Origin of the sequence: Azospirillum fermentarium, assembly GCF_025961205.1 — a bacterium.
GTDB classification, from domain to species: domain Bacteria; phylum Pseudomonadota; class Alphaproteobacteria; order Azospirillales; family Azospirillaceae; genus Azospirillum; species Azospirillum fermentarium.
On the sequence record NZ_JAOQNH010000002.1, the window covers coordinates 390,001 to 447,671 of the forward strand.

At 66.1% G+C, this 57,671-nt stretch carries 42 protein-coding genes and 1 pseudogene (1 of these 43 running past the window's edge); 26 read left to right on the forward strand and 17 right to left on the reverse strand.

Annotation, left to right across the window (positions count from 1 at the left end; genetic code table 11):
• The 5 genes from M2352_RS16700 to M2352_RS16720 all read right to left on the reverse strand — a co-directional run.
• Positions 1 to 5,247 carry the 5' portion of a DUF3320 domain-containing protein gene (locus tag M2352_RS16700; protein WP_264665691.1) on the reverse strand. 363 nt of this gene lie to the left of the window's left edge, so only the first 5,247 of its 5,610 coding nucleotides appear in the window; its start codon is at positions 5,245 to 5,247; its stop codon lies beyond the left edge, outside the window.
• An 853-nt stretch (positions 5,248 to 6,100) separates the two neighbouring features.
• Entirely contained in the window at positions 6,101 to 7,366 is a 1,266-nt protein-coding gene (locus M2352_RS16705) for a sensor histidine kinase (RefSeq protein WP_264665692.1), read from the reverse strand.
• A gap of 227 nt (positions 7,367 to 7,593) precedes the next feature.
• Positions 7,594 to 8,235, reverse strand: coding sequence for a response regulator transcription factor (locus M2352_RS16710; RefSeq protein WP_264665693.1), 642 nt, complete (start codon positions 8,233 to 8,235; stop codon positions 7,594 to 7,596).
• Positions 8,219 to 9,880, reverse strand: a complete 1,662-nt coding sequence (locus M2352_RS16715; RefSeq protein ID WP_264665694.1) for a sensor histidine kinase — start codon at positions 9,878 to 9,880, stop codon at positions 8,219 to 8,221. The genes M2352_RS16710 and M2352_RS16715 overlap by 17 nt, the downstream gene beginning before the upstream one ends.
• A 136-nt stretch (positions 9,881 to 10,016) precedes the next feature.
• Positions 10,017 to 11,276 carry a Glu/Leu/Phe/Val family dehydrogenase gene (locus M2352_RS16720; protein ID WP_264665695.1) on the reverse strand — a complete coding sequence of 420 codons (1,260 nt, stop codon included), beginning with the start codon at positions 11,274 to 11,276 and terminating at the stop codon, positions 10,017 to 10,019.
• Between the two features lie 295 nt (positions 11,277 to 11,571).
• Between M2352_RS16720 and M2352_RS16725 the strand changes: the two genes are divergently transcribed.
• From M2352_RS16725 to M2352_RS16785, 13 genes are all read left to right on the forward strand, one after another.
• Positions 11,572 to 11,964, forward strand: a complete 393-nt coding sequence (locus M2352_RS16725; protein WP_264665696.1) for a GreA/GreB family elongation factor — start codon at positions 11,572 to 11,574, stop codon at positions 11,962 to 11,964.
• A gap of 39 nt (positions 11,965 to 12,003) precedes the next feature.
• Entirely contained in the window at positions 12,004 to 12,429 is a 426-nt protein-coding gene (rnk, locus tag M2352_RS16730) for a nucleoside diphosphate kinase regulator (RefSeq protein ID WP_264665697.1), read from the forward strand.
• Between the two features lie 789 nt (positions 12,430 to 13,218).
• Positions 13,219 to 13,725, forward strand: a complete 507-nt coding sequence (locus M2352_RS16735; RefSeq protein WP_264665698.1) for a PaaI family thioesterase — start codon at positions 13,219 to 13,221, stop codon at positions 13,723 to 13,725.
• A 136-nt stretch (positions 13,726 to 13,861) separates the two neighbouring features.
• On the forward strand, positions 13,862 to 15,310 hold the full coding sequence (locus M2352_RS16740; RefSeq protein WP_264665699.1) for a radical SAM/SPASM domain-containing protein: 1,449 nt from the start codon (positions 13,862 to 13,864) through the stop codon (positions 15,308 to 15,310).
• A 15-nt stretch (positions 15,311 to 15,325) separates the two neighbouring features.
• On the forward strand, positions 15,326 to 17,071 hold the full coding sequence (locus tag M2352_RS16745) for a B12-binding domain-containing radical SAM protein (protein WP_264665700.1): 1,746 nt from the start codon (positions 15,326 to 15,328) through the stop codon (positions 17,069 to 17,071).
• Positions 17,068 to 18,000 carry a radical SAM protein gene (locus M2352_RS16750; RefSeq protein ID WP_264665701.1) on the forward strand — a complete coding sequence of 311 codons (933 nt, stop codon included), beginning with the start codon at positions 17,068 to 17,070 and terminating at the stop codon, positions 17,998 to 18,000. The genes M2352_RS16745 and M2352_RS16750 overlap by 4 nt, the downstream gene beginning before the upstream one ends.
• Positions 17,991 to 18,770, forward strand: coding sequence for a class I SAM-dependent methyltransferase (locus M2352_RS16755; protein WP_264665702.1), 780 nt, complete (start codon positions 17,991 to 17,993; stop codon positions 18,768 to 18,770). Before M2352_RS16750 ends, M2352_RS16755 begins: the two co-directional genes overlap by 10 nt.
• 6 nt (positions 18,771 to 18,776) lie before the next feature.
• Positions 18,777 to 20,105 (forward strand): class-II aminoacyl-tRNA synthetase family protein, encoded by a 1,329-nt coding sequence (locus tag M2352_RS16760; RefSeq protein ID WP_264665703.1) that lies wholly within the window; start codon positions 18,777 to 18,779, stop codon positions 20,103 to 20,105.
• Positions 20,102 to 21,301, forward strand: coding sequence for an aminomethyltransferase family protein (locus M2352_RS16765; RefSeq protein WP_264665704.1), 1,200 nt, complete (start codon positions 20,102 to 20,104; stop codon positions 21,299 to 21,301). Before M2352_RS16760 ends, M2352_RS16765 begins: the two co-directional genes overlap by 4 nt.
• A complete protein-coding gene (locus tag M2352_RS16770; RefSeq protein WP_264665705.1) occupies positions 21,298 to 22,098 on the forward strand; it encodes a class I SAM-dependent methyltransferase in 801 nt (266 codons plus the stop codon). Before M2352_RS16765 ends, M2352_RS16770 begins: the two co-directional genes overlap by 4 nt.
• Before the next feature lie 64 nt (positions 22,099 to 22,162).
• A complete protein-coding gene (locus M2352_RS16775; protein ID WP_264665706.1) occupies positions 22,163 to 22,996 on the forward strand; it encodes a TauD/TfdA dioxygenase family protein in 834 nt (277 codons plus the stop codon).
• Positions 22,993 to 24,123 carry an aminomethyltransferase family protein gene (locus M2352_RS16780; protein ID WP_264665707.1) on the forward strand — a complete coding sequence of 377 codons (1,131 nt, stop codon included), beginning with the start codon at positions 22,993 to 22,995 and terminating at the stop codon, positions 24,121 to 24,123. Before M2352_RS16775 ends, M2352_RS16780 begins: the two co-directional genes overlap by 4 nt.
• 44 nt (positions 24,124 to 24,167) lie before the next feature.
• Positions 24,168 to 24,779 (forward strand): DUF924 family protein, encoded by a 612-nt coding sequence (locus tag M2352_RS16785; RefSeq protein WP_264665708.1) that lies wholly within the window; start codon positions 24,168 to 24,170, stop codon positions 24,777 to 24,779.
• Positions 24,780 to 24,791: 12 nt separating this feature from the next.
• Here the strand turns inward: M2352_RS16785 and M2352_RS16790 are convergent.
• From M2352_RS16790 to M2352_RS16815, 6 genes and pseudogenes are all read right to left on the reverse strand, one after another.
• Positions 24,792 to 24,947, reverse strand: a pseudogene (locus M2352_RS16790) (IS5/IS1182 family transposase); the annotation flags it as partial.
• Between the two features lie 176 nt (positions 24,948 to 25,123).
• Complete coding sequence (locus tag M2352_RS16795) at positions 25,124 to 25,333, reverse strand: radical SAM-modified peptide, FtsH ternary system-associated (protein WP_264665709.1); 210 nt, start codon at positions 25,331 to 25,333, stop codon at positions 25,124 to 25,126.
• A gap of 12 nt (positions 25,334 to 25,345) precedes the next feature.
• Positions 25,346 to 26,353, reverse strand: a complete 1,008-nt coding sequence (gene amrS / locus M2352_RS16800; RefSeq protein WP_264665710.1) for an AmmeMemoRadiSam system radical SAM enzyme — start codon at positions 26,351 to 26,353, stop codon at positions 25,346 to 25,348.
• A 15-nt stretch (positions 26,354 to 26,368) separates the two neighbouring features.
• On the reverse strand, positions 26,369 to 27,019 hold the full coding sequence (locus tag M2352_RS16805; RefSeq protein ID WP_264665711.1) for a hypothetical protein: 651 nt from the start codon (positions 27,017 to 27,019) through the stop codon (positions 26,369 to 26,371).
• Positions 27,020 to 27,036: 17 nt separating this feature from the next.
• On the reverse strand, positions 27,037 to 28,191 hold the full coding sequence (locus tag M2352_RS16810) for a ThiF family adenylyltransferase (protein WP_264665712.1): 1,155 nt from the start codon (positions 28,189 to 28,191) through the stop codon (positions 27,037 to 27,039).
• Positions 28,178 to 28,900: a hypothetical protein gene (locus M2352_RS16815; protein WP_264665713.1), complete on the reverse strand. Its 723-nt coding sequence runs from the start codon at positions 28,898 to 28,900 to the stop codon at positions 28,178 to 28,180. The genes M2352_RS16810 and M2352_RS16815 overlap by 14 nt, the downstream gene beginning before the upstream one ends.
• A 234-nt stretch (positions 28,901 to 29,134) precedes the next feature.
• On the opposite strand from M2352_RS16815, the gene M2352_RS16820 reads away from it, so the two are divergent.
• From M2352_RS16820 to M2352_RS16880, 13 genes are all read left to right on the forward strand, one after another.
• Entirely contained in the window at positions 29,135 to 30,121 is a 987-nt protein-coding gene (locus M2352_RS16820; protein ID WP_264665714.1) for a TIR domain-containing protein, read from the forward strand.
• A 2-nt stretch (positions 30,122 to 30,123) separates the two neighbouring features.
• A complete protein-coding gene (locus tag M2352_RS16825; RefSeq protein WP_264665715.1) occupies positions 30,124 to 30,723 on the forward strand; it encodes a hypothetical protein in 600 nt (199 codons plus the stop codon).
• A gap of 107 nt (positions 30,724 to 30,830) precedes the next feature.
• A complete protein-coding gene (locus M2352_RS16830; protein WP_264665716.1) occupies positions 30,831 to 31,757 on the forward strand; it encodes a ubiquitin-conjugating enzyme E2 in 927 nt (308 codons plus the stop codon).
• Positions 31,758 to 31,771: 14 nt separating this feature from the next.
• On the forward strand, positions 31,772 to 32,956 hold the full coding sequence (locus tag M2352_RS16835; protein WP_264665717.1) for a hypothetical protein: 1,185 nt from the start codon (positions 31,772 to 31,774) through the stop codon (positions 32,954 to 32,956).
• A gap of 48 nt (positions 32,957 to 33,004) precedes the next feature.
• Positions 33,005 to 34,156, forward strand: coding sequence for a hypothetical protein (locus M2352_RS16840; protein WP_264665718.1), 1,152 nt, complete (start codon positions 33,005 to 33,007; stop codon positions 34,154 to 34,156).
• Positions 34,153 to 36,354, forward strand: coding sequence for an ATP-binding protein (locus M2352_RS16845; protein ID WP_264665719.1), 2,202 nt, complete (start codon positions 34,153 to 34,155; stop codon positions 36,352 to 36,354). The genes M2352_RS16840 and M2352_RS16845 overlap by 4 nt, the downstream gene beginning before the upstream one ends.
• Positions 36,355 to 36,382: 28 nt before the next feature.
• A complete protein-coding gene (locus tag M2352_RS16850) occupies positions 36,383 to 37,588 on the forward strand; it encodes an AAA family ATPase (RefSeq protein WP_264665720.1) in 1,206 nt (401 codons plus the stop codon).
• Positions 37,589 to 37,628: 40 nt separating this feature from the next.
• Complete coding sequence (locus tag M2352_RS16855; protein ID WP_264665721.1) at positions 37,629 to 38,417, forward strand: hypothetical protein; 789 nt, start codon at positions 37,629 to 37,631, stop codon at positions 38,415 to 38,417.
• 28 nt (positions 38,418 to 38,445) lie between these two features.
• Positions 38,446 to 38,715, forward strand: coding sequence for a hypothetical protein (locus M2352_RS16860; RefSeq protein ID WP_264665722.1), 270 nt, complete (start codon positions 38,446 to 38,448; stop codon positions 38,713 to 38,715).
• A 39-nt stretch (positions 38,716 to 38,754) separates the two neighbouring features.
• Positions 38,755 to 39,264, forward strand: coding sequence for a ClpX C4-type zinc finger protein (locus M2352_RS16865; RefSeq protein WP_264665723.1), 510 nt, complete (start codon positions 38,755 to 38,757; stop codon positions 39,262 to 39,264).
• 3 nt (positions 39,265 to 39,267) lie between these two features.
• Positions 39,268 to 41,340 carry a right-handed parallel beta-helix repeat-containing protein gene (locus M2352_RS16870; protein ID WP_264665724.1) on the forward strand — a complete coding sequence of 691 codons (2,073 nt, stop codon included), beginning with the start codon at positions 39,268 to 39,270 and terminating at the stop codon, positions 41,338 to 41,340.
• A complete protein-coding gene (locus M2352_RS16875; protein ID WP_264665725.1) occupies positions 41,264 to 41,917 on the forward strand; it encodes a hypothetical protein in 654 nt (217 codons plus the stop codon). Before M2352_RS16870 ends, M2352_RS16875 begins: the two co-directional genes overlap by 77 nt.
• On the forward strand, positions 41,904 to 43,898 hold the full coding sequence (locus tag M2352_RS16880; protein WP_264665726.1) for a hypothetical protein: 1,995 nt from the start codon (positions 41,904 to 41,906) through the stop codon (positions 43,896 to 43,898). Before M2352_RS16875 ends, M2352_RS16880 begins: the two co-directional genes overlap by 14 nt.
• Positions 43,899 to 43,920: 22 nt before the next feature.
• Here the strand turns inward: M2352_RS16880 and M2352_RS16885 are convergent, their stop codons facing one another.
• The 6 genes from M2352_RS16885 to M2352_RS16910 form a co-directional block, all read right to left on the reverse strand.
• Positions 43,921 to 45,222, reverse strand: a complete 1,302-nt coding sequence (locus tag M2352_RS16885; protein WP_264665727.1) for an AAA family ATPase — start codon at positions 45,220 to 45,222, stop codon at positions 43,921 to 43,923.
• Between the two features lie 9 nt (positions 45,223 to 45,231).
• Positions 45,232 to 47,772, reverse strand: a complete 2,541-nt coding sequence (locus tag M2352_RS16890) for an Hsp70 family protein (RefSeq protein WP_264665728.1) — start codon at positions 47,770 to 47,772, stop codon at positions 45,232 to 45,234.
• 1 nt (position 47,773) lies between these two features.
• The gene (locus tag M2352_RS16895; protein ID WP_264665729.1) at positions 47,774 to 48,121 is read right to left on the reverse strand and encodes a hypothetical protein; all 348 of its coding nucleotides are present in this window, start codon (positions 48,119 to 48,121) and stop codon (positions 47,774 to 47,776) included.
• Positions 48,122 to 48,159: 38 nt separating this feature from the next.
• The gene (locus M2352_RS16900; RefSeq protein ID WP_264665730.1) at positions 48,160 to 50,334 is read right to left on the reverse strand and encodes a peptidoglycan-binding domain-containing protein; all 2,175 of its coding nucleotides are present in this window, start codon (positions 50,332 to 50,334) and stop codon (positions 48,160 to 48,162) included.
• 504 nt (positions 50,335 to 50,838) lie between these two features.
• Positions 50,839 to 52,602 carry a ShlB/FhaC/HecB family hemolysin secretion/activation protein gene (locus tag M2352_RS16905; protein WP_264665731.1) on the reverse strand — a complete coding sequence of 588 codons (1,764 nt, stop codon included), beginning with the start codon at positions 52,600 to 52,602 and terminating at the stop codon, positions 50,839 to 50,841.
• Complete coding sequence (locus M2352_RS16910) at positions 52,599 to 57,554, reverse strand: beta strand repeat-containing protein (RefSeq protein ID WP_264665732.1); 4,956 nt, start codon at positions 57,552 to 57,554, stop codon at positions 52,599 to 52,601. Before M2352_RS16910 ends, M2352_RS16905 begins: the two co-directional genes overlap by 4 nt.
• Positions 57,555 to 57,671: the final 117 nt, after the last annotated feature.

Below are 57,671 nucleotides of genomic sequence, written 5' to 3' on the forward strand. Positions count from 1 at the left end.
GACCGCAGTCTGGATGCGCCCGCCAGCCCTTTGCAGCCCCCACAGAGTCCGCAGCCGCGTGACAATCTCATCACGATGCACCGGGCCTTCGGCGGCAACCACCCCGACGACCAGATCCGTCATCAGACCCAGTGGCACATCGTGCAACTCATAGGTCTGCGACGGAACGGAGAGGGACGCTTCCTGATAAGGGCGGGCGCCGCCGGCGTCGGGGGCAAGGCCGACCTCCGTCACGTCGTGGCGGTCGATGGTGACGATTTCGATCGGCACTGCACGGGCGTGGCGGGCGGCGCTTCCTTCGATCCGAGCATCCAGCTCCGCTTTCGCCGCATCGATGGCGGCGACCAGCTTGCGAAGCTGTTCCTGCGGTCGCTGAAACCAATCGGTGCTCCAGATGCGATGGATAATCCAGCCATGATCCTCCAGCACCGCCTGCCGCAACCGATCGCGATCACGGGCCGAGCGCGAGCTGTGGTAGGACGCGCCATCGCATTCGATGCCCAACACGAATCGACCCGGTCGTTCCGGATCGGCGATGGCGAGATCGATGAAGAAACCGGCCAACCCGACCTGTGGATGCACGTCGTGCCCGAGCGCCTGCAACGCCTTGGCGACCTGCTCCTCGAACACGCTGTCATGCTCGCGGTCGGTCGCGACAGCCATGTTCAGACGACCGGTTCGGGCGAAATGCAGGAACAGCTTGAAGGCGAACACGCCCTTGCCCTTGCCGCGCTCGGTGTCGATGTCCTCGTCGGTGATGGACGCGAACACCTCGCAACGCCGTTTGGCACGGCTGATCAGCACATTCAGGCGACGTTCGCCGCCCTCCGAACTCAACGGACCAAAACGCATGGCCATGGAACCCTGGGCGTTGCGGCCGTAACCGACGGAAATCAGGATGACGTCGCGCTCGTCACCCTGAATGTTCTCCAGGCTTTTGACGAAGAATGGTTCATCCGGGCGGGCGGTGAAGAAGGGTTCGGTGTCGGGGTTCAGGCGGCGCAGCCGTTCCACCTCGTCCAGGATGGCGCGACGTTGCTTGATGGAGAAGGTTGCCACTCCCAGCGACAAGCCGGGCTGTTCCTTGGCATGGCGGATGATCGCCTCGGCGACGGCTTTGGCTTCCACCGCGTTGGTGCCGGTGTTGCCGCTGTCGTAGACGCCGTGGGGAAGGTGATGGAGGCGCAACCCCATTCCAGCCTCGACCGAATAGGGGCTGGGCACGATGAACAGGCGGTTCTCATAGAACTGGCTGTTGGATACGGCGATCAGCGATTGGTGCCGGCTGCGGTAATGCCAGCGCAGCATACGCTGCGGCAATCCCCGCGCGTGGCACAGGCCGAGGATGCTTTCCATATCGGCGACCGAGGCGCCGCCATCCTCCTCCTCGCCACTGTCGCCAGCGATCATGCGGGAGAAGAAGCGGGTCGGCGGCAACTGCCGTTCGTCGCCCACCACCACCATCTGCCGGCAGCGGGCGATGGCGCCCAAGGAATCGACGGGCTGGATTTGCGATGCCTCGTCGATCACCAGCAGATCGAAGGTCACGGCCCCCGGTGCCAGGAACTGGGCGACCGAGAGCGGACTCATCATCAGCACCGGCTTCAGCGCCTGAACCGCCGGCCCGGCTTTCAGCATCAACTGCCGGATCGGCATATGGCCGCGCCGCCGCGCCATTTCACCCCGCAACACACCAAGCGGACCGGCCGCTCCACCGCCCTTGGGCAGGCGCTGGTGGTGAGCGACCACGACCTCCAACCGGGCCAGTTCGATCCTCTTGAGGTCGAGATCGGCGAATTCCTGAACCAGCCGCGCCTGAGCGTCGCCGTCGAAACGGGCCAATTCCGGGTCATGTCGGACCATATCGGCCAACAGCGCCTCAAAGTAAGCCATCTCGAAGACGGAAACCGCGTCGTCACCGGCGATGCGCCCGTCCGCCATCCGCGCGACGAGATCGCCCAGACCGGAGGCGTGTGCAAGCGCCGCGCGGTCGCGATAGGCCATCCAGCGGCTGATCTGCTCCGCGTGGTCCCGCCACCCGATCAAATGCTCCAGCAAGGCCGGCAGAGTGATTTCCGAAGGGGAGTCGGCCGGAAACACCGTGGTGGGCTTGAAGGTCAGGTCGCGCCATAGGGCGGCAATGGCGCCGGTCAGCGCATCGCACTCCCGCGCCGCCGCGTCGGAGCATGGCGAAAGATCCGACCGATCGGGAAGCCGCGCGGCGAGAGCGCGCAGAGCCTCGTTGCGGCACATCCAGTCGAGGGCCGCCGCCAGACGATCCCAGTCGGAACCGGCAGCCTGCCATGCCGACCCGAACGCCTGCGATGCCAGCGCGTCGGCCTCGTGAAGTCCCGCAATCAACCTCTGCCCCTCGGCCAGCCGCTCCAGCAGCGCCGTGCGCTCGCCGAGCGTGGCGGGCGGTGTCGGCATCGCGTCGCGGCACAGCCGGTCGGCCTGCGCCCACGCCGTCAGCCAGGGCATCAACTGGGCAAGCGGGACGCGGTCGGCCACCGCCGCTTCGCCAAAGGGGGCGGCGTTTCCGGCGGCGAGCCGGTCGAACAGCGTCGTCAAATCCGTTTGCACGTCGGCCAGCAGCGCCGCCGAGCGCCGGGCGAATTCCCCCACCAACGGACGGTCGGCGACCCGCGCCGCGATCAGGCGGACTTCCATTCCCAGCGGGCGCAAGCTGCGCATCCAGGCGATGCCGGTGTCGAGAAGGGCGACGTCGGAGCGATCCCGCCGCCACGCCGCGCCGAAGGCTTCCCGGCCCAGCGCATCGCGGTCGGCCAGCGTGGCGAGCGCCTTGCGCGCCGCCAGCAACGCGTCCAACCGGGCCAGCAGTTGCGGTAACGGTGGCGGTTCGGGCGCCGTCAGCAGCGAGCGCACCAGCCGGTCGGCGCGTCGCCAGTCGCCGTTGAAGCGGCGGAAGAAGCCGGTGCCGTGTGCCGCCAGTGTCTGGCGCGCCGCCGCGACGTCGGTGTCCCAGGCCGTGTCGTTGAAGGCGCCGCCATGCTCGGCCCGGATCGCCTGGACCGCGCGCACGGCGTCCACCAGATCGGCGACGTCGTCGATCCCGCGTTCCCAAACCGCGGCAACCACGGAATCCGCCTCCAGGTCCGGCAACTCCGCGCTGCGTTCGGCCATGGCGATCAGGCGCCCGAGACCGGACAGCGTGCCGTCGTCGGGGACGCCGAGCAGGGTGCGCAACTGGGCGCGATCCGCCGTCAGGCGGTTCAGCTTGCCGCCGAGCGCGGCGATCAGCGCCATGGCATCATCCCCGAAATCGGCGGGAAGAGCGGCCAGGTTGGCGCGGGCGGAGTCCAGATCCATGCCCCAGGCGGTGTCGCTGAACGACGCCGCGATGTCCCCGCGCAGCCGCTGGAGGGCGAAGCCGGTGTCGATCACGGCGGCGATGGCGGATTGGCCGTTCGACCAGATGTCGGCGGTCATCGCCGCGACGGACAGGTCGGGTGCGGCGGCGATGCTGCGTGCGCGCTCCAGCAGGGGATCGAGGTCGCCCAACGTGTCGGGACAGCCGCTTTCCAGCGCGTCGGACAGGCTCCGCCGTTCCGCCGCGTGGGCGGCGATGCGGTCGGCGAGCGCGGCGATCCGTTCGGTGAGCCGTTCCAACTCGGTCGGCAGGATCGCCGGCAAACCAACGCCACGCCACGGATGCTGGGCTGGCAACCCCATGGCATCGATGCGGCGGACGAGGTCGCGCAGACGCTCTTCCCGTTCGGTCTTGTCGTCGCGGCTCCAGCGTTCCGGCCCATCCAGACGGACATCGACCGGGCCTTGCCCGGCTTGGCGCAGGCGGACCAGATGGCCGATGACCTGATAGGGGCTAAGTCCCGCCGCCTCGTGCCGGCGATGCAGGCGGGCGGCGTGGGCGTTCAGCGTGTCGCGGCAGCTTTCCAGGCGGCGCAGCAGGGCAGGGTCCGAATCGCCGCGCGGGTGGCCCAGTTCCCAGGTGCGCTTGAGCTCCTCCAGCACAAGGCGCTTGTTGGCCTTGTTGCTGTGCAGCTCCAGGCAGATGTCGCCGATGCCCACGGTGTCGAGGCGGCGTTTGACCACGTCGAGCGCGGCCATCTTCTCGGCGACGAACAGCACCGTCTTTCCATCGGCGACCGCCGAGGCGATGATATTGGCGATGGTCTGCGATTTGCCGGTGCCGGGCGGTCCCTGGATGACCAGATTGCGCCCCCGCCGCACCTCGTGGATCGCCAGGGTCTGCGAACTGTCGGCATCGACGACGTGCAGCATCTCCACCGGGCCGACGAGCGGATCCACCGCCGTGTCGTCGGGCAGCAGGCCGGCCTCCTCGAAGCCGTCGCCGAGCAAGGATTTCACCAGCGGCTGGTCGGTGAAACACGCGCTTGCCGGCCATGTCTCGGGGTCGAGGTCGCGGTACATCATGAATTTGGCGAAGGAGAAGAAGCCCAGCACCATGTCGTCCGGGCGGACTGACCAGCCGGGCTTTCCGGCGACGCAGGCGGCGACCTCGGCGAAATAGGCGGCTGGATCGATGTCGTCGCCCTCGCCGGGGTCAGGCAGCGTCAAGCCGTGCACGCGGTCCAGGAACGCCTCCAGCGACAGGTTGCCGGCGACATCCTCCTGGGTCCAGCGCAGACGGAACTTTTCGGCGGCGGTTCCGCGTTCCAGGTTGACGGGAACCAGCAGCAGCGGTGCATGACGCTCGACCTCCGCCGTTGGCGTTTCCCGCCATGTCAGCATGCCGAGCGCCAGATAGAGGATGTTGACCCCCTGTTCCTCCTGCAAGGTTCGGGCATCGACGTGCAGATCCAGCAGCCGGCGCTGCAACCCCTCGGAGGTCAGCCGGGTTTGCAGCCGCGTGTCGCTATGGCGTTGGGCAATGCCGCGCTCGTCGAGCGGATCATCGTCGGGCTGGGCCAGCAGGGGGAATTCGTCGCCGGGCGCGTCGTCGTCGGATTCAGTGGCGGATTCAGTGGCGGATTCGGCGTCCTTTGCCTCGCCGGGGGCGGCGCGACCGGGAACGAAGGTGAAGCTGCGGTTCTCGCGCACCAGCAGGCGGAACACTTCGGTGGAGAGTTCGTCGGCGATGTCGATGGCGCGCGTTGCCTTCGACCGGCGGGGAACGTTGAGCAGGCGGTTGCGCGTGGAGAGATCCAGCAACTCCATACGTGCACGGTTGAGCTTCTCCTGGGCGGGAAGCGTCTCGTCGAACGCGGATTTGGTGCGGATATCCTCAAACGAATCAACTGACATGCCTTGAATCCCATAGTGCTACTACGCTAAGGTTATATAGTGTTCATGTTTTTGCAAACTTAAAAGGCAGAAGGTATGTCTCTAAGGTTGGGTGACAAAGATATGCACGCATAGATAATGATTGCTATGTTAAAAATCCTCACAGTGCTTATGATGCAAAATATTCAGAATAATTTAGCGTAAATCTACGCATTGATTGGAGGCGATTTATGTCTGTTAATGAAGTAAAGAAGACAGCGATTCTCCATTTATTGAATGCTGTGTCTTATGGTGGGTAGCGGATTACACAATTGGAGAGTCGGATAATAATCCTGAGAATGGAGAATTCTGGGGTGATAACAGAAAGTTAATGGATAATTTAGTTAGGGAGGTATGCTTAGGAAGACACAAGCAAGCCTCGCTTGATGCAAGAAGGGTGTGTGTAAAAGGTTCCAGTTCTTTTTGAAAATTGTTATTTTGGTTCTCCTATTAAATTCGTACAGGCAAGAACTAAGACAATTGATTCTAACGGTAGTTTTATGAAATATGGCATGAATGGCGACGGCTTGCATGCCGATGGCGATGTTTATATTCAAAACATAATAAGCTGCGGGGCAATCGAATTTCCAGGAAGCCGGGTGGGTGGGAGAATGAATTTTAATGGTGCAGACATATTTTCTCCTAGAAGCAACGAGAAACTAGAGAGTGGAGAAAGTGTGATACCAGACGGTGACCTTGCTCCCGTGCAACGCCTCCCATAGCCGGGTAACATCGGCGACGAACAGGAGGCGAAATGGTGAAGGCGACACGGGGGCAAGATCATTTTGCTGTCCTCGCTCCGCTCTTGACCCCACGCCGAGTAATCCCCGTGCGTTCAATCCGCCACCGGCGGACCAGATACCCGCGGCAGAGCGACGCTGATCGTGGTTCCGCTACCGAGACGGGATTGCGCCGTGACCGGGTGGGCGAGGCGGTCCGCCAGCGCCTTCACGATGAACAGCCCCAAGCCCAGGCCGTCGATGCCGTCTCGGGTTTCAACACGATAGAACTCTTCGAAGACGTCGCCCAGGGCGCTGGCCGGAATGCCTCGGCCGGTGTCGCAGACGTCGATCCACAGCCTGTCGCCGGCAGGGCGGCACACAACCCGGACGTCTCCCCGGTCGGTATACTTGATGGCGTTGTCGAGGAGATTGTGGAGGATGCGCGACGCAAGCAGACGGTCCGTGCGCACCGTTACGCCGCTGCCGGCCCCATCCAGGTGCCAGCGCAGCCCCTTGGCTTCGGCGGACAGACGGAATGTCGCCTCGGCATGCGTCGTCAGATCATCCAACGGGACGTCTTCGAGCCGGACGGCGATCGCGCCGTTGTCCATCCGTACCAGATCCTGCACGCCTTCCAGCAGAGACGTCATAACGCCCAGGCAATGCTTCATCGTCGTCACGTAAGCCGCCTCGCGGGCGGTCACCCGCGACGAAAGGGCGTCGGTGGCGAGGGTCAGGGCATGAACCGGCTGGCGCAGATCGTGGTTCAGCGCCGCCAGGAGCCGGGTGCGCGCCGTGTTGGCACGCACCACCTCCATGGCCTGGGTCTGTGCGGCTTCGGCCGCCTTCTGCAATGATTCCAGGAGGCGGACGTTGGACAGCGCCAGGGCCGCCGAACGGGCGACGGCCCCCAGCAGGGCGACGGTATTCGTGTTCGGCGTGTGCCGTGCCGCCCAATAGGCGCCGATGGCGGCGACGGGGGCGGGCGCGCCGACCGGAACCATGACGAGGCTCTGCACGAAGGTGGGGCGGTAGGCCTCGTGCGGGATGCGCGGATCGGCGTAGATGTCCGGGATGACCGCCGGCTGGCCGGTCAGCATGGCCCAGCCCGAGATGCACGTGTGCATGGGAAACCGCTGTCCCTTCCACAGCGGGCTGATCGCATCCTCATCGACGTAATGGCACAGGTCGCCGTCGCGCAGCACGATGGTGATGCCATCGGCGCCAGTCAGCCGGCGCGCCGCCGTCCGCAGCACCGTGATCACGGCCGTAAGGTCACGGGCGAAGAACAGACGCTCGTTGAGATCGACGATTGCCGCCAGCTGGTCGGCATCACGCAGGGTGGACAGTTGCAGGGCATCGCTGTCGGTAGGGGGCATCGGCCACGGTTTCCTGGCGGTTCCCACGCCGATACAGGCGTGCGTGAAGGCGCACTCGAACGCTTCATGGCCCATGACTATAATGCAGGGAACCCTTCTTCGCAGCGCTGAACTTCAGCGTGTGAAAAACAACACCCAAGCCGGCCGCTGGCGAACCCGGCACGGCTCACTGTGGGTGGCCGGCCTCCCACGCACAGCATTCGTCACGGCCCCCCGGAAGGCCCGCTTCAGTTCAGTCTGTGCATCCAGAGACGCATGAGTTCCGGGAGCGTGCGGATGTCAAGCTTGCTCAGGATGTTCGCACGGTGCGTCTCCACCGTACGGACACTGATTCCGAGGCGGGTTGCGATGGTCTTGTTGGCGCAGCCCTCGACCATGAGTTCCGCAACATCCCGTTCGCGGGGGCTCAGAAGGTTCAGCTTTGCCAGGGCCGCCGCCGCCGCGGAGCGGTCGCGGCGCTGGTGGGCATCGCACTGCAGGGCCTCGTGGATGCGGCGCAGGAAGACGCGGTCGTCGAACGGTTTCTCCAGAAAATCGACGGCTCCGGCCCGGAAGGCGGTGACGGCGGAACTCACCTCGCCATGGGCGGTGATGATGATGATAGGAAGGCCATGGCCGCGCCGGGACAACTCCTCCTGAAGCTCGAGCCCGTCCATGTATGGCATGCGGAGGTCGGCCACGACGCAGCCCGGCTGCGTGGGGTTGTACCGTTGCAGGAACTCCAGCGCGTTGGCGAACGTGCGCACGGACAGCCCGGCCACTTCGGCCAGGGCGGCAAGCGCGTCACGCACGGCCTCGTCGTCGTCGATGATGAAGACGACCGGTTCCGCGGTGGCAAGATCATCGGCAAGATCATTGGGTTCGTTCATGGGACGGGCCGACATCCAGACGTGCTGCAGGCAAAAACACTTGGAAAATGGAACCGTGGGCGGAGGTGCGGTCCAACCACAGCCTTCCGCCGTGGCGCTCGACGATCGAACGGCAGATCGGAAGCCCAAGCCCCATTCCCGCCGGCTTCGTGGTCGCGAACGGGGAGTACAGGCGGTCGATCATGTCGGCGGCGACGCCGGGTCCGGTGTCCTCGACCCCGAAGGTCAGCCCGCCGGGTGGCGTCGATCGAACCCTGATGATGACGTCGCGGACAGGGCTGTCCGCCGAGACGATGGCTTCGATGCTGTTGTGAACCAGATTGAGGAGAACCTGTTCGATCTGGATGCGGTCGCACAGCACAGGCGGCAGGGGCTCCGCCATATCCACGTGCAGATGAACCCGGTTGTAGGAGGCATCCGCCCGTGCCAGGGTGAGCGTTTCCCGTACGATGCCGGCCGCCGGTTCCGGCGCCAGCTGCAGCGTTCCCTTGCGCAGGAAGGTGCGGAGGCCCCGGATGACCTCGCCGGCCCGCTCCGCCTGGATCACCGCCTTGTCGATGAGATCCTGGGCCCGCGGCGGGGTATCGCTGCCTTCCAGGATGCGTTGGGCCGCGCGCGCGTAGCTGATGGAGGCCAGCAGCGGCTGGTTCAACTCATGGGCCAGGGCGGACGCCATCTCCCCGGTCACCGCCAGACGGGCGATATGGGCCAGTTCGGCCTGGTGGTCGCGCAACTGGATCTCGACCGCGCGGCGCTCGCTGACCAGGGCGCCGAGAAACAGGGCGGTGATGGCCAGCGCCAGCATCAGGGTCTGGTAATAGATCACGGTGTGCAGGGGAAACCCGATCGCCTGCAACCCGGCGATCAGGCCGCTCTGTATGACCAGGGCCGCCATCACCGCGCCGGGCAGGCCGTGTGAAACGGCCACCCAGACGAGGGGGAGGAACAGGACGTAGAACAGGTTGAACCGGCCGTCGCCGATGGGCAGGAAGACGAGCAGGAGAGCCGCGGCGATGGCCGCCGTCTGGGCGGGGGAGGGCGTCTCCGGCACACTCCAGGCGGGTGTCTTCCCCGGCCGGTACAGGAGGAGCACGAACGGGGTGACCATGGCGATGCCGATGACATCCCCCAGCCAGTATTGGAACGCCAGCATCGGCAGTTCAGCGGCCGCAAGGGCGCCGTCCAGGATGAACACGCCGACGAAGGCGGGCGCCACGACGGCGGCGCTCAGAAAGGTGACCCCGACGAACCAGCCGACGTCACGCACCCGGTCCAGCGCCGGATTGATGGCCGCCCGGTGGCGCAGCACATGGGCCGCGGCCCCATACCCGGCGACGATGACGAGGTTCGCGAGCAGCAGCGAGGGGATCGACGCCGGATGCCCGCGCACCACCAGATCGGCCAGAAGCAGCGTCGCATAGACCATCGGCACGCCGCGGGCCCCGGTCCACAGCAGCAGGGCCATGTACAGCCCGGCCGGCGGGTTCCACGGGGTGATGTTCAGGCTCGGGCGCGGATGGATGAAGGTCAGCCAGTCGATGGCCAGGTAGGCGGCCAGGAAGGCCAGCGACAGCACGAGCGCATCCCGTCCGGTCGGGACGGCGGGAAAGGGCGCTCCCATGGCGCGGCTGGAGAGGAAAGGCATCTCAAGGCAATCGTTCGGGGTGGCACACGCCGGCAAGACGTGGATTATACAGCCGCCCGACGGATTCACCTATCCCAACAAGGACGGGAGCCCGCGAACTCCCGTCCTTGCGCCACGGTGGCCGGCCGATCTGTGGTCAGCCGATGAAGAACGGCTGCGTCCCGTGTGCGGCGATGGCGCTCGACAGCCTTTCCAGCGCATGGGCATAGGCTGCCGTGCGCATGGAGATACCCTTGGCCGCATGCATATCCCACACGCAGCGGCCCTCGGTCTCCATGATCGAGCGAAGGCGCTCATGGATCTCGCTCAGGCCCCAGTAGTAGCCCTGGCGGTTCTGCACCCACTCGAAATAGGACACCGTCACGCCCCCGGCGTTGGCCAGGATGTCGGGCAGGACGATGGTGCCCGCCTCCTCCAGGATGCGGTCGGCCTCCGGGGTGATCGGGCCGTTGGCGAGTTCGAGAACGATGCGGGCCTTGATATGGCCGGCGTTGCCCTTGTGGATCTGGTCCTCCAGAGCGGCGGGGACCAGAACCTCGCAGGCCGTGCCCAGCAGCTCGGTTTCGCTCACGACGCGGGTGCCGCCCGCGGTGTAGGCCGTCACGGAACCGCCCCGCTCCTTCGCCGACTGCACGGCATGGGGGTCCAGGCCCTCCTCGCAGACGATCGCCCCCCGCGAGTCGGACAGGCCGACGATGCGGTAGCCGTCCGCGTGCAGCAGGCGGGCGATGTGGAAGCCCGCGTTGCCGTAGCCCTGGACCACCACGCGCTTGTCCGAGCCGGCAAGGCCGAGGTCCGCTTCCAGATGCTTGAGCAGATAGTACCCGCCGCGGGCCGTCGCGTCATCGCGCCCCACCGAGCCCCCGAGTGGCAGGGGCTTGCCGGTGATGACCGCCGGGCTCGGCTGGCGGACGATGGAGCTGTACTCGTCGGCCATCCATCCCATGATCATGGAGTTGGTGTAGACGTCCGGGGCCGGGATGTCGCGGTCCGGTCCGATCATGCCGGCAAAGGCCTGCACGTAGGCCCGCGACAGGCGCTCCAGTTCCGATTTGGACAGGCTGTGCGGGTCCACCTTCACGGCCCCCTTGCCGCCGCCGTAGGGCAGGTTCATCACCGCGCACTTGAAGGTCATCCAGAACGCCAGCGTGGTCACCTCCTCCACGTTGGAACTGGGGTGGAAGCGGATGCCGCCCTTGGTCGGCCCGCGGGTGTCGTCGTAGCGGCAGCGCCAGGCCGGAAAGGAACGGCGCGACCCGTCGTCCATACGCACGGACAGCCGGACGCTCAGCGTCTCCTTGGCGTACTTCAGCTTCTCGAGAACCTCGGAGTCCACCTCAACGTACTGTGCGGCTTCGTTCAGGCGGCTCAACGCCCCCGAAAACAGATCGTCCATCGTGTCGTCCCTCATGTGTCGGTCAGGAGCGCCGGAGCAGGGCCGCACGTCCTTCCCAGAAGGTTCCGCCTGCCGTTCCGGGCATATGTGGACCTTGTTCTACTCAGGAATAATGCGGATCGAAATATCCGTAATAATACCGAATTCAATCAAACCATTGAAATAAAACGATAATTTCTTGAAGAAACCGTCGCGGGATGCGTTCCGTAATCTTACGGATGGCAACCGGCGAAGCGCATGGAGGAGAATTTGTCCCGGCCTGCACCGCCGCCGCCGCGCATTCGAGGATACGCAGATGAACGAGGAAGCTGACCGGCCGCTGATCTGGATCGGGCGTGCGGATTACGGACGCCTGCTGCGGGCAATGGACCGGCTGGCTGTGCAGGCTCCGGATGTGTCGGCGTTCCTGTCTTGCGAGCTGGAGCGTGCGATCGTCCGTCCGCAAGAGGATCTGCCCCAAACGATCGTGCGCATGGGCAGCCGCGTGCTGTTTCGCCGTGACGACGGCCAGCCGTCCGAATGGGGCGAACTGGTGTACCCGGACCAGCCGCTCAAGGATGGCCAGATCACCGTCGCATCGCCTCTGGGGGTGGCCTTGCTGGGCCTGCGCGAGGGAGCACGCATGCCCTGCGCCGATGCGGACGGCACCACGCGCTGGCTGTCGGTCGAGCGCGTCCTGCCGGCCTGAGCGGCTTCCTCACTTCGCCTTATCTCCCGCAGGGATCGTATGATGACCACACCGCCGCGGCCCGGCCGGCTGCCGACCATCACCTTGACCAGCAGCATCCACGAGCGGCTGTCCGAGCTTGCCTTTGCCGCCGGGAACCGGCTGCCGGAGGTGGCGGAGTATCTGGAACGCGAATTGGATCGTGCCCGCGTCGTGCCGGATGACACCCTGCCGCCGTCGAGCGTCACCATCGGTTCGCATGTCACGTTCGTGGACTGCGATACCGGGCAGCGGCGCAGCGTTACCCTGGTGTGGCCGATGGAGGAGGATGCATCGCACCATCGGCTGTCCGTGATGACGCCGGTGGGCGCGGCCCTGATCGGACTTCGCGCCGGCCAGAGCATCGGTTGGCAAAACCGTATGGGGGTCTGGCGCCACCTGACGGTTGAAGCGGTTTCCCATGGGGACGCGGCGGAGATGCCGTAGGAACACGACGGGCGTCCGCCGGCGCCCGTCTGTCCGTGACTGTGAGGTCCGTATCGGCGTCTCCGGCGGCATGACACATGCCCGCCATGGCACGCATGCTACCCCGGCAAGTCTGCCATTGAAGCGGTTTCCAAATCCATTCTTAGTAACAAAACATACAGAACACTCAAAGAGCATATGAATTTTATCATATGAAGTGGAAAATCAAGAATATCGCACCATGATTCTCCCGAGTCTTTGGGGGAATATTTTTAAAGCTAATGAAAACAAATCTCAAATAAAACATTTCATCGAATATAAAACTGCGTCATGTTCATGTAGTTGAATTTGCGGTTTACCTTTGCATGCAACGCAGAAAAAACACGACTTTTCGAAATTCATTCTCGACAATAAAATTCTTCCGGCCTCATGATCCCATTGCCGGTTGATAGGCCGGCTTATTCAGAAGCATAGAACCGAGCATTGCGCCCTTTCGGCGCATTCGCCGGCTTATGCCTCTGCGAAACGGCCTGCGGCATTTCCTTCCCTTTTTGAAAGAGGAACGTCTCATGTCCGCCACGATCAAGAAAGTGATCCGCAAAGCCAACTTCAAAGGCATGCCCAACTACAGCTGAGAACGGATGCCCACCGGCGCGGGCCAGGGCTGTTTTCCCTGACGGCGGCCGGTGGGCACCTGTTCCGGCGTTCGCGTGCACCTCTGTTCGGCAAAAGAACGGTTTGCTGCTTTTTGAGGCGTGTGGCCGAAGCGTGTGGAGGTGCTTGTCTTATCCCATGACAGCAGGTGCCATCATGACCACCAAAGCAGGCAGAGAAGTTCCCCGGCTTCGTGGCTATCAGGACTTTACGAGCCCGGACAACAAAACCGGCCTGACCATGCACATCGTCCAGAACGGCGAGGGTGTGGAATCCAGCTTCCGTATTCCGGGCCATATGTCCGGGTGGCGCAGCCCCAAGGTGACGGGGGCTCACCCCGGCGCCGTCGCCACCGCGCTCGCCACGGTCACCGGCCATGGCGCGCTGGCCCTGGCCAGGGCGCCGGCCATGCTCAAGCAGTCGTCCACCGAATATTACGATCTGGTTCCGGTCGATACCGACGTGCGCGCCACCGCCAGGGTGGCCGGGAAGCGGGGTGACGGCGAAGTCGTCATGGTGGGTGAGATCACCGACGCCGCCGGCCGGGTGCTGGCAAGCTGCACGGCGACCTACACCCTGTACACGCAGCAGGATCTGTCCCGCTACGCCATGTGTGCCGATCCCGCCATCGGCGAGATCTATCAGGCCCTGGGCAAGGCCTGAGCCCTCCCGGTCCTCCCGCACGCCTTCCGCTTCGGCGGCGGGGCCGGTTGCGCTGCCTTCGCACCCGCAACCGGCCCCGGCCTTTCCCGTGCCCAGCCGTCCGCCCCTCCCCGCGGCCTTACCCAGGGATGACGCCATGCCTTTGACTGCATACCCGCTTCTCGACGAACGCTTTGCCCTGCGGCAGATCGGCCCCGGCGTCCGTTACCTGATGAATTACATGACGGGTGAGTACTACGAGCTTGAAGAGCCGCAGCTGGCCGCCCTGCGTCTGTGCGACGGGACGCGGACGGTGGCCCGGATCGCCGCGGAGGTGGGGGTATCCCCCGGCGATGCCGATGCCTTCATCACGGCACAGGCCGAGGACGGCGTGGTGGCGTTGCACGATGGCGCCCAGCCCGCCGAAGCGCCCTATTACCGTTACTGCGATCCGCCGCACCTGTCCGACGTGCTGATCGAGGTGACGGGCCGCTGCAACCTGACGTGCGCCCATTGCTTCAATTCCGACTTCAACACCGACGCGGCCCTGTCGCGTCAGATGACCACCGACCAGATCCTGGCGCTGATCGCCGACCTCGACGCCCACAATGTCCGCCGCATCCAGATTTCCGGCGGCGAGCCGACCATGCGCAAGGATCTGTGGACGATCATCGACGCCATCGACCGGCACCGCATGTACCTCGACGTCATCAGCACCAACGCCACGCTGCTCAACGAGCGGCTGGCCGAACGGCTGTCGCGGCGGTTCAAGGAGAACGGCGCCCTTTACATCAGCATGGACGGCCTGACCGCCGACACCTACGAGGCGGTGCGGGGGGAAGGGGTGTTCCCCGGTTTCCAGCGGGCGATGGAACGGCTGGACGCCCACGGCTGCCGGGTGTTCATCAACACCATGGCGGTGCGCACCAACCTGCACCAGATGGACCAGCTCTACGACTGGATGGCCAGCCACCCGTCGATCAAGGGCTGGCGCATCGGCCTGCCCAAGGTGCTGGGCCGCTACCGCGAGTTCCACGACACGCTGGAGGTGGAATTCGAGGAGGTCATCCTGGTCTTCAAGCGCCTGCTGATGCGCTGGCTGACGGACCGTCCCGGCTTTCGCATGGAACTGTCGGATTTCTTCCGCACCGATTCCTTCGACAGCGGCCTGGAGGATCACCGGCCCGACGACCACCCGTGCAAATACGCCCTGACCAACATGACCATCAAGCCCGACGGCACGGCGGTGTTCTGTGCGTCGCTGGAGGTCCACCCGCCGGCGGTGCTGGGCAATGTCGCCGTGTCCGGCGTGGGGCCGGTGTGGCACGGCCGGCCGCACATGGCGATGCGCGAGATGGCGATCCGCGACCTGCCGGACTGCGGCCCCTGCCGCTATTCCCGGCTGTGCGGCGGCGGGTGCCGGTCCAACGCGCTCCTGTCCTACGGCGACATCCGGGCGCGCGACCCGCGGGCGTGCGAGGCCATGCGGATGCTGGAGGCGGAGATCATCCCCGACCTGCACCCCGATCTGCAGGACCGGATCACCGCCCTGATCGACCACGGCCGGCCGTTCGCCCCCGCCACCGGCTTCCGCCGCTTCATCTGACCGGAGGCCCGGCCCATGGACGTTCTCTTCTTCAACCCGCCGCGCACCCGCCAGGCCGACGACCATGTGCTGAACATGGCGCTGTTGTGGTTGGCTTCCAGCCTGCGCGCCGGCGGGCACGAGGCCGGGGTGCGGATGCCGTCCGGCGCCAGCCTGGACGAGGATGTCGCGACGGCCATCGAACGGGAACGGCCGCGGTACGTGGCGATCGCCTGCAAATGGTGGAACACGCTCTACGGCGCGCTGCAGGTGGCGGGGGTGGTGCGCCGCCGCTTTCCCCGCCTGCCCATCATCATGGGCGGGCACACCGCCTCCACCTTTCCCGCCGAACTGATCGCCACCGGGCTGGTGGACATCGTGCTGGTGGGGGACGTCGATGCATCGCTGCCGCTGCTGGTGAGCCAGGGTACGGTGTCCAACGGCTTCACCGCCGCCGGCTACCACCCGCCGGTGGCGGGGGCCGTGGCGCCCATGGCGCTGGACGAGGTGCGGCTCGATCCCGTGGCGACGCTGATCGACCGTCCCGATCAGGTGCCGGGGTATGTGTGGCTGGGGCGGGGGTGCTCCTACCCCTGTTTCTACTGCATCGAAAACCGCGAGAGCGGCCGGCGCATCCTGGGCCGCGGCGCCCCGCGGATGCGGCGGGTCGCGGCGGTGGCCGCCGATGCCGCGGCCCTGGCCGGGCGGTCGCAGTTGATCTTCGATTACGAGCACCCGTCCCTGCGCCGGACGGAGGCGTTCCTGCGCGATCTCGGCGCCGCGCTGCCGGCGGGGTTCGAAAGCTGCTATTACTTCCACTGGGGGCTGCCGACGCCGGCCATCATCGACACCCTGTCGGAGCGTTTCGCGCAGGTCGGCATCTGTTTCGACGTCCAGGTCTTCGCCGAGGACCACCGCCGCCGTCTGGCCGGGCAGCGGTTGATCAAGCCCCATGTGACCGACGCCGCCATCCGTTCCGTCCTGCGCCATGCCGAGGCCCGCGGCAACGTCCACGTGGATGCCACCGGCATCGTCGGGATGCCGTGGGAGACCGCGGACCACCGCGCGCGGGGGCTGGCCTTCATCGAGGATCTCAGCCGGGAGTTCGGCTGCGTGCGCGACTGGCGCTTCAGCCCCCTGCACGTCATTCCCGGCACGCCGCTGGCGCAGGAACCGGCCTTCCACGGGCTGGCGGTCGAGCGGCGGACGTTCGCCGATTTCCTGGCGTTCACGCAGGAAGGCTACGACCGCGAAGCCCGTTACTATGACCCCGCCGGCCGGACGCACCACCCCTATGGCGTCTACCCCCAGGGGGAGCGGCACGCCATCGTCGATTTCATGGCCGAGGCCGACGGGCGGCTGGGCGCCCTGCGGGCGGACAAGCGCCGCACCACGGTCGTGCGCGACGGCCCCGACGCCGCCATCACGGTGACCGATCCCTTCGCGCCGCTGCCGTCGCTGGCCGCCGCCCTGTCCAGCCCGGCGGTGCGGGAGGCGCCGGTGGACACGCTGACCCTGACGCTCGGCCCCCGCACGTGGTTCCACGGGTCGTGGATCGACTACACCAGCGAAAGCGGCGAGAACAGCGCCACCCGATGCGGCCTGGACCGCGACGCCCGCCGGCTGGAGGCGTTCATGACCGAGCGGCTCGCCGCCTGCCGCCGGGTGCGGCTGACGCCGGCGCCGGGGCGCTGGGGCATCATCGCCGACACCGTCGCCGGCCTGCCCGCCGCCAGACCGGCGGCGAAGCGGGCGGCGGCGGAAGAGGTGGTGCGGGCATGACCGGCAACGCGGCGCTGCCGCCCTTTCCCCCCGTGATCGAGGTGGAGCTGACCCGCCGCTGCAACCTGTCCTGCCGCATGTGTCAGCGGCAGGCGGTGCGGGCGCAGAGCGATGGGCTGGACCTGCAGGCGGACGTGCTGGCCGCGGTTCTCGACGGGTGCCGCGGCGGCGGCCCCCTTCAGATCAATCTCGGCGGGCTGGGCGAAAGCCTGTTGCACCCCGGCCTGCCCGATCTGTTCGCGCAGATCAAGGCGCACGACCTCCGCATCCGGACCGGCTTCAACACCAACGGGCTGGCGCTGGCCGACGGCGTTCCGGGCTGGCTGCTGGACGGGCGGGTCGATTACCTGTCGATCAGCCTCAACGCCCCGGATGCGGAAGGGTACCGCTGGCTGGTGGGCCGCGACGTCCATGACCGGGTGGTCCGCGGCGCCCGTGCGTTCCTGGTGCGCAAGGGGCGGGGCAACCCGCCGCTGACCACGGTGCACGTCTTCCGTCTTCCCGCCTTCGCCGCCGCCACCCCGGCGTTCCGGCGGGAGTGGGGGGCACTGGCGGATTTCGTGCAGGAACGGGACATCGGCAATTGGGGCGGCACCATCGACCGCGCCGCCTTCACCCCCGATGCCCTGGAACTCGGCGTCTGCGACCGGCCATGGCTGTCGGTGGCGGTCGGGCTGGACGGCGGCTATCACCGCTGCTGCGCCACCTTCGCCCTGGAACCGCCTGCGTCCTGGGTCCAGGACATGCCGGTCGGGGACTATTGGCTGGGGGCGGAGATGGAACGGCGGCGGGCGGCGATGCTGGCCGGCGCGTTCGGCACCGGCGATCCCTGCGCGGCCTGCTCCGGCCGGGCCATCCGCGCGAACACGGCCATCGAGCACGCCGCCTATGGCCGGATGGAACAGGAGGGGGAACGGTCATGGACGTAACAGCGAATGCCGGAATCCTGGCCGGCTTCCGCAGCCGGAGACGCGCCACCCGGCGGCGGACCCATGCGTATTTCGAGGATTTCGCCGCCCGGCTGGACGCCCGCGCCTGGACCCCCGACACCGCCCCCTGGGCCCGGTGGGCATGGGACGTGGTCGAGCGCGAGCTGGGGCCGGCGGACGGGGTGACGGTCGTCGATCTCGGCACCGGCACCGGAGCCTGCATCCAGGCCATGCTGCGCTTCACCCGCAACGCCCGCTTCATCGGTGTCGATTTTTCCGAGGAAATGATCCGCCACGCCAGCGCCAAGACCTATGACGGGGCGGCGGAGGTGCGCTTCGTGGTCAGCCGCCTGGACCGGCTGGACCTGCCCCCCGGCAGCGTCGATATCGTCCTGTCGGCGGGCACCTTCCACCACATCCGCAACAAGGAGCGGGTGGCGGCCATCATCCTGGCGATGCTGAGGCCGGGGGGCCGCTTCGTCAACATCGACCATTTCCGCCCCGGCCCCCGCTACCGTGCCGAGACCGAGGCCCTGCGCCGCCGCCATCCCGAGGAAACCGCGGCCAACGACGCCGCCCGCCGGGCCGTGCAGTGGATCTACGACCAGGACCAGGGCCATCCCATCGAATACCACACCGACCCTTACGCCTTCGCCGCCATCATGACCGATGCCGGCTTCACCGGGGCCACCGTCCACGCATCGCTGCAGCCGGGGTACGGCGTGGTCACCGCGCGCAAACCGTTCCTTCCCGGCCCGGCGGCGGGGTGAGCGGCCATGCGCGATGATCCCGCCCCACCGCCGGACCCGGCCGGGCTGTTCGCCGCCGCCGACGTCTTTCATGCCTCCGCCGCCGCCCCGTACGTCGCCTGGGGGGCCATGGGGATGGGGCTGCTGCGCCGGCTGGAGGCGCTGACCGCCGCCCGGCTCGCCCCCCTGGGCTATGAGGAGATCCGCCTGCCGGCCCTGGCCCCGCGCCGGCCCCTGGAGCGCTATCTCGGGCCGGGGGCCCGCCGGCTGCTGCCGGTCGCGGGGGCGGACGGTTCCGGTCTGGTCCTGGCGCCGTTCTCCGACCTGCATTACCTCCACCACGTCCAGGCCCTGATCCGGCAGGGCCGGCACCTGCCGCACCGGGCCTATGCCTGGAGCCGCTGCTTTCTCGACGAGGCCCACCGGGGCTTTCTCGATTTCGGCGAATACGGCAAGTGCGAGATCTTCAGCGCCCACACCGGGGAGGAGGGGGCCGCCGCGGCGTGGGAAAAGGTGAACGCGGCCCTGACCGCGCTGTGCCGCGAGGATCTGTGCCTGGAGCCGCTGACCGGCACCCGTCCGGCGATGACCGCCTTTCCCTTCACCCGCGCCACGTTCTCGGTCGAACTGGGCGGCGGCGCCGACGCCTTCCAGACGCTGGCGGTGTCCCACCGGATGGACGCGGGCTTTCCCGTGGAAAACGGCTTTCCCGCCCTGGCCGCCCGGCACGTCAACACCGCCTGCTTCAGCCAGAAGCTGCTGGCCGCCCTGCTGCTGCACCATCGGGACGGCCATGGCTTCCTCCATCCCCCCCGGCTGGCCCCGGTCCGGGTGGCGGTGATCGGTGCGGACGGCCCTGACGGAGCGGACCGTATCCGCACCCTGCCGCCGGGCTGCGATCCCTGTCGGGCGTTGCTGGACACCGGGGCTCCGTGCGCCGTGGTCCGCGATGACGGCGGCTGGCGGCTCCACCGGCGCCATCCGTTCGGCGCGCCCCCTTCCCGCCACCCGACCCTGGCGGCGGCCCTGGACGAGGCGGAGAGGTGGCTGACCCTGTTCGAGCGGATGCTGCGGGAGCGGTCGCGGCAGAGGCAGCGCGATGCCCTGGCCGCCGCCCGCGCCGGGAAGGGAACGCTGCACCGGGTGGCTCCCTGCTGCCCCCGCCACGCCTGCCAGAGCCGGGTGGCGGCACCGCCCGCGGCTCTGGCGAAGCTGACCTTCACCGATGGCGATGGTGAACCGTGCGCCGCCTGCGGCACCGCCACCACCGGGCGCCTGCTGACCGAGCGGGAGGAGCGCTACACCAGCTTCTACCGGGAACGGCCGGTTTCCCCGGCCGGGGAGGCGGGGGCATGACCGGGCATCCGCTCCATACCGCCCTCCATGGGGAGCATGTCCGGCTCGGAGCCCGGTTCACCGGCTATTTCGGCTGGCAGGTTCCCGCCGTCTACACCACCGAGGCCGCGGAAACCGGGCGGCTGCGCCACGCCGCCGGCGTGGCGGAGTACGGCTTCATGAGCCACACGCTGGTGTGCGGGCGGGATGCCCTGGCCACCTTGCAGCACGCCTTGACCGTGGACGTGGCCGCGCAGTTACCGGGCCGGACCTTCCAGGCGCTGGCCCTGGCACCCGAGGGGACGGCCATCGAGGAGGTCACGGTGCACCGGGTGTCGGAGGGCCGCTTCATCGTGTCGGGCCGGGGCCGGTTCGCCTTTCATGATTCCGACGGCGATTGCCTGTTGAGCGCACGCAACGGCAAGCCCTGGCTGACCGATGCCGCCGCCGGGCGGGTGGCCTGCGTCCACCCTCTGGGTGTCCAGCTCCTGTCCGTGCAGGGGCCGGCGTCCCCGGCGGTGCTGGCGCAGGGGGCCGATGTCGCCGGGATGGCGTTCGGAGACTGCCGCCAGCTCCATCTCGACGGCATCCCGGCGCTGGTCAGCCGGAGCGGCTATTCCGGAGAGGTGGGATTCGACATCCTGGTCTGGCCGGAGTACGCGGTGGCCCTGTGGCGGCGCCTGGAGCATTGGGGGCGGACGCACGGCATGGCCCCCTGCGGGGTCAACATCCTGACGCCCATCAGCCTGGAGAAGGGATTCCTGGCCGGGCGGGATTTCTACCCCGGCGCCACCCCCCTGGAACTGGGGCTGACCGCACTGGTGGCCATGGACACCGATTTCCAGGGCCGGGCCGCGCTGGAGCGGCGGCTGGCGGCGGGGGCGGAAACGCGGCTGGTGGGGCTGGAACTTGCCGGTCCGGTGGCGGCGGTGCCCGGAACCCCGATCCGGGCCGGGACGGCGGCGGTGGGCACCGTCACCGCCAGCGCCCGCAGTCTGGCCCTGGGCCGCACCCTGGCGCGCGGGTGGGTCGCCGCCGGCCGCGCCGTTCCCGGCACGCGGCTGACGGTGCAGACGCCCGGCGGCAGCGACACCGCGCTGGTGGCGGCGGATTACCGCTGGGACGATCCCGCCGACAGCCGGCGCCGGGCCGCCCTGCCGCTTTCCCCGTCTCTTTCCACCCCCACCCCCGCACCGTTGCAGGAGATGCCCGGATGACCACCGCCCACCGCTACGACGATGCCAACCGGGATCTGTGGAACGCCTGGACCCCCATTCACGCCGGCTCGGCCTTCTACGACGTGGCCGGGTTCCGCGCCGGGCGCTGCTCGCTGAAAGGCGTCGAGCGGGAAGCGCTGGGCGACGTGCGGGGCCGGCGGATCCTGCACCTGCAATGCCACATCGGCCTGGATACCCTGTCCCTTGCCCGTCTGGGCGCCGAGACCGTCGGCATCGACTATTCCGACGAGGCGATCGCCTTCGCCCGCACGCTTGCCCGCGACACCGGGCTGGCGGCGGATTTCCATTGCTGCAACGTCTACGATACCGGCGGGCTGGGGCTGGCGCCCTTCGACATCGTCTTCGCATCCTATGGGGTTCTGCACTGGCTGCCGGATCTGGCCGGGCTGGGCCGGCTGATCGCCCGGATGCTCAAGCCGGGCGGGTTCTTCTACATCGTCGATTTCCATCCCCTGTTCAACATGCTGGACGAGACCGGCACCCGCTTCGTCTTTCCTTATTTTCCCGGCACCGGGCCGGTGGCCCAGGTGAAGAAGGGGGCGTGCATGGACCCCGGCGCCCCCATCGAGCGCACCGCCTACGAATGGCCCCACAGCCTGGGCGAGATCGTCACCGCGGTGGCGCAGGCGCCGCTGCGTGTGACCGCGCTCCGGGAATACCCGTTCATGGTGTTCAACTGCCTGGATTATCTGGAAGACATCGGGGGCGGGCGCTACGGCATGAAGGACCGGGCGCACAGTCTGCCGCTGATGTTTTCACTCCGTGCCGACCGCTGAGGGGGCGGGCGGCACCGGCCCCCGTCTCTGCGTCCATCCGCAACCCTGTCCGATGGTGACGGCCATGAGCCAGATCGAAGCCACCCCCCTTTCCCCCCTCCTGGGAGCGCGGATCACCGGCTGCTCCCTGAAGAACGGCATCACCGGGGCCGAGGCGGAGACGCTGCGGCGCCTGCTGCGCACCCATTACCTGCTGGTGTTCCACGAACCGGACCTGGACGCCGAGGCGCATGTGCGGTTCGTCGGGCTGTTCGGCACCGTGCGCGGCTCCCTGAACGACGGCCGGCCCTATTCGATGGTGACCGCCGGGGTGGACGAGGGGATCGGCTATCACGCCGATTTCAGCTTCACCCGGGTTCCCCTGCCCGTGGTGTCCCTGTGGGGGGACGAGGTGGCGGGGGACGGCGTGGCGGCGACCGGCTTCATCAACGTGGTCCGGCTGTGCGCCGCCCTGCCGGCCTCCCTGCGGGAGCGGGTGGCCGGGCACACGGTGTTCCATGCCTCCGACATCGTGGATGTGGGCCAGCGGTCGGGGCAGCGGCTGAGCCGCGCCGACGTGGACCGCCGGGCGGTGGCGTGCTGCGGCACCAGCCACCCGGCGATCCTCGCCCATCCCGAAAGCGGGGAGGAGATCCTGTTCGTCAACGAATACCTGTCGGTCGCCGTGGACGGCATGGACCCGGAGGAAAGCGACCGGCTGCTCCAGGACATCTTCACCCACCTCTACGCGCCGCAGAACATCTACACCCACCGCTGGCAGCCCGGCGACCTGATCATCTTCGACAATCTGGCGCTCCAGCACTGCCGCACGGCGGGGGCACGGCGGCTGTTGCGGCGGGTGATCGTCAGCGAGCCGCCGCTGGCCGACATCATGCCGTCGCGGCTGCCGCGCGCATGAAGCTCTACAGCCCTCTTCACCGGCACCACGCGGAGGCCGGGGCCCGCTTTCTCGACTGGGGCGGCTGGCAGTTGCCCGCGGCCTACGCGTCGGTGGAGGAGGAGGTCCGCCTTGTGCGGACCCGTGCCGGCTTCACGGAGTTCCCCTTCCTCAGCCACCTGATCGTGTCGGGAGCCGGCGCGCTGGCGGGCCTGCAGACGGTGTGCAGCCGCGATCTCGCCGCCTGCCCGCCGGGGCAGGGGCTGTACACCCTGATGCTCGACGGCGGCGGCGGCGTGGCCGAGGACGGCATGGTCTTCCGCCTGGACGCGGAGCGGTTCCTGGTGACCGTGCCGGGGCCGAACCCCGCCAGGCTGCCGGCGGGCACCGGCTTCTTCGGCGTGCGGGAGCCGAAGCCCTGGCTTGCCGGCATCCGTGGTGCGGGCCTGTCCGTCCACCCGCTGGGCGTCACCGTGATTTCGGTTCAGGGGCCGCAGACGGGGGCGATGCTGCGCCCGGTGGCCGATGTCCCGTCCCTTCCCCTGCGGGCCATCCGCGCTCTGACGGTGGGTGGGGTGCCGGTCCTGTGCGCCCGGACCGGTTTCTCCGGGGAGGCGGGGGTGGAGTTCATCGTCTGGCCGGAATACGCCGCGGCGCTGTGGGAAACCCTGGCGGACCTGGGCCGGGCGGTGGGGGCGGCCCCCTACGGCATCGGGGCGGCGATGATCCTGGGGTTGGAAAAAGGCTATGTGAACGCCAACGACTTCTATCCGGGGGCAACACCGGTGGAACTGGGCCTGGACTGGCTGGTCGCCCGCCGCAAGGCTGATCTGGCCGGCGCCGGCATCCTCCGGCAGCGGCGGCAGGAGGGGGCGCGGACCCGGCTGGTGGGGATCGAGATGGCGGACGGCGGCCCGGTTCCCCGCACGGGGCAGGCGCTGACGGCGGCCGGCGCGCCGGTCGGGCGCATCACCAACGGGGGATACAGCCCCACACTGGGCAAGCCGATCGCCCGCGGCTGGGTGCCGGCGGCGCTGGCCGTCGCCGGCACGGCCGTGGAGATCGACGACGGCCAAGCCCGCTCTCCCGCCCGCATCGCCGACGGCTACCGCTGGTATGACCCGGCCAACAGGCGGCTGCATCTGTGACCGCCGGATTCATATCCACGAACGGCGGCAGGGGAGGAAACGGCATGGTCCGTCCGGCAGAGGTTGTGGGTTTCTGGCTGGGCGATTCGCCGTCGGCCCCCGACCCGGCCCTGGAGCGTCACGTGGCCCGCTGGTTCAAGGCCGATGCGGCGTTCGACCGGCTCATCGCCGACCGTTTCGGGGCGCTGGTGGAACAGGCACTGGCCGGCTCCCTGGACTCCTGGTCCGGGACGGCGGCGGGGCGGCTGGCGCTCATCCTCCTGCTCGACCAGTTCACCCGCAACATCTTCCGCGGCTCGCCGCGGGCCTTCGCCGGCGACGGGTCCGCCCAGGCCCTGACCCGGACGGGGATCGCGCTGGGGCTGGACCGGAAGCTGTGCCCTGTGGAGCGGCACTTCTTCTACCTGCCGCTCCTGCACGCGGAGGACGCAGAGACGCAGGCCCTGTCGTGCGCCTGCTTCGCCCGCCTGCTGGAAACGGCCCCGCCGCACCAGCGGCAGCATTTCTCGGCCTGTTCCGCCGCGGCGGAGCGCTACCGCCGGATCATCGGGTGTTTCGGCCGTTTTCCCCACCGCAACCCGATCCTGCAGCGGGTGCCGAGCGCCGCGGAGGAGGCTTTCCTCGCAACCGGCACCCTGCCGGCCGCCGCCGGCTGAAGGAAGGAACGGTCACCCCCGCTCATGCGGGGCGGCTGCGAGATGATGGAAAGCAGCGAAGGCATCGCTGCGGCGCTCATAGCGAACGACGATGCGGCGGAAACGGGCGAACCACGCCAGGGTGCGTTCGACCTTCCAACGGTGGCGGCCACGGCGCTCGCTGCCCTCGGCAACGGTGCGATCACCGCCCACAGTTCGTCGCTCACCTCGATTCGGATTTCAGGCACGAAGCTCTCGGTGGATGCGCACACCGGGCCGGGATCGACAGCATCATGGCCGCTCCAGCACGTTCACCACCCGGCACTGCGTCTCGGCATTGGAATTCGGGGGCTGGGATATTCCGATCAGCCGCACAGCATCTGTTCGATGACAGCGGGATCGAGTTTCTCCAAGAGTTCTTCGATGATCGACGCGGAAAGGGCATCGCCGATGATCTCCACGCCGTCGTCGGTGTGGCGGATGCGGATGCGCAGACGCCGCGCGTTCTCAGCCACATCATAATCGGTGGGGTGAAACAGGTCGGGGATGCTGTCCTTGAACCGGTACTCGGTCATGATCTTGGTCCTTCACCAGCGCCCGGCGACCACACCGTGGCAGGTGGGGCAGTGCCCATCGGTGAGCCGGATCCGCCGCAGCGCCCAGACATCCCGTTCGACGACCTCCACCCCACACCCCGGACAAAACGTGTTGCGCGCCGACGGCCCGAGAGCCCGCTCAACATAGACATGATGGAGGCCGGCATCATGGGCTATGTCCACTGCCTGCGACAGCACGCCGGCCGGCGTCGGCTTTGCCCGCTGCATGCGGAAGTCGGGGACGAATCGGACGAGATGCCAGGGCACGTCGCGGCCATAGGTGGCGATCAACGCGGCGAGCTGACGCTGTGCCGCTGCCGTGTCGTTGAGACCAGGAATCAGAGGCGTGCTGATCTCGACCCAGACCCCCCTTTCCAGGAAGCGGGTGATCGCCGCCAGGACGGGCGACAGGGGGGCTCCGGTCAGCGCCTCGTGCTGCCGGTCGTGCGCTGCCTTGATATCAATGTTCACGGCCGCCAGATGGGGGGCTGCGGCGTCGATTGCAGCGGCGGTGATGAAACCGTTGGATTTCCAGACGATCGCAACGCCACGTTCGGCCGCGGCCTCGCCCAGTGCAAGGGTCAGCTCCACGGCTAAGGTCGGTTCGGTGTATGAAAAGGCAATGGCAGCCTTCGCCTCGGTGGCCGCGTCCAGAACCGCCGCCACATCGACCGGTGCTGCCGTCCAGGGCACGGAAGGTTCCCTGCCATACTGCGACAGCCGGTAGTTCTGGCAGTACAGACAGCGGAAGCTGCACCCTGGCGCCGATAGCGTCAGTACCCTGGTGCCTGGTCGGTAATGATAGAAAGGCTTGCGTTCCACCGTGTCCAAATGCTGAACCGCCGTTGCGTGGGCCAGCGTCTGCATGCCGCCGTCGCCATGGCGGCGCACGCCGCACTGGCCGACGGCGCCCGGCCCGAGTTTGCAATGGTGCGGGCACAGGGTACAGCGCAGCTGGCCGGCGGTTGGTTCGGAAAAGGCAGCGGGGGTCCATTGCATGCGCGCTTCCACCACCTATGCTGCTTCCGCCGCGATGTGGCTGGCCAGAAGTGTGTCGCCGGCTTCCCGTGCCGCAGCAAGATAGGCTTCCCGAATCGACCGGCACTCGGCGGCGGGCAAGGCCAGCCGGCCGTGTGCAAGGGCCGTTTCATAGCCTTGCTGCACCAGATCGTAGCGGTTGGCTACCCGACCGTAGTCGCCCAGCAGAGCCCAAGCTTGCGCGGCCGCCGCGTCGGTGCGGTGTCTCGCATCTGTCAGGATCCGGCGCGCTTCCTGGGCCGCGGGCTGCCCAACCGTGAGGAAGGCCTTGGATGTCATGCCCGAGATCGTCAGATGGCACGCCGCAATTCCGAGCAAGGCGCCAACCCGGTCGAAGCCACTCCACAGGAAATCATCAGCGACTGTCTCGAAGTGGGGCAGGGCCGCTGCATGGTTTCCAGACCGCATCAGCAGCCGGGCCGCCGTCATCGGTTCACCGGCCCGCGCGAATGCTTCCGCCGCCCGTTCGGGCTGGCCGGTCTCCTGCCAGCAGGATGCGGCCTCCCCCCATTCCCGGGCGCGCTCATAGGCGACGGCGGCACGGCACAGCAATTCCCGGCGCAGCACAGCCACCTCTTCAGGGGAGGAGCACAAGCGCGCGATTGTGCCGGACGGACCCCGTTCCACCTTGCATGCCTCCCTTCTTATCCGTCCAGATCGCCGCCCAACTCATAAAAGCTCAGCGATGGGCCGGCCTGCACAGTCACCACTTCGCCGGGCGGTACCCCCAGGGCGGCGAGCGGACGGCCGCGGAGCGCGTCGTCATGACCGACCGAACGCACTGTTTCCGGCACCCGTGCGCCGCCACAGCGCGAACAGCGGGCGGCGCTTTCGGGAAACGCGCTCAACAGTTGGCCGACCGCTTCGCCGTCGTGGCAGCGCGGGCAGGTGAGACGCACCAGAAAGTCACGGCCCAGAAGGACTTCACCTGGGTAACCCGATGGTTCTGCCTTTTGCCCGATGCCAGCAATGTCGAGCAGGTCAGCGGGTGTCAGCGTTGCCGCGCGGTGCGGCAGTGTGACCACCGGCTCAAGGGGCTTGTGTGGCGCCCGGCAATCCGCGGTGCGTTCCAGGAGCGAGCGATGCAGGGTTCCCGCCGCTCCGTTGTAAACGATCGCTTCGCCGGCGTTGACCGGCTGCCTGCACAGAAATTTCAGCGCCTCGTGCGCCATCAACCCGGCAACCACTGCGGTGGTGGTGACCAAGGTTGCGGCCGGGAAGGCGGCCTCTGCCGCGTCCGCCCGGAAACCGGTGCAGGAGCGGCGCTCGGTGGCGCGTGCGCGGTCGATGTCGTCGAGCAGGCAGCTGAAGCAGCTTCCCGGCCCCGCCATGAACCAGCGGCACTCTCCCCCCAGGGCCCAGGTGCCACCGTCCAGGTGCGGAATTCCCGCCAGCGCGCACAGCGCGCCGAGATGGGCACGGGCAGCAAGGTTGTCGAGGCAGCCAATGGCAAGCGTGGCATGCCGGAGCCGCCCCAATCCGACATCGCGGAACAGATCGCCAACAATGCTCGTAACCCGCGTTTCAGCATTCAGCCGCGCGAGGCCATTTGCCGCCGCCTCGGCTTTTGGCCGTCCGATGTCGGCCTCTGAAAAGAGCGCGGTGCGGCTGAGGTTTGAGCGCTCGACCTGATCCATGTCGATGACCACCAGGTGGCCGATGCCGAGCAGCGCCAGATTCTTGAGCACCTCGTTCCCAAGCGCGCCAGCGCCGGCGACGACCACCGTGGCTGCGCGCAGCCGGTCCTGCTCCAGCCATGTGATCAGGCGCTGGCGTGCATAACGGTCATCGGCCATCATGCCCGTCCTCGGCATAGGAATGGCCGGTGATCGGGCAATGCGACTTGCCATGCCGCCCGTTCCATTCGTTCCAGCAGGTGCGCTTCAACGTCACGTCCTGATGGAAATACACCCCGCACGACCGCGCACAGGCGACAACATGGTCGCCCGGCCGAATGTCGAACCGGCACCAGGGACATTTGCGCCCAATGATCGGCGAGTCCGGCGAGACCCGCACCAGGTCGTAGTCACCAAAGGGCTTCCAGATGGACTGCAATCCCGCCATGAACTGCGGCGTCAGCGCGGCGGGCGGCCGTTCAGGGCCCCTGGGCGTTTCCGGCCCGGCGTCGGCCGACGACGTTTCCGAAGGCCGGAACGTGCAGGCCGGGATCGTTTCCTCGTTGAAGTGATCGTAACGCTCCTCCCGGCACTGCCGATGGCCCTGGAACCATGCCGACCAGCATTGCAGCCCGAAGCGCTCGTCATCGTGATAGGCGCTGCCGCAGTCGGGGCAGACCCGCACCCGGTCACCTTCCCGGAACATGTGATGGCAATGGCAACAGGTACCGGCATACCACTCCGAATGCGTGGTGGTTACCCGCAGCGCCAGCGCGGGCAGGTTCGCGTTGCGCGGGTCGCCGGTTGCGGCGATGCCGTGGTCGACCTCCACGCGAAGGATTTTTGATAGGCCGATCAGACCTCTGCGGCTTGCGCCAGCCGTCGGGTTCATCGTGTCGTCCCGCTCGGGGAAATGATGGGGCGGTATGCTAGTCCTGTGCGCCACGCTCTGTCCACAGCAATGTCCTGAAATACTATAGTATTCATAAGAATGCATACGGAGCTCATCAAGTGATGGTGCCGATTTTTGTGGTTTTCGATTGAATCGTCATCATTATGAACTTAGAGTGTTTGGGAAATTGCAAGTCGGTTGCGGCTGGCGATCCGAAGGGGCTGTGAGATAAAAATGAGCCTGCCTTCATTATTTCTTAGCTACAGCAGCAAGGATGTTCATCTCAAGAATCAGGTAGTCAGCCATTTCAGCGCCTTGAGGCGTGCCGGCATCATTGATATGTGGACCGACGATAGAATTGCCGTTGGAGATTATTGGCGACAGGAGATCGAAGAGGCCATCGAGCGCGCCGCAGCGGCGGTTTTTCTGATAACAGCCAATTTTCTGGCATCGGATTTCATTAACGATGAAGAGGTGCCAAGACTTCTGGAACGGCAGCGGAAAAACGGTCTTGCCGTTATTCCGGTCATCGCCCGTCCTTGCGCCTTTGAACTCGTCAAGTGGCTGGACCCGGTACAGGTGAGGCCGCGCGGCTACGCCGTCTGGTCCCCAGGCAGCGATCCGGACATTGCACTGGCGAACATAACGAGGGAAATCGCCCATATTTTCAAGAATGCCGGGCATACGGATCGCCGGACGGACCATCTCAGGATTTTCAGCGTCCGGATAAAGGCGCCGGATGGCACAATGTACGAAGCAAATGGCTCCGACGCCCTGATCGTCGGTGAAGTCTTGGATGCCTTCATCGAGAGTTGGCGATCCCCGCAGGATCAGCGGTCCAGCCCAATGCGGTTTTCCCTTCACCTTGATGCCGAGGGGGCACCCAAGCTGGACACGTCGATCTCGTTGCGGGCTGCTGGAGTCACGGCATCCTCGACGTTGCGGTTGGACGCATCTCCGCTGGTTCGAACGGACACCGTGGGATTGACCGTGATGGTCGATAACGACGGTCTGTATAGTGTCGCCAGTTCCCTTGATGTCACTGTCGAGGAGTTGGCATCCGATCTCCTGACAACACCGTTCACGGAACAGGACATTGTGGTCGAGCAGTTGGCTTCGGCAGCGCAGCCGGCGCGCCGGCTGACACTGGACCAAACCTTGTTCGACGCGTGCGTGAACGACCGCGCGTGCCTACGCATCCAACGCCGAGTCCACCATTGATAATGGCTGCAACCATGACACCTGCAACTTGCCTTGTGCTCCGCCCGCCACTTCCGCAGTCAAGCGATGGGGAACTGAATTACAAATCCGTAACCAAAGCTCTTGAGATCGCTATACCGCAGGCGAACCTCACGCCGCTGGACGATACGCAGATTGGGGGTGAGGAGGTTCGCGATATCACGGAGTCTCTGGTGGAAATGGTGCATCAGGCCGATATTGTCGTGGCCGACATTGGTGGTTACATGTTGAATAGTGAGGAGCTATCGCAGCTTCTTCCGATGTATTATCTTATCGGACTCTCTCATGCGATTGGTAACAAAACGATACTTGTTGCTCGAAATCGTAAGAATATTCCAGCTATACTGCAAGGTATAAGTTTTCTCCTTGCTGATGGTATGGACTTCATTAATCTTTTTGCGGGTGTCGTGAACAGGATTTCTTCTCCCCAACAGAAGTTTACCAATCCGGTGCAAAAATATCGCAGCCGAATCCTCCAAAAGGTGGGCGCGCCGAAACAGGCAGAAGAAGCCGGTCGGCAGGTTATGACTGACGAGCTGGGGGCAAGCGGAAAGAAGATTATCTTTCGTCCGATCAAGAAATAGACGCTTTATTTTTTATTGTCATGATGGAATAAATCCCGGTTTTCTGAATTATTTCGATTTAAAAGGCACGTTGCGGTCGAGAGGCGAACCCAGGAAGGAAATCAACGATGACCGATAATCTCTTAATTTACTTTGAGGGTCCGAGCGGCGAGCGGTTCGATGCGGACGTTCCCTGCGACATGCGTTTGGGTGACCTCGCCGCTGATTTCTTTGCTGACCGTCGGTGGCCGGTCAGCGACGGCAACGGACGCCGCCAGCGGGCAGTCGTCGAATTGGTCAACCCGGACAGTCCGGGACAGACGAAACGTCTGAACAGCCAGTCAACCGTTGAGGAAGCGGGCCTTAGAAGCGGCGCCACGCTGAGAATATTTCCAGAAGCGATTGCTGGTGGCGTCGAGCCATACGAACACCAGAGAGCTCTTGTTCTTGATCATAAAGAAATGGAGCATATTTCAAAAATTAATGGTCGCATATCTTTTTCAACAAATAAGGATTTTGCTCCAGATTTTTATCAAATAGAATTCCGTTATACGAGTTTTACTGAAAAATACCCTGACGAAATTGAGCCGCGCACGGCTAAGGTCCACAAGGTTGAGATCACGCTCGGGGCAGATTATCCCCAGACCGCCCCCAGGGTGCGCTGGGTGACGCCGATCTTTCATCCGAACATCGCCCAGCCCGATGGGCAGGTTTGCCTGGGCGTGCTCAACGAGCGCTACGTACCGTCGCTGGGGCTCGCCAAGCTGGTGACGATGCTCGCAGAAATGATTCAGTGGCGCAATTTCGACGCCACGAACCCCTTCAACACCGAGGCGGCGGGCTGGGTGATACAAGAGACCAGTTGGCCCCCCATTGCCGCGATCGGCGGTCATCTGCACATCTTGCTCGAGCAGCTTCTTCCCATCACCCCGATCGACGGCCAATTGCCCATCGTGGTCCAGCGGCTTCTTGAGTGGTTGGGAAAGCACCCGATCCACGAGCGATCCAACGTCGTTTTTCGTCCGGTAGCCCGGACGAGCGGCCCATTTGTTTGATCGGGAGGCTCTTGATGAACACCGGCACCCGCTCTCTGCGCAATTTCTGCGTCGCCGTCTACGACGCCGAAGGGAACGTCCTTCAGCACTATCTTGCACCGAACTCCCTGATCGTCCCCTTCGTCAACCGGCTGTTCGACGAAGTGCTCGACGAGCACAGCGTCACCGAACCGTTTTTCCGGCTTTACACCAAGGCCGACACCGAGTTCCTGCGCTCCCCCCGGCCGGCCGGGCTGACCTCTTTGTATGGAAGGCCGTTCGACCCCGCGGCGCAAGGGCTGCCCGAGGTGCGCCTGCTGCCCGATGCCCGGGTGCGCCATGTGGAGATCGTTCTTGGCGACCTGCAGCAGGAACTGTTCAAGGGGGCCTACACCGTCGATGACCTGTTTCTCAGTTTGGCCTACCATCTCGTGAGGAACGATCTGCTGAAGCGCCGGCCCTCGGTCAACGCCAATCTCTTCTACTACGCGCTGATCCCCAGCCCGACGCTGACGGTTACCGTGTCGAAGGCAGCGTTGCCCGATGACGCCTACGACGTGGAGGGGGTGTTTCGCCTGCCGCCGGTGCAGCGGCGGGAGTCGCGGGTGCAGTTCCGTCCCGTGCCGGAGCCGCCTTTTCCAGAGGTTCCCGCCGGCTTTCCGATCGTTCCGACGACGCGCCGAGGCAAGGGCGACCTTGGCAAGGGGCGCGTTATCATTCCACGCTCGCTCTACGACCAGATGCATGTCGGGCTGACGCTCAGCACCCGGAAGGAGCAGGGGGGATACGTGTTCGGAAACGTCTACCGGCAGCCCGGCAGCCCGGAGGACGAGACTTCCGATGATTTCCGCTGGGTTCTCGACGTTACCGATCTGCTGATGGCGGAAAATACGGTGGGCAGCGCCGTCAAGCTGCTGTTCACCGGCGACAGCTGGAGCAAGGTCAGCCGGCGCCGCGACAGCGAGTTCGCGGGCAAGCAGATGGCAGGCTGGTTCCACACGCACCTCTTCCCGGCGACCGAGGATTTCGGGCTGTCGCAGCTCGACCAGGATATGCACGGCTGGTACCTGCCCAAGCCGTGGCAGGTCGCCATCCTGCTCAACCTGGAAAATGATGGCCGCCGGACCGTTCGGTGTTACCAGCGCGGTCCGATGGGCGACCTCGTGGAAACGGAATTCGAGATCGCGGAGACAGCCGGGGAGCGACAGAACACGGGCTGAGAGCAGACCCAGCCCATCCGTTTCAAAAACCTGCCGTCAGGGGCGCCGATGGCCATCGTCTTCCGAAAAGTCTCCTCATCGGGTTCAGATCCCGCACTGGCGGTGCCGACGAGGGAACCGTGCGACGACCGGCGTGCGTGCGAGCGGGTGCTTCTTGATTTTCTCTGGTCCTTGCGTATGGGGGAGGCCGAGACGGGGGCGATTTTGTGGCCCTCTTCCGCGGTGCTCGCGTCGCTGGCTGCGGCGCCGCCGGCGTCTCTGATCGACGTGTTCGGTCTGTGCCTTGATGATTTGCTCGGCGAGATCGGCCCGAACGGCGGAGACTGGCGCCGCCTTACCCTGACCTCGGCGGTTTTCGGCATGGCGCTTGCGGCATACAACGCGCTGTGCGATCGGTCGCCGGAGGATGATATCGCCATCAGCGATACTCTTACCCTGGTCTACTCCCTGCCTCCCGCGATGTCGGTTGCCGATGCCCTAGGCTATCATGCGGTGCTCCGCCATGTCGTCAATCGCATCGATGGCGCCGCTCCGCATCGGGACGCCATCCTCCGCCCACTCGTCGATCTCTGCCCGCTGACCACCATCCTCGCGCTGGATCGGATCGCCCCCGCCCCGCTGGCTGGTCTTGCGGCTGAACTTCTGCCGGGGTGGACAATCGAACCGGTGGCGCGGTCGCCCTGGACGTCCGCCGACATCTGGCTCGACGCGGTGGGTGCGCTTGCCGACGCTCCGTTCATCGGCCGCTGCGTGCGGCGATGCTGGCTTGCTCTGCCCCGCAGTGCTGTGGCGTGCCGGAATCTGGGCCTCGTGCTGGAAGCTCTGCGGCAGCACGGACGCCACAGGGAATTCCTGTATGCGTTTTACGAAGCCTACGAATACTTTCATGCAATTCGCCCGGCCAGTGACCCGTCGCGGCGGCACTGGGCTGTGCTCGACGATGTTGCGCGTCTGCTTGCGGCGGCAGACACATCGGCCCCGCACCGTGCGCTTCGGTTGCAGCAGCGTGCCAGGAGCCGGTTCCTCTTCTTTCACCCGCTGCTTCAGTTGATCATCAGCGAAAGAGGAATTCCGAGCACGTTGAATCATTTGCGGGATCTGCCCATCGCCGCCGCACATTACATAGACCTTACCGCCGCCACGTCCCGCCCGGCACGGATGGATATGTCCGACATCGAATTCGGGGAAGACGCGCCATGACGGGCAAACCGCTCGATTTACGTCTGGACCTGGGACCGCACAAGGACGAGGCTCTGGCCTTTCGGCGCGTCAGCGGCGCGGTAACGCTGCGCGACTTCCTGACGCGTTTTGCCGCCCGTACGATGGTGCCCATCGCCGATGCCGACTTGGATCGGCCGCTGCGCGATGTGAACGTGATCCCGGTGGCATTCGGTGCCTCCGCGGAGCCGGCCCTCGCGCCGGTGTCCCTGCCGCCGGCCCCGGATGTTCGCGCCCAACTCGACGGCCTGTTCAACCAAGACAAGGCGGACACGTCAGCGCCCAACGATTTTCCGGCAGGCATCACGGACAACGAGGCGGTCCGTATCGCGTACCGGCGACAACTCGACGAAATCGCCAAGCATCTGAAGCATGATTTTTCCGTGCTGGTGGTCTGTGACAAGATCCTGACCGGTCTGATTTACGAGCACGTCTGCCAGCGTGCCGGCAAGAGCCCCGTGCTGGACACCCAGAACGGCGAGGACCGGCAGAGTGAGCGGGATGCCCTGCGCAGTGCCTTGCAGGGGAGCGACGGAGCCCAGTCCACGCTCCCCACCACCATCCGCAACCTGAAGGACAATCAGGTTCTGGTGCTGCGCTCGGTCGATCTGTTCGACAAGCCACAGCTGATCGAGACGCTTTACCAGACCAACAGCGGCGGCCGTCTGCCGCAGATTTTCGGATTTCTTGATCCATCGCTGGAGGTCAAGAAGGTGCTGACCGACCGGTTCGCCGTGCACATCAGCATGGTCGGCCTGCCGCGCTATCTCAACGCTGGGGACGGCGAACGTCCGGTCCATGCCGTGAACCGCCTGATCACCGCCGACGAGCATGCCCGCTTCGAGGCGTTCGATCCGGAAGACCTTTACAAGAACGTCTCCGGCCTCAACGTCATCCAGTTCCGCAACGCAATGCGATTCGTCGGGGCGACCGTCGCCCCGGGAAGCGACACCCGTCACATCTTCGATGTGATCCGCCAATTCAAGACATCCTCGACCGGCGAGATCGAGATCCCCGATATTTCCTTCGAGAATATCGGCGGATACGATCATGTGAAGCAGGAATTGAAGCGCATGATAGATCTGGTCGCCGGGCGGGTGCCGGGCCTGTCCGAGCAGCAGCGCGAGCGGCTGATTCCCAAGGGGTTTATCTTCCACGGCCCCCCCGGAACCGGAAAGACCCTGTTCGCCAAGGCCATCGCCAACGAAATGAACGCGACGATCCAAATGATCTCCGGCCCGGAGATCATGGACAAGTACGTTGGCCAGAGCGAGAGCAACCTCCGCCACATCTTTGCCACGGCGCGGCGCAACGCGCCGTCGGTCATCTTCTTCGACGAATTCGACAGCATTGCCAGCCAGCGGTCGAGCTATTCCGATGGCAGTGCGCGCGCCAACAACGCCGTCGTGGCCCAGCTCCTGACCGAGTTGGACGGGTTCCGCGGCGACCAGTCCGTCTTCGTTATCGGCACGACCAACCGCCTGGACATCATCGACGAGGCGCTGCTGCGGCCGTCGCGCCTTCGTCCGATCGAGATCGGCCTGCCCGACTACTTCGCGCGCCGCAGCGTGGCGTCCATCCACGCCGAGACCTTCGGCATCAACCGCGCCGTCAAGGATCTGTGGGAGACGTTGGCGCCACTGGCTTCCGCCTCGGCCGACGGCGCGGAGACGATGATTCAGGGCGCTGTGCTCGACTCGCTTTTTACCCGCTACCCCGCTCTTAAGGCGCGCTACGAGGCGGAAGCGCAGTCACTGGCCATTACCCGTGAACTCCAGGGCGTTCTGTCATTGATGAGGGCGTCGGCGACGGAAGCGGCGGAGGCTGTTCCAGGATTGTTCGGCGAAGTTGAGGAGCGGTTGCGGCAGATCGGGCTGCCGTCCGCCACCTTGTCACGCGACATATCGGACCTCTTGGAGCTGACACGCACGCCGTCCGGTGCCGGCGCTGCGGCCGGGCCGGAGGGACTCATCACCGGTCTGCTCGACTTGGTGGCCGAATACACCGAAGGTTTCAACAACGATGAGATCCGGGCGATATTCCAGGAAGCCAGCATGGAAATGCATATGGATGGCCAGCTCATCACCCCCCGCCACCTGGGGATCAAGATCGGTCTCATCCGGAAGCGGCGCGACGAGCGTCAGGTGGTCCACCTGACCGCCGCGCGCGGCCGGCGTTAAGGCGTGCGACAGAAAGATGGACCATTCCATGGATCAGCAAACGCTCATTGATCTCGGCCAGATGGATGATGTTGCCAATCTGTTGGAGGCGCAGTTCATTGGGCGCGGTGAAATGATCCGGCTTCTGGTCGTTTGTGCCGTTGCCCAGGAACATCTGCTCGCGGTCGGCCCGCCAGGGACGGGCAAGTCGCAGCTGGTGCGCCAGTTCGCGCTGCTGTGCGCCCCGGAAAACAGCGGGCAGCAGGCCCGAATCCCTTACTTCGAGTATGTGCTGACGCGCTTTACCGAACCGAACGAGATCTTCGGGCCTGTCGATATCCTTTCCCTGCAAAGCGGTGGCGTGTTCCGCCGTAACGTGGCGGGCATGCTTCCACAGGCGGAGATCGCCTTTTTCGATGAAGTGTTCAAGGCCAACAGCGCCATCCTGAACTCTCTGCTCGCAGCGCTCAACGAGCGTATGTTCCACAACGGTTCGGAGCGTATCGAGCTGCCGTTGCTCTTCGCTATCGGGGCGACCAACGTCATTCCGGACGATGAGGAGCTTGCCGCCCTGCGGGATCGCTTCCTGGTCTGGGCCGCCGTCGATAACGTCGAAGAATCCCAGCTTCCATCGCTGTTGCATAAGGGGTGGGAATTCGAGCTGACCCGCATCGCCGAAGGTGCAAAGGCGTTCCGTCAAGTCAACGTGACGACCACCGACGCGTTGCGCCGGTTGCACCGGACATTGCAGCACGTCAACTTGGATCCGGTCCTCGCGGTGTACCGTGATGTGATCCGGCGCATCCGCACCGCCGGTATTCCCATGAGCGACCGGCGGGTGGTGAAACTGTTGAAGCTGATCGCCGCCGCCGCCCTGCGGCGCAACAGCATGACGGCATCGCCGGCCGACCTTTGGGTGCTCCGTCACGTTTGGCAACGCCCCGACCATATGCCGCTGCTGCGCGGCATCGTGGATCCCTATGTCGCGGCCCACCAGGACGAGGACGGCACGGCCGGGCTCGGCGACCTCGGCCGGATTCAAGAAGAGTTGAGCGCGCTTGCTGCTCGCGCCTCCCGTCTGAAGACGGACGCCGACTTTGCCGATCACCTGCAACAGCTGGAAGGCTTGCGCCGCACCGTGCTGCGCTGGCGTGGCGGTGTGGGTGGCGGTGACACGGAGGCCGCCGATTCCGTGCAGCAGCGCATCGATGGCATGGTCGAGGAGCTGCTTACGGTCCTCGAAGGTTTGCCCTGATCCAACCCAAACGGCACCCGCCCGCTTTCGGAGACAAGGAATGTGCAATCCCCGCCGCGTTCTGGTCCAGGTCAACAGGGCCGTGGATGAAGCTTGGCAGCGCTTGGTGACGGAACAGGCGACGGCGAGCACGGAGATCCGCGACCATGGCCGTTTTACCGTCGATGTGGCTCTCGACACGATGATGGGAAACCGGGCGCTCACGGTGCTCGAACGCTGCTTGGCCGGCGAGTTTCCCGAAGTGCAGGGCTGGAGCCGCGGTGACGATGGGGTCTACCGGCAGCGTGTCGGCGCCGTGACGCTGTGCTACCGCGCCGGCGACAGCCGTATGACGGTCGAAGCCGGAATGACCGAACTGGTGTCGGTCGAGGCGCAGGCGGAGGTGGAGGCCAGTGGCATCGTCCTTGGCGAGGTGGCGGCGGAAGCGGTCTGCAGCTATTTCGACGACGGCTGGGGCGGCTATACGGAAGACCGTGCGCGTGAACAGGCCCGCGCCGACGCGGACCGCCGGTTGGCGTCTGCCCTGGATTCCCTGCGCCGTGAACAGCAGGGCCAGCACATCGAAGCGGCTGTGGCGCAGGCGCGGAGTGATGCCCAAGCACAGGCGGACGCACGCCTGCGCGAGCAGCATGACCACCTGCGCGCTGCTTTGCGGCGACGCTTGCAGGCGAGCCTGGCCGATGCGCAGGACGCCGTACGCCATGCGATCAATCGCCTTGTGGGCGAGGTGTACCGCCAGACGCTTATCGAAATCGCCCGTCAGGGCGGCGGGCGCGTCGTCTCCGATCAGCGTGACGGCGCGGTCATGGAGCTGGAAATCGAGCTGTGATCGGGATCATCCTGAAAGGAAGAAGACCATGAGCGATCAATCGAGCCGCCCCCCGGTGCGTGTGCGCCTGCGCTACAATCTGCTGACCGGCGCCGTTGAAGAATTCCTGGTCGATGATTTCGCCGCGGACCGGTCAGAGCAGTACCATGATCGCGTTGCACAGGTGGTTGCAAGCCAGTTGGTCCGCGATCCGCGTGTGGTGGACGCCGGCGCGCGGCTGTCGGCCTCGCCCGGCCATGCTGCTTCAGAGGACGAGAGTGCGGAGACGGACCGGCGGCGCGACCTGGAACGACGGTAAGCCGTACACTTGCCACTGTCTGGGTTCAGGGTCTGCTCCATGTCCGATACGCCGTACGCCGATGATGCCATCTGTTCCTTCTGCGCAAAGCACCGGCGCGATGTGGACCTGCTGGTCACCAGTGCGGAATGCCGCATCTGTGACGAGTGCATTGAGTTGTGCGCCGATATCATCGGACCGGAGCGGCAGGCGCCGGATCCACCCCATACCCACCCACCCGCACCCGATGGTGGCGGCGAGCGGTGTTCGTTCTGCGGCCGGCAGCATAACGAGGTGCACAACCTGATCGCCGGGCCTGGCTGCTTCATCTGTTCCTTTTGCGTTTGGAATGCCCACAGCATTCTGGCGCAGCGTAGGGAAGCATGGACAGCATTGCGGCCCGGCGCGTCGGCGAAGCGGTCGGCCTGCAGCTTCTGTGGCAAGGCCAGCACGGAGGTCTGGCGGTTGATGCAGAAATCGCAAGGCCATATTTGCGACGAGTGTGTGGCCGCATGCATTGACATGCTGGACCGGAACCTGGGCAAGAAGCCCGGGACCATCGAGGACTGACCCGTGACGACGGCAGGCGCGGACACCGGCAGCACCGAAACCTGCACCTTTTGCGGCAAGCACCGCAACGCCGTCCGCTTCTTGATCGTTGCGTCGCATGGCGTGGCAATCTGCGAGGCGTGCGTTGGGCTGTGCAGCGACATGCTGTTCGTCGAGGAACCCTTGAGCCCCGCGGCCGCCAAGCGCCGGCTGTTTGCCCCGGCGGGGCCGCCGCGGACCATCGCCGTGAATCCGGACGGCTCCGGTGACTACGCCACGATCCAGGAGGCGGTTGCGGCTGCCAACCCCGGCGATACCGTGGAACTGGCGGATGGCGTCTATTTCGGCGAAATCCTTATCGATCGCCCGCTGACCCTGCGGGGTGGCGGGTCTGACCGCTGCTGGCTGTCCGCCGAGGTCTCGGGCGGGCGCGTGATCGTCGTGACCGGCACCAGTGGCGTCCACATTGCCGGCCTGCGGATCACCGGGGTGCCGACGTCGGAACTGTCGGCGGTCTGTATCGATGTCTCGTCCGTGGACATCGCGGACTGTCGCATCGAGGACGGCGGCAAGTTCGGGATCGCGGTGACGGGCGGATCGCGGCTGACCGTCACAGGAGCGACGATCGGGACCAGCAGCGCGGCTGGTATCGCCGTGGGTGACGCCAGCGATGTCACCCTCCAGGCCTGTCTTGTGCTGGAGAATGCCGGCAGCGGCGTGTCCGCATCCGGGTCTCAGGTCGTGGTGCTGGACAGCGCCATGCGCAAGAATGGCCAGGCGGGGATCGCCCTTCTTGGGAAGAGTGCCGGACGGGTCCAGAATTGCGAGATCGCCGGCAATCGGCGCGGTGGTATCGTCGCCAACGGCGAGTCCACGATCCGGCTGATCTCCGGCACCGTATACGGGAACCTCCCGGTCGGGGTCTGGGTGCATGGGGGCAGTCATGCCCACGTCGAGAAGACGATCATCGCCGGGAACGGCTCTTGGGGAATCGACGCGACCGGCATTGGCGGCATGAACAACGCCACCTCGGCGGTGTCGCTCAACAACTGCTTCTGGGCGAATGGAAGGGATCTTACGGAAGGGGTCGGCAGCACCCTCGACCTGTTCGCCGACCCGTTGATCGTCGCCGACGATTCCGGAGCCTTAAGTCTCCAGAAGGGATCACCGTGCATCGGGGACACCCGCGCCGGCGATGGTATCGGTGCATCCATGGTGTCCAGAACCACCGCTCCGGCACTGACCCCCTCGCCGGAGCACCTGATGCAGCTGCGCTCGCTCTGCCTCTCCTGCGTCCGCGGCACCACCGTCCCGCGCCGGCAGGCGGTTGGCTGGATGGCGTCGGCGGCGGCAATGGGCCTTCCGGTACCGTTCGGCGTGGCGTATGATCTTGGCCTGCTGTTTCGGGGACGGCGCGGGCGGTTGTCGATCGCTTGCCCTCAGCATCTGCCGATGGACAGCGCGATGCAGAGCTACGTGGCATTGCTGCTGCGTGTTGCCGATCATCCCGTGACACAACGCATGGCGGCGGCTCGGGCGTCCGACCGGCTGATCGCGCTGGTGTTGACGCGCTTGTTCCGGGAGGTTCCCTGCCCCGAGGCATACCGTTTGCCGACCGGCGAGGCGGGTGAGCGGTTCCTCAACCGGCTTCGCGCCGCCCTCGCTGGCGCCGAGCCCGAACGGCTGTGGCGCGACACCCCCGCGGCAGAGCGGCCCAGTCCGCATGCCGTCTTTTCAGAGGCCGTGTGTGCCGTGATCGAGGCCAATCTGGCGGCCCTCGACATCGACGAACTCAGCTTCCTGGAGCGGCTGGTTTCCTGTGACGGGGATGAAAACCGCGATGCCTCCCTGGTCCGGCTCCTCACACTTACCGAAGCCGAGCCAAACGTGCGTCTGACGTTGGCCGGAGCCCGACGGCTTCTGCACGATCTGGCATCGCAGCCTGGTAGCGGCGCGGACCGGCACGACATGCCGCTCGGCGGCTATTGCGCCGTCACGCGCCGCCCGTCGGGGGGGGACCATGCTGTTGTCCGAGCTGGTCTATCCGCGCCCGTTCCTGCTGCACCGCATCGCCAACCGCGAAGCGCTCTATTATGAGCACACGCATGACCGCCGACCGGAAAGCACGCTGGCCTACATCATCGTTCAAGTCGGCTATGGCCTTGGCGGAAGCGGGGAAATCCTTGCGCGGGCGCTTCTGTTGGCGCTGGCGCAGCACGCGGCGGGATGCGGTTACCACGTACGCTACAGCTTTGCCGGCCGGACGTTGACCGGCCCGGAACCGCTCGACCGCCCGAGCGACGTTCTGCGCGCCCTTCAGTACCGGGATCCTGCCATTGCCGACGGCGCAGGAACATTGTCGGCGGTGTTGGAGCATCTCCAGGGGTGGCGGCGTACCTATCGCCGGCGCGAGGTGCTGTGGATCGTATCCGAGTGCTTCGACGCCGACCATGCCGATGAGCACGCCGAACTGTACCATGCGCTGGAGCGGGAAGCGTCACAGACCGCCTGGATCGTGTCATCGGGCCGTACGGCATCGCCCCTTCCGGCCCATCGCATGTTTCCCGTCCGGCATTATCTCGGCACGGGCATCCTCCACAGGCTGGTACCGGGCATGCCGCCGGTTCCGGCGTACGCCACCCGTCAAACGGAGATGGATCATGACCCGGTGTGACCGTGTTCTCGCCGATGGTTTGCGGTGCTCCGAAGCGGCGCTGATCGGCCGCTCTCACTGCCAGTCGCACGGCAGCCGGGTCACCTTCCGTCCAGCCGAAGACGTATCCCGGCGCCCGCCTGACGATGGCGTGGCATACGCCTGGAATTCGGGCGCGCCACCTGAATTTCCCAACCTGTTTTCCGACGATCGCCATATTCTTGTTGCCGACGAGGTGATGATCATCGTCGAGCCGGAGGACGGCGGGATGCGGCGGGTTGCCGCGATGATGTCGGCGCTGAGCGAAACGGTGGCGCTCAGTGATCCGGTGCGGCTTTACCGGGCGGCGGAGGATGTCTGTTTCATCCACCTGATCCGTGCCTATGGCGGTTACGCGCTCTCGCGGCACTATGACCGTCTGGCGCAACCCGCCAAATTTCTGGGTGCACGGATGTTCATCGGCCGTTTCCCCCAGTTTGTTGCCTACCGGGACAGTGGCGCGCTGCGTGGCTACGACGCGCTGCCGGGTGACGACAGAGCCGGAAAGATGCTGGTGCTCACCGCACCGGACGGCGTGCGCCGGATCGCCATTGATTCCCTGAGCGAACAGCCCCTCGACGCGCTCCTCGCCGGGGTTCCGGCGCGGCGGGCGTCCGCCGAGGCACTGCCGGAAACGGCGTTTCTGCTGGCGCCGTTGGCACTCTACCGGCTGGTCGCCCGCAGCTTGGCGGCACGCGGCATCACCCACCGGGTCGCGCAATTCTCCGAAACCGGACGCGGGCTGGTGCTGATCGAGGTGGCCGGTCAGACCGACGACGCCATGAGCCCGCTGACCCGTCGTGACGCTCTGCTGTCTGTGGCCCGGCTTCCAGGCGTTTCCGTGCTCCGCATGGACTATAGGACAGGCGATCAGCGCATCCTGGTTGAATGGGAGCATCAGGCTCCGTTCAGTCTCCACAACGCCGTTACGGCGTTCGGTCCCCGGGAGTGGCTGATTGTGCGCTCCGCACCATCACCGAACATCCGGCTTCCCGACGGGGCCGTGCTGGTCGATCCGGCGCTCGAGGACACCTGCACCATCCTGCCGCGTGTCGCCCGTGCGCCGGAACCGGGCGGCACGCGGCGGTTCTCGTTACCGATCCGGCTTGCTCGGGATTCGGCAGGCCGGCGGGAAATCGCCGCCCTCTGCCTGACGCCGGAGCAGACGGAGCGCCTGCGGACGCTTCTCTACCGCCTCCCCATGGAGAGCATGTCCTGCTGTCTCATCTTCCGGGGGGCCGGGCGAACCATCCTGACCGGCCCTGAGGAGATGCTGCGCCGGATTCCGCTCGGGGAGCCTTTCTACCGCTACGGCGGTACTGCGCTGTTCCTGCCGCTTGGCCAATCGCTGATACCGGCGGTCACGGCTGAGATCATCGTGCGCGTTTTGGGTCTGCAAGCCCACACCTACACTTTTCTGACCGCCGCGTGGCGGATCGATCTGCGGAAAGAGGATTTCCTGGTTCTGGATACGGCGCTGAGCGCCCCGGCGAGTCCCCGGATCCTTGATGTTCGGTTCCAGCCACCTCCGCCTTTGTTCAGCTGGAGCGCTCCACAGATGTCAGGAGACGACCAGGAGGACGCGGCGCCGAAGCAGCACCTGCTCAACCGTCTGTCCTCCTGGCTCGGCACTCCCAAGGGAGCGCCCGGAGCGGGGGTTGGTACGGATTCAGCCCCAGCCGACCGCAACGCGGGTGCACCGGCACGCCCCGACCCGGACGCATCGCCAGCGCCAGCCATCCGCTTCAACGCCATCCAGACGCCCGGCGCCGGGGCCGACACGGGCGGCCATCCGCAGTTCGGCGGAGACTGGTTGTCGTTGGCCCGAGCCTGCGAAAGCCAGGGTGATTTCCTGGCGGCCGCCGTGTGCTATGCACAGGCGGGCGATGACGCTGCCAGTGCGTCCTGTTACCGCAAGGCCGCGCGCGCTCTGCCAGAGCCGCCGGCGCCGGAGCAGGGATAAGGACGGATGGCGCCGGCAGGGATCAGGACGGATGCCGCGCACCGGTGGCCGCCGTCCGTGATTCCAACGTGCGGACCGCGCTGAAGAGCGCAATATCGTCAATGCCCGGTTTGCCCGTGCGCATGGCGATGTCCGCAGCCAGGGACGCCACCTCCACCAAAGCGCCGCAGGAGCGTCCGGCCAACCGGGCCGCTATGGGAACGAGCGAGCCCAGCCGCTGCGCCGGAGCCGCGCCGAGCAGGTGCACCAGCAGTGAGAGTGTGTCTTCCGCGTCGGGGCAGTCGACCGGGATGCCGACGGCGAATGGCCAGATCGCATCGCGCCGCCATGCGGTGGCGATGATGCGGGAGCCCTGCTTCACTGCGGTATCGAGAATGTCCGGCACTGCGTCCGAGACCGCCGCAGCGTCGAGCCGCCGGAGCAGGAGGATCGAAGAGGGCTGCACGGCGGCTTCGGCAAGCGCATCCCTCAGCATCGCCTCGCGCTCGTCGCTCGACCGTTCGCCGGCGGCCGTGATGGGAATGATCCGGCCGCCGATGAAACGGGCGATTTCCTGTGCGGCATGGAGCTTGCCTGAACCGGGCGGCCCGTGCAGCAGGATCGTTGGGGGAGGGCGGCCCGCACCGCCCGGCGTGCCGTCGGTGAACAGCGTCTCCCGGAGGAGGCGCTCCAGCACCGGCCGTCCGGGAAGGGAGAACACCCGTACGGCCGATGCCGCCGGAACCGCCTCCTCCACGGTGATGGCGATCCCCAGCGCAGCGAACGCGGCGCGAACCTCGCCTTCGGTCAGGTTGCGGTTGATCGACCGGATCCGCCGAACGGACAATATTCCCTGACCGACGCCTCCGGTCATGATCCGTTCCAGCAGGGCGCGCCGGTCCTCGCCGCCATCGTCCGCGACGTCGAGGCAGGCCGGCAGTTCGGGAACGAGCAGGGCGCGCGACCATGAGGCGGCCGGGTTGCGCGCCGACAGGTCGGCCAGGGCCTTGCACACCACCGTCAAGCTTCCCGCGGCGATCTGCCCGCTGTAGGCTGGGAGGCCGGCGACCGGCAGCGGCCCGGCTCCGGCTTCGAAGGCGATGGCGCTCACCTCTCCCCGCACGCCTTGGATCCTGAGTACGCGGCCGGTGGTGGCAAGATGGTCAAGAACCCCCCGGTTGCCAGGTCGTTCCACCCACGGTTCGTCGGCGAACAGCAGGATCCGGCGCCCTGTCCCGTTCGAATCCGCGACGATCTGATAGCCGTCCCCGTCGAACAGAACGGCACCCACCGCAGCGCCCAGAGCGACAGGAACACGAAACGGAGCGAGGGGAAAGGCCGCCATGATATCCGCTCAGCTCCTCATGATGCTGGCGAGGTCGCCGGCACCGCGCACCGCCGAGCCCAGGTTGACTTGATTCTCGACGATCTCGAAGAAGATGCGCCGTACGGTCGGCATGTCATCGCGCTCGATCGCCGCGAGCCCATCGCGCACCTGCTGTCCGAAAAGTTCCTTGTCGATGGCTAAGTGCCGCTCCTCGGCAATCAGGCGGAACTGTGCAACGATGAACATCGGATCCTGCCACAGGGTCTGAGAGGTGAGACGCTTGAGTTCCCCTAGGATCTTCTCCGTGGATTCAAGAGCCTTGTCGGTGCTGCGCGCCAGTTCCTGCGTGGCGGTACGCGCCAACTGGTCGAAGCGCTCGTTGGTGCGGAAATCGACGGTGTCGCGGGCCACCCGGTTGAACAGGCCCTTAATTTCACCAAGCTCGTGCTCCAGAAGGCGGGCGCGGTTTTCCGGCTGGTCGAGCAGGCGTGCGATATCTTGCCGGATGTGGCGCCCCTCCTCGGCGATTGCGCGCTTGGCGTCGGCGTCGTCGGCCAGTGTCAGAGACCTGCGCTGTTCTGCCAGCCGTCCGGCCAGCCCGTCGATTGTCTGGACGGCGCCGGCACCGACCACGGTTTGCGCCTTTTCCAGCTCTTCCTGCGCGTTCTGGAGTGCCGACTCGGCCATCCTTGCCCCATCCGTCCCTTCAAAGGAGCGATGCCCAGCCTGATCCACATAATATTTCGGCGTGTCGAAAGTCTGGCCGGCAGACGGGAGCTCGACCGTGGCCCGTAACAGGCCGCTGTCGTTCATCTGCCAGTGGAACACGATCTGGTCACCGGTTCGGATGATGGCGTTTTCCGCCAGATCCTCCGACGCGATGCGGAACACGCCCACGGGCAGGTTCAATTCCGGCGCCGACACGCCAGGGGCTTGCTGGAACAGCTCCAGGTCGATATGCCCGCCGTCGCCGGCGCGTATCGTCCGCGCGGCGCGGAAAGCCTTGCTGCCGCTGGCGGGCAGGGGGGTGCCCTTAGCGATCAGCACCTCAAGCAAATTCCGGTCGCCGGCCGTGCTGTCGAGCACCTTGACCGCCAGGGTCTGCGTTGCCGGAATGGCCGCCGCGCTTGAGTGGGTCCGCGTGATTTCGAAGGTGCCCGAGGCTTCGGGCAGCGGGCGCCCGGATCGGTCAAAGACGGTCACCCGGAACGTGTTGACGCCCATGTCGTCGGTCCGCAGGTCAATCGACATGCCGTCAGAGAGCGGCATCCGTTCGGTGGACCACCCGGTCTGCGATTCGATCAGAATCACGCAGCCCGTCACGCCGGGGGTCGAGACCTTGATCCGCACGCGGGCCTTGTTCGCCGAGACTCGTGCGGGATGATCGAGACGCAATTCAAGCGCCGTACCGAGCGCGGTGGACGAGCGCGTGGTCTTCCGGCTGGTGGCGCCTCCGTTCCAATCGCGGCTTTCCGCGTAGATCGCCGCGCCGAGGGCCACCGCGGTCATCGGATCGACGGTTAGATCGGCCGGGACGCCCAGTTCCCGCGATACCCGCTCGCGCACCGCCGGCGTTTTCGATGGGCCGCCGATGAAAACAACGCGGTCGATATCGTCGCTGCGGTAGCCGCTGTCCTTGAGGATCTTGTGGCAAAGCGCGATGGTCTCGTCGAGCTTGTCGGCGATCAGCCTTTCATAGGTGGTTCGGTCGATCGGGATGTCGAGATGGATGTCCTGGCCTGATGCATCGGTCACGCGAACCTCGTCGTCGGAGGCGAAGATGGTCTCGCGTTCCTGCGCCGATAGCGCGATCTTGGTTTTCTCCACCGCCAGCCCGGCGACCCGGATGATCCGGCGGTACTTCGGGTTGGCCTGGAAATCATCGGGCAGGTCGAAGTGCTCCAGCAGCCAGGGGCGGACGACATTGTTGACCAGGATGCGGTCGAAGTCGCGGCCGCCCAGCATGTTGATGCCCTCGTGGGCCAGAATGCTGACTGATCCCGACAGGCTCTGCACCAGCGCCAGGTCGAACGTTCCGCCACCCAGGTCGTAAACGAGGAATTGGCCGCCCGGTGTTCTGGACTGGCTGATTGATGCCATCGCCGCCGCCACCGGCTCTTGCAACAGGGCAACCGACTCCAGCCCAGCGGCGCGCGCGGCGCGCAGGGTCGCCTCCGACTGCATCTGGTTGAAGGCTGCCGGAATGGTGACGACGGTACCGGACACCTCGGAGGTGCCGGTCTCGGTGTAGGCCTGCCCGACCAGCACCTTCAGGATGTCGGAACTGCACTCCTCAGCGGTCAGGGACAGGCCGGCGCCCTGGAGGTCGATGGGGGTGTTGGTGCCCATAAGGCGCTTGAAGCCGGCCGCGACGTTCTCCGGCGACAGCATCGCCTGCTGATAGGCGCGCTGCCCGTAGAGCCGGTGACCACGCTTGTCCACGTACAGGACCGAGGGCAGCACGTCGGTCCCGTCCGCGGACCGGAATATCCGCAGATCTCCTCCCCCCGTCGTTCCGGCGATGGCGCTGTTTGTGGTTCCGAGATCGATGCCGACATAGAAGCCCATGTCACTGTTCCTCCCTGCGCAGAATGACCTTCCCCATCGAGAGCACCCGGCCCTCGCGGACAATCGTCGGCTCCACCGTTTCACTCACCGCCAGCGCATCGCTGCCAAAGACTTCTTCGCTGTTGAGCACGGTGACCGGGAGGGTTGGAAGGTAGGGCTCACCGTCGTAGGCAACCGCCCGCACCCCACACTCGCCGAGGATCGAGTCCAGCCGCCCCGTCTGGAAGCGGAGCTGCGAGGCCAGCTTCATCCGCCGTTCCTCCGGCAGTTCGCGGATGCTGCGTTCGTACACACGCAGCAATCTCCAGTATTCGACGGTCAGCTTGATCAGTGATGACTGTTCGTCCATGCGCGTTTCTCCCTTGCGCAAAGAGCGTTGTTCCGAAACTACCGTCCCGTGCCGGAGAACAGCCGCTTCTGCACGTCAATGCTCCAGGCGGTTCCCTTCGGCAGACCTTGGCCGGCAATAAAGGCATCGAGCGCGCTTTGTGATCCGGGGCCCCATACGCCATCGACGGACCGGTTGTACAGGCTCAGCTCGGCCAGACGGCTCTGAACCCGCGATGCGTCTTCCCGCCGGAAAAGCGCGAGCGCGACACTTCCGGATTCCAGTGGCCCCTTTGGTTGTGCAGCCGGGCGCACGTCCGTCCGCTGCGCCGGCAGAGTGCCCCCGGAGACGGCCCGCATCATGACGGCGCCTTCTTCCAACAGACTCGTCTGGTATATCCGCAGCTCGCTCTTGACGACCGCCATGTCGGTCATCGAATAGGTGTACTTCGAACACAGTGCGTTGAAATCGGCAACCAACTCATTGAAGCGCCCCTTGCGCGCTTCGGTGTCTGCCGCCGGCTGTGCACCGTCGAGGCGCTTGTTCTGATACATGCAATAGCGAAGCTCTTCGAGCGACACGTAGGTGCCGTTCTGCGCCGGCTTCCGTTCGGTGGGCTGGAAACTGGCGACAGAGGGGGACGGCGCTGAGGGATTCGGGGCGCCCGGGTTCGGGGCGTGGACGTTCCGCACGAAGAGGGACACGGCCACAACGCCGGCGCCGATGGCCAAGCGCCAGAGCCCGCGGCGGTTTCGCTTGAGCTTTTCCTGCACGGTTGCACGGAGCTTGAGCAGCTTCTCCCGTTCTTCGTCATCGCCCCCCAGCTCCAGCAGCCGTTCGGTCAGCGACAGCACACGCTGGTCATCCTTGCGCTCTATCGCGTGGTTCAGATCCTCCCGCAGCACGCTGCGTTCCAGAGACAGGTGGTCATCCGCGAGCCGTGGGCGCAGTCTGTCGGGCGGCGGCGGCTGATGGGCCAAAAGCATGGTCATGATGCGCTGGGCGGCGGCGGCCGCGTTGTGGTCGTTGTTGAGCTGGATGGCCAATTGGCGCATCGCCAGCCACGGGGCATCCTCGCTTTCCGTGCCGAGGCATTCCAGGACAGCGTTTTCAAAGGCCGCCCACACGGCACCTGCCCGTCCACCGCTGTGCCCGCTCAGCGCGCCAGACTGGACAGCACGAATGAACGCCAGGGGATCTTCCATCGCCGTTTCGATGGCAAGGCGCAACGGGCCCGGAAGGGTCACCTCCTTGGTCGTTGCCAGCATCCTTTCCAGGGTCTGGATGTCTTCGGGGAGCTGTTCGTGTACGCTGTGCAGTCTGGTGAACGTCTGCTCCAGCGCCCGTATGAGACGCAGAGACATGGCGTACAGATCATGCTCATTGGAAAGCCACACGGCAAGTTTGCGGATTTTCTGGTAAAGCTCCTCCGAACGCGGCTCGTCCAAGTGTTTGGCTTGATAAACCAGTTGCTGTGCCTGGGTGAGCGAGTTCCAATCCGCCAGCAGATCCTTGATGACGTCCAATGGCCTCTCATCGAATGGTTCGTTGTGGAGGCGCTCGATCTGGGTATCGACCTTTTCGTTGATCGCGTGCAGCCGTGGTGCCGTCCAGCGGTCGAAGCCGTCGACGATGCATTCCAGCATGTCCCGCGCCTGAGCAGGCGCATCGATAAAGATGCTGACCACGTTGGTTATGGTTGCGCCGGGATTGGGGATGGCCGTGACCGCCGCAAGAATTGTTTCGACGTGACCACGCTCCAACGCGCGCAAGCCCGTCTCGACGAGTTCTTCCGAAATTGGCTTGATGCCGGCCACTTGCCGTTCGCTGTTGATCAGCGTCGCCACGAGGTGGCTGTGGACATCAGCCTTTGCATTGAGGACGCAGTTGATATGGTATGAATCGGCAAACCCATGGCCGCACAGGTGGGCGGCCAGATTCATCCGCGCAAGCGGCGGAAGTCCCGACAGCGTTTCAGCCGCCCCCGCGCAGTCCCCTTTGCGCAGCATCGCAACAATCCTGGCAAGCCGCCCCGGCGTCACTCCCAGCAACCATGATAATTCCGCCTCCAGGCGCGGTTTGCTTGCCGCCAGGGCCTGATGGGCTTTTAAAAGAGCTTTCTCATCAATGCCATGTTCAATTAAGGCGTCTTCATAATGATCCGTTAGAACGTCTGCCCCGTCTCGGGGGGATACTCCCAGTATGGCAAAGGGATTCTGTAGAAGATCAAACATAGGCATAACCTTTTACAGTTCTCTTCGCTTGAATTTCGGCACGAAGGAAACAATATTCAGCCCAATGTTGGGGGCTACGCTCTTAAAATCACTCAGTATGAATCGATAAATAAAATAATGAATTTGCCAAAGAAATCATCAAAAATAAAAACTTCCCTCCAGTTGCGGTCGGATCAACGGCGCAAATGGACCCATTCGTGGTGTGGGCAAAAGCGTATGGTCAGCATGCTGAAAATCAGGATATCTGTTTTGTGAATACTAAAGTATGTCTGCTTTTGGAGAATTCATTTTGCGATGAAATCTTTGCATCGTCAAGCGGTCCTGGCGCTCGACAGCCGTCATACAGATGAGTGAACTGGTCCCCGTTTTCCGGACAGTCGGACATGCTTGGTTCGCCCGGGATGACGGACGGACCCGATGACGGAGAAACGGAGACCGGCTCACCCGGCTGTCGGCGTTGCAGTATCAGGACGGGTAAACCTCAATGCCGGGCTTCAACCCTTCTCAATAGGCCAGGGTCAGGGCGATGTGCGGCCGTCCCTGGCCGGTGGTGAAGCCCTGCTTGCCGACGACCTGCCAGCCGTAATCGAACGCGACGGTCAGAGCCGGAGCCAGCGTGTAGCGCAGCCCGACGCCAACCCCGGACAGGGAGGCTGTCTTGGGTTCACCTGTGCCCGGAGCACGGTTCTGGGCCAGGCCGTAATCCCAGAACCCGAGGAACTGGAGCTTGTCGTCCCGGTCGCGCGCCCCCAGAAGTTTGGTCAGGCTGATGTCGGGCGTGCGCAGTTCGGTGGAAAACAGCACCCCCTGATCGGCGTTGATCTGCCGTTCCTCGAACCCGCGCACCGACCCGTTGCCGCCGAACCCAAGCTGTTCGGATGGCATCAGGGGGCCGCTGGCAAGCTGGCCCTGGACCCGCACCAGCCACGAGAACGCCTCGGGCAGCGGTGTCAGCCGGTCCACGCCGATGCGGGCATAGGCGTAACGGGCCTCCACCCCGGCCCTCTGGGTCTGCAGCGCCGCGCTGGTGTTCTTGTCGTTGAAGCCGCCGGGGCTGAAGAACACACCCGCGTTGAGGGCCGTGGTTCCCCAGGCATCGGGACGGGACGCGCTGTAGGCCGCCGTCCATTGGGCGACGTCGGCGGCGTTGTTCAGCACCGAGACGCCGCCGAATTCCAGATTGTTGTTCGTCCGCTTCCAGTCGAACCCCGCCTGAAGCTGGTGGGTTATCCCCCAGATTTCGGACAGCGGAACCGTATAGCGCGCGGAGGCCTGTGACGACCGCCCGATCTGCCGGAACGACTGCGGCAGGTCGGGCACGCTTTCCGCGTAGCTGCCGAACAGGGTCAGGGTGTGGCGCCAGGGCAGGGGGATGGTGTAGCTGCCGGAATGACCGGCGAAATGGGGTTTCGCACCCAGCCCGTCGCGCCAGAAATCCGGGCTGGCGGTGAACTGGTAGGACATCTGATGGTCAAGCCACAGCGCGTTGCCCCAGTTGAACCCGGCGAAGGTCCGGTTGCGGTCGGTGGACTGGGTGCCGGTGTTCTCGTACCCGCCGAAGACCCGGACGGGGAAGCGGTCGGTGGTCCGCAGGATGATGTCGCTGGCCCCCGCCTGTTCGCTGCGCTGATAGACCAGATCGGTGCGGCGGAAGGGGTTCTGGTTGAGCCAGTTCACATCCTCCAGCAGCCCCCTGCCGCTGATGCGGCTGCCGCTGGCCGTGCGCACCTGCGACAGCAGGAGCTCGTCGGAAAACCATTCGTTGCCTTCGGTCCGCACCTGGCCGGCACGGAACTCCAGGGCCAGGATCTGCACCGTGCCGGTGGAGATGTCGTGTTCCGGCACCAGCACGTCCACCAGCGGGCGGTCATGCTCGCGGAAAAAGATCACGGTGGCGCGGATGATCTCGTTCAGCCGGTCGAGCGTCACCGGCTGCCCCAGATAGGGAGCGATCAGGGCATGGAATTCCGGCGTGTCCAGCACATCGACTTCGGCGGTGTCCACTCCCGAAACCGTGACGCCGTGGCGCTGAAGCTGATCCGCACGGGCATGGAACACCAGCCCCTTCAGAGCGGGGAGAATGGCGGCGCGGCCCCCCGGCAGGCCGGGTTTTTCCGGCGGCGGGGCGGGCAGGGCGCCGGCCCGCGGGTTGGCCGGCGGTTCCTTGGGCGCGATGCGTTCGAAGTCCTGGGCGGATGCGGCACCCGACCAGCAGACCAGGGCAAGACCGGCGTGGCCGAGGCGTTTCAGGACGGGGCGGGAGATCATTGGCCGGCGGCCCCCTGGTTCGGGCCTGCGCCGGTCTGGGTGTCGCCGGGGGCCGTTGCGGTGTCGAGGACGAGAGTCACGTTGGGATTGTCGCTGCTGCGGAAGGTGTTGAAGCTGGATGCGCCCGCCGTCACGCCGCCGGTCACGCCGGGAATGGGGGCGGACGCACCGGGGCCGTTGTCCGTGGCGGACGGCCCATCCCGGAACAGGGCCGCGTAGCCGACCGTCTGGCTGTAGGTGACCGCAACGCCGCCCGTCTGGACCGTCGCTTCCACATGGCCCGTGCCTTGGGGGGAGGCCGCACCCCTGGCAGCAGGGCCGGACGACGGCAGCGGGACGACGACCGGAGAGCCGCCGCGCGGACCGCCGGCGGCCGGAGCGCCGATGGTGGTCCCGCCCGCCGGGGAACTCCCCGCCGTGCTTCCCCCGAAACCCAGGGAGGTTCCCGTTTGGGTATAGGTGGGGGGATTGGTCTGGGACGCGCCCGTCACCGCCGTTCCGCCCACGGGGGGCACGACGATGGGGGGGCTGATCCGTGTGACCGGGGGCTGGACGGGCGGAGAAACCGCAGGCGGTTCGGCCACCGGCGGGGCCGGCGGGGACACCACGGGCGGTTCGGTAACGGGCGGTCGGGTCACGGGCGGCTCGGCCACCGGGGGCGGCGGCGGGGGCGGCGTGACGGGCGGCTCGACCACCGGGGGCGTCGGCGGGGACACCACGGGCGGTTCGGTGACGGGCGGTTGGGTCACCGGGGGCGTCGGGGGCGACACCACCGGCGGCTCGGTCACCGGGGGCGGTGGCGGAGGGGGAGGGGGAGGGGGAGGCGGCGGCGGTGGCGGAGAGGACGGGGCGGCTTCCGCGTAGATGAAGCGGGCGGCGTCGGTGAACGTGGACGGATCCTTGGTCAGATAGGTGCCGCTGTAGGTGGCGTCGGCGCTCAGCCCGCCCTTGACGATGCCCGCTGCCGTGGCGGAATAGATCAGCCATTGCCGGTACGCCTGCACGGCGGAGGCGCCGGCGTTGTTGATGACGTTGCCGGTGGCGCTCAGGACCACCATGCCGCCGGGCTTGGGCTGTTCGTTGGTGTCGTTGGGGTCGTTGCGGCCATCCGGGGCGGTGGCCGACACGGTGGTGCCGGCGGCCAGGGTCATGTCACCCACCGTGCGGATGTTGATGGTGCGGAAGAGGGGGCCGCCGATGCTCCCCGACAGCACCAGCCCGCCGGCCCCGTCCACGATCTCCACGTTGCCGGTGAGGTTGCCCGCGGTGGTGTGGACCAGCCCTTCCAGCGTGCCGATGCGGTTGTTGGCATCGGTCAGGATGATGTTGCCGAAGGTTTCCAGCGTCAGACGGTCCACCTGCAGCACGCCGTCCTGGCGGATGGTCTGTTCCACCCGCATGTCGTGAAGCGAGGTCAGGGAGCTGGCGCCGTCGTTCCGCAAGCCCGCCGCACCGATGCGCAGGGTGTCGGCGGCCATGAAGTCCAGGGTGGTGTTCGCCCCGGTCAGGCTTCCCTGAATGGTGCCGCTGTCGCGGGTTTGCAGATGGAAGGATGCGTTGTCGGTGGTGGAGGTGATGTCCACGGTAACCGGGCTGAGCGCTGTGCTGCTGCGCAGCCGCAGCGGCGTGCTGCCGTTCAGCACGACGGAGCCGGCGCCGGACAGCGACAGCGATCCCACGCGGTGCCACTGGCCGCTCACATTGTTGATCGTGCCGTCGTTGACGAGCGACAGTGCGTTCGTCACGCGCAGATAGGGGGTGTCGGAGAAGACCGTGGCCATGCGGCCGGTCAGGGGCTGGATGTCGGTGGCGTAATCGCTGCCCAGCCCCAGGGTGTTGGTGGCGGGGTTGGTGAAGGTCAGTTGTGTGGTGGTGCCGCTCAGCCGCCCGATCCGGTTGCCGGTGCCGGTGAAGTCCACCGTGGCCGACGGCATGTTCAGATTGAGGATCCCGCCGACCAGCGGGTGGGTCTGGGTGACCGTGGAACCGCCCGCTCCCAGGAGGATGCGGCCCGCCGCCCCCACGTCGATGCCGTCCACCCCATCGACCGATCCGACGGTCAGGTTCTCGAGCGTATGGAAGCCGACGTTCCGCCCGTCGGCCTTGATCGCGATGGTGCCGATGGTGTTGCCGGTGTCCAGCAGGTCCACGTCGCCGCCTGCCGTGACCGCCAGCCCGCTTGCGGACAGCCCGGACTGCTGGGTGACCTGCCCGCCGGACTTCAGATGCAGCTTCGTCAGGCCGGTCACGAACACCGGCCCCGCAATGTCGATGTCGCCCCCCGTCGGCGAGCCGAGAACCAGCGTGTCGGCGGTGATGCCCATCAGCGCGTTCTGGCTGACATCCAGCGCCGCCGACGACGAGGCGGGGTCCGTCCCGAGGGAGACGCCCCATGTGGTCGTCAGCGGGGCCAGCGTGACGTTTCCGCGTGTGTTGATGGTGGCCTGGGAGCTTTTGTTGATCCGGTCCGCGCGCAGCGTGACGGACCCGGTGGTGACGGTGGGATCGGGCCCCGGCTGGTTGGTGGTGCGGATGGCGGTGTTGCCGTCGAGATGGATCCCAAGGGACGGGGTGATGGCGGAGGACGATCCCGCGGTCCCGGTCAGGGTGATCGCCCCCCCGGCGGAGGTGATGCTGCTGGCCGCGCCCGCCATCATGATGCCGGTGTTGTAGCCGGTTAGACTCGGGATCAGGCTGTCCAGGATCGTTCCGCCGGTACCGGTGATCGAGACGCCGCCGCCCTCCCCATTGCTGGTGACCGTCGAATCCTGGATCACCACGCCCATGGAAAAGCCGATGCTGCCGGAGAGCAGCGACCCATGGCCGCCCCGGCCGGTGATGGTGATGGCGTCGGTTGCGGTGCTGGCGGAGGTAATCGCCGAACTGCCGCTGATCAGCACCCCATGGGCCGTCGTCGTATTGAGTCCGGCCATCGGCTCGGGGCCGTCGCCGTCGATGAGGATCCTGCCGGTTCCCGACGTGATTTCGGACGCGCTGTCGAGCATCACGCCGGCTGTGATGTTCATGGGAGCCGCTAGGCCGGATTTGCCCTGCAGGATGATGTCGCCACCGCCCGACCGCAGCCTGGCATTGTAAAGATTGACGCCGACATCCATCCCTACCAGAGGCATGCCGGTCGCCGGGCCGGTCAGGTGCCCGTCGCTTCCCACCGCGGAGCCGCCGGCGGCCTCGATGAAGCCGCCGCCGCTGGCCACCAGCGCGTTGTTCGTGAAATAGATGCCGCCGACCGCAGACCGGCTGCTGTTGAAGACGACGTTGAGCCAGCCATCCGACGACGGCCCGTTGTTTTTGATCGAGCCGCTGAAAACGATGTTGCTTCCGGCCCGCAATGTCAGGGTCCGGTTCATCGCCTCCGTCAGGCCGCTGGTGTCGAGCGTCGCGTCACCATTCCAGCCGATGTTGCTGCTGGCTTCCAGGATCAGGGAGTTGCTGTCCAGGAGGGAACGGATGGTGCCGGTGGTGATGTTCTGCGAACCCGTGTTCTCCAGGGGCTCGCCGTTGGTGAAGCCGGCGCCCCAGACCGCGGCATCGTTCAGGGACAGCTCGGTCGGCGCGGCGGCGGCGCCGCCGCTCGTGACCGTGATGGTGGTCGGGTCCAGCAGCAGCTTGCCCGTCTGCCCGCGCGGGGCGGAGGTGTCCACCGCTGCGCGGAAGGACAGGTCGCCCTTGCCGGACACTTCGACAAAGCCGCCGTCGCCGCCGCCGGCACCGCCGCGGGCCGTGACGGTGCCGGCAGCGCTGGTGGTGCCGTCCGACCAGACCACCACCGATCCGCCGTTTCCGGGGCCGCCGCCCGTGCCGCCGTCGGCGCGGATGGTGGCGCCGGCGGCCATGGCCGTGCGCTTGGCGTTGGGAATGGGGGGCGGGAGAATCTTGAGCGCCGGATCCTGCCCGCCGTATCGGTCGCCCCCCACCAGAACCGTGCCGCCGGCCGCCGTACCGGACGCGTCGATGGACGATCCCGGCGCCAGCCCCACCCGGCCGCCGGTCATCACCACCGTGCCGCCGTTCTTGGCCGGGGCGGTGCCGCGGGCGTCGATGGCACCCGTGTGCAGCACCGTTCCGTCGGCCGACACCGACACATGCCCGCCCGACCCGTCGGCGTTGCGCGCCTCCACGGTGCCCGAGACGGTGACGTCGCCGCCCGTGGCGCTCATCCACACCCGGCCGTTGCGCGTCCGGCTGCCGGTGGCGCGCACCACCCCGCCGTTGTTGCCGGCCAGGGCGTAGATGTTGCCCCCCACCGCCTTCAACTCGGCCTGGGCCGCGTCGATCAGACCGCTGTGCTCCACCGCGCCGCCGTTCCCCGTCCGCACGAACACCCGTTCGTCGCCGCCGTCGGCCAGCAGCACCTCGGTGCCGCTGGCCAGGGCGGCGGTGCCCTTGGGGGCGGTGACCGTGCCGGCATTGCTGACTGTGCGGGCGATCAGGATCACATCGCCGCCGGTGGACGAGATCTTGCCCAGGTTGGTCACCCTGCCGGGGGCATCGCCCTTGAACAGCAGCGACCCGCCCTTCATGAAATGCTCGTTCAGCACGTCCAGGGTCGAGGCGACGAAGCTGCCCCCCGTCACCACCACCCCGCTGTCACCGACCACCACCCCTTGCGGGTTGACCAGATACAGCGACCCGGTGGCTTCCAGCCGGCCCAGGATGGTGGACAGGGTGCCGCCGGTCACCCGGTTCAGCGTGGCCCCGTTCCCGTTGTTGACGCGCACCGCATGCCCGGCGCCCACGTCGAAGCTCTGCCAGTTGATGATGCCGCGCGCGGTGGTCTGGTCGATGGTCATCGTCTGACCCGATTGCGCAATGCTTCCCGCCCCGCCGGCAAAGGTTCCCCTCGTGGGCAGGGGCGGGTTGGCGAAGGCCACGCCCGGAATGAACATGGCGGTGGACAGCAGCAGCATCCGAAGGCGGATCTTGGGTATCACGGGGCGTCTCCAGAAGGCATGGAGTGGCGCATGCTTCTTGGGAAAGAGGCATGTGGTTGCTGTAATTTATGATTACGGACTGTATTTATCCGACGACCTGACAGTGCAACAAGTATT

Excerpts from the sequence above, each read along its gene's own strand:
- M2352_RS16705 (WP_264665692.1), bottom strand. The coding sequence starts at position 7,366 with ATGCCCCCTACCGACAGCGATGCCCTGCAACTGTCCACCCTGCGTGAT.
- M2352_RS16710 (WP_264665693.1), bottom strand. The coding sequence starts at position 8,235 with ATGAACGAACCCAATGATCTTGCCGATGATCTTGCCACCGCGGAACCG.
- M2352_RS16715 (WP_264665694.1), bottom strand. The coding sequence starts at position 9,880 with ATGCCTTTCCTCTCCAGCCGCGCCATGGGAGCGCCCTTTCCCGCCGTC.
- M2352_RS16720 (WP_264665695.1), bottom strand. The coding sequence starts at position 11,276 with ATGGACGATCTGTTTTCGGGGGCGTTGAGCCGCCTGAACGAAGCCGCA.
- M2352_RS16725 (WP_264665696.1), top strand. The coding sequence starts at position 11,572 with ATGAACGAGGAAGCTGACCGGCCGCTGATCTGGATCGGGCGTGCGGAT.
- rnk (WP_264665697.1), top strand. The coding sequence starts at position 12,004 with ATGATGACCACACCGCCGCGGCCCGGCCGGCTGCCGACCATCACCTTG.
- M2352_RS16735 (WP_264665698.1), top strand. The coding sequence starts at position 13,219 with ATGACCACCAAAGCAGGCAGAGAAGTTCCCCGGCTTCGTGGCTATCAG.
- M2352_RS16740 (WP_264665699.1), top strand. The coding sequence starts at position 13,862 with ATGCCTTTGACTGCATACCCGCTTCTCGACGAACGCTTTGCCCTGCGG.
- M2352_RS16745 (WP_264665700.1), top strand. The coding sequence starts at position 15,326 with ATGGACGTTCTCTTCTTCAACCCGCCGCGCACCCGCCAGGCCGACGAC.
- M2352_RS16750 (WP_264665701.1), top strand. The coding sequence starts at position 17,068 with ATGACCGGCAACGCGGCGCTGCCGCCCTTTCCCCCCGTGATCGAGGTG.
- M2352_RS16755 (WP_264665702.1), top strand. The coding sequence starts at position 17,991 with ATGGACGTAACAGCGAATGCCGGAATCCTGGCCGGCTTCCGCAGCCGG.
- M2352_RS16760 (WP_264665703.1), top strand. The coding sequence starts at position 18,777 with ATGCGCGATGATCCCGCCCCACCGCCGGACCCGGCCGGGCTGTTCGCC.
- M2352_RS16765 (WP_264665704.1), top strand. The coding sequence starts at position 20,102 with ATGACCGGGCATCCGCTCCATACCGCCCTCCATGGGGAGCATGTCCGG.
- M2352_RS16770 (WP_264665705.1), top strand. The coding sequence starts at position 21,298 with ATGACCACCGCCCACCGCTACGACGATGCCAACCGGGATCTGTGGAAC.
- M2352_RS16775 (WP_264665706.1), top strand. The coding sequence starts at position 22,163 with ATGAGCCAGATCGAAGCCACCCCCCTTTCCCCCCTCCTGGGAGCGCGG.
- M2352_RS16780 (WP_264665707.1), top strand. The coding sequence starts at position 22,993 with ATGAAGCTCTACAGCCCTCTTCACCGGCACCACGCGGAGGCCGGGGCC.
- M2352_RS16785 (WP_264665708.1), top strand. The coding sequence starts at position 24,168 with ATGGTCCGTCCGGCAGAGGTTGTGGGTTTCTGGCTGGGCGATTCGCCG.
- M2352_RS16795 (WP_264665709.1), bottom strand. The coding sequence starts at position 25,333 with ATGACCGAGTACCGGTTCAAGGACAGCATCCCCGACCTGTTTCACCCC.
- amrS (WP_264665710.1), bottom strand. The coding sequence starts at position 26,353 with ATGCAATGGACCCCCGCTGCCTTTTCCGAACCAACCGCCGGCCAGCTG.
- M2352_RS16810 (WP_264665712.1), bottom strand. The coding sequence starts at position 28,191 with ATGATGGCCGATGACCGTTATGCACGCCAGCGCCTGATCACATGGCTG.
- M2352_RS16815 (WP_264665713.1), bottom strand. The coding sequence starts at position 28,900 with ATGAACCCGACGGCTGGCGCAAGCCGCAGAGGTCTGATCGGCCTATCA.
- M2352_RS16820 (WP_264665714.1), top strand. The coding sequence starts at position 29,135 with ATGAGCCTGCCTTCATTATTTCTTAGCTACAGCAGCAAGGATGTTCAT.
- M2352_RS16825 (WP_264665715.1), top strand. The coding sequence starts at position 30,124 with ATGGCTGCAACCATGACACCTGCAACTTGCCTTGTGCTCCGCCCGCCA.
- M2352_RS16830 (WP_264665716.1), top strand. The coding sequence starts at position 30,831 with ATGACCGATAATCTCTTAATTTACTTTGAGGGTCCGAGCGGCGAGCGG.
- M2352_RS16835 (WP_264665717.1), top strand. The coding sequence starts at position 31,772 with ATGAACACCGGCACCCGCTCTCTGCGCAATTTCTGCGTCGCCGTCTAC.
- M2352_RS16840 (WP_264665718.1), top strand. The coding sequence starts at position 33,005 with ATGGCCATCGTCTTCCGAAAAGTCTCCTCATCGGGTTCAGATCCCGCA.
- M2352_RS16845 (WP_264665719.1), top strand. The coding sequence starts at position 34,153 with ATGACGGGCAAACCGCTCGATTTACGTCTGGACCTGGGACCGCACAAG.
- M2352_RS16850 (WP_264665720.1), top strand. The coding sequence starts at position 36,383 with ATGGATCAGCAAACGCTCATTGATCTCGGCCAGATGGATGATGTTGCC.
- M2352_RS16855 (WP_264665721.1), top strand. The coding sequence starts at position 37,629 with ATGTGCAATCCCCGCCGCGTTCTGGTCCAGGTCAACAGGGCCGTGGAT.
- M2352_RS16860 (WP_264665722.1), top strand. The coding sequence starts at position 38,446 with ATGAGCGATCAATCGAGCCGCCCCCCGGTGCGTGTGCGCCTGCGCTAC.
- M2352_RS16865 (WP_264665723.1), top strand. The coding sequence starts at position 38,755 with ATGTCCGATACGCCGTACGCCGATGATGCCATCTGTTCCTTCTGCGCA.
- M2352_RS16875 (WP_264665725.1), top strand. The coding sequence starts at position 41,264 with ATGCTGTTGTCCGAGCTGGTCTATCCGCGCCCGTTCCTGCTGCACCGC.
- M2352_RS16880 (WP_264665726.1), top strand. The coding sequence starts at position 41,904 with ATGACCCGGTGTGACCGTGTTCTCGCCGATGGTTTGCGGTGCTCCGAA.
- M2352_RS16885 (WP_264665727.1), bottom strand. The coding sequence starts at position 45,222 with ATGGCGGCCTTTCCCCTCGCTCCGTTTCGTGTTCCTGTCGCTCTGGGC.
- M2352_RS16890 (WP_264665728.1), bottom strand. The coding sequence starts at position 47,772 with ATGGGCTTCTATGTCGGCATCGATCTCGGAACCACAAACAGCGCCATC.
- M2352_RS16895 (WP_264665729.1), bottom strand. The coding sequence starts at position 48,121 with ATGGACGAACAGTCATCACTGATCAAGCTGACCGTCGAATACTGGAGA.
- M2352_RS16900 (WP_264665730.1), bottom strand. The coding sequence starts at position 50,334 with ATGTTTGATCTTCTACAGAATCCCTTTGCCATACTGGGAGTATCCCCC.
- M2352_RS16905 (WP_264665731.1), bottom strand. The coding sequence starts at position 52,602 with ATGATCTCCCGCCCCGTCCTGAAACGCCTCGGCCACGCCGGTCTTGCC.